Below are 57,025 nucleotides of genomic sequence, written 5' to 3'. Positions count from 1 at the left end.
CTCCCTCGGTACTTCAGTGGTCCGGCCTCAGAACTCCAGGCCCTCGGCGTCGTCGCCCATCCAGCCCTCGAGGACGTCCGGGTTCTCGGACAGCCACTCGCGGGCGCCCTTCTCCGGGTCGTCCTTGTTGTCCACACGGACCTTGGTCAGCAGGCCGGCGAGCTGCTCATCGTCCAGCTCGAAGGCCTTCATCCACTCGGCGACCTCGGGGTGGTCGTCGGAGAAGCCGTCACGCCCGGCGACCTTCATCTCCTCGGCGTCGCCCATGGCGCCCTCGGGGTCCTCGAGGTCCTTGAGGTCGTACTGGTCGTAGGCGGCGTGCGGGTGCCACAGGGTGACCACGATCGGCTCCTCGTCGGCGACCGCGGTGTCCAGGGCCTCCAGCATGCTGGGGGTGGAGGACTCGACGAGCTTGTACTCGTCCTCCAGCCCGTAGGCCGGCATGGCGTCGTCCTTGGTGACGCTGGTCAGGCCGGCGCCGGACTCGATGCCCACGATCTCGCCGCCGAAGGTGTCGCCCTCGCCCTTGAGGTCCTCGATGGAGTTGATGTCCTCCATGTAGGACGGCACGGTGAGCTGGAGCGAGGCGTTGGTGTTCCAGGCGCCCAGGTCCTCCAGGCTGTCGCCGTACTCCTCCCAGTACGACTCGTGGGTGACCGGCAGCCAGACGTCCATGTAGAGGTCGATGTCGCCCTCGGCCAGGCCCTGGAAGGTGGGGGCGACGTCGACCTCCTCGATCTCGACGTCGTAGCCCTTCTCCTCCAGCACCGCCTTCCACAGGTGGGTGACGGCGATGTCCTCGTCCCAGGCGATCATGCCGATGCTGATCTTCTCGCCGCCGCCGTCGCCGCCGCCCTCCTCGGGGCCGGTGGCGACGTTGCCGCCGCCGCAGGCTCCGGCGAGCAGCAGGGCGGCCGAGGCCGCGCCCACCGCGGTGAACCGGGGGAAGCGCTGGGAAATGCGCATGTCCATCTCCTCCTTGTGGTTGGGGATGTGAGGGGGAAGCGGGGGGCGTCGGAACGGATGCGGGGGGTCGGGGGCCGGGTCAGCGCGCGGCCGCGGCGGCCCGCCCCGCCGGGGAGAACCGGGTGACGGCCGCGGTGAGCCGGTCCAGGTAGATGGCGAGGACCACGACGGCGATGCCGCCCTCGAAGCCGACCGGGACGTCGCCCTGGGCGATGCCGCGGTAGACGTCGTTGCCCAGGCCGCCGGCGCCGACCATCCCGGCGATGACCACCATGGACAGGCTCAGCATGATGATCTGGTTGACCCCGGCCATGATCGTCGACAGCGCCAGGGGCAGCTGGATGCGGCGCAGGATCGCCCAGTCCGGGGCGCCGAACGCCTCGCCGGCCTCCACCAGCTCCTTGTCGACCTGGCGGATGCCCAGCTCGGTCAGGCGCACCCCGGGCGGCATGGCGAACACGACCGTGGCGATGACGCCGGGGACCGCGCCGATGCCGAAGAAGGCCACCGCGGGCAGCAGGTAGACGAAGGCCGGCAGGGTCTGCATGAAGTCCAGGACCGGGCGCACGAGGGTGCTGAAGCGGTCGCTGTAGGCCGCGAGGATGCCCAGCGGCAGCGACACGGCGACGGCCACGCCGGTGGCCACCAGGATCAGCGCCAGGCTGGACATGGCGTTGTCCCACTTGTCCATGCTGATGATCAGCAGGAAGCCGGCCACCGTGAACAGGGCCACGCGCCAGCCCACCACCACGTAGGCCAGCAGCACGAACAGCGGGAGGACGACCAGCGACAGCTGCACGCCCAGGGTGAAGTGGGCCAGGGTGACCGCGAAGAGCACCACGCAGGTCAGCGCGGCCGACAGCTCCTGGCGGGTGCCCCGGGCGTAGGTGAAGCTCATCACCACCAGGGCGATCAGCAGCAGCAGGGCCAGCACCAGCGGCGGGTACACGTACTCGGCCTGGTACAGGCTCATCGCCGAACTGAAGAACGCCGCCGGCATCGAGCCGACCACCGCGGTGGCCACGCCCCCGGCGAGTTCGGCGATGTACAGGCCCGCCCACACGGCGGCGGCGATCCCCACCGGGCGCAGGTGGCCGTGGCGGAGCAGGCCCACCGCGATGACGGCGCAGGCGATCAGGGTGAACTGGGTCGCCGAGGTCTGGGCGAGCAGGCCGGTCAGGGCGTCCACGCAGGCGCCGATCACCGTTCCCAGGACGTCGAACAGGCCCTTGAAATGGGTGCGGAGCCACTCGATGGAGGCGTCGAAGGAGTCGCCGACGGGCAGCTGCGGGACGGGGACGGTCATCGGGTTCACGAGCGGCTCCCCTCCATCGCGAGTCCGTCGAGCAAGGCGGCGCGCGGGATGACGCCGAGCATGCGGTCGTCGGTGCCGACGACGGCCAGCGGGCGCTCCGAGCGCGCGGCGGCGCTGAACAGGTCGGCCAGCACGGCGGAGGGGGCGGTCGTCTCCTCCACGGGCTCGACGGCGCCGGCGATGTCGTCGGCGCCCTTCTTCTTCGCGGCCTCGGCGTCGGCGGCCGATACGGCGCCGAGCAGGCGCTCGTCGGCGTCGAGCACGAAGCAGAAGTCGCGGTCGTGCTCGCGCATGGCCCGCAGCACGGCGTGCGGGGTGTCGGTCGGCGCGGCGTAGGGGGCGGCGGGGACCATCACCGACGCGGCGGTGAGCACACGGGTGCGGTCGACGTCCTCGGTGAAGGTGGCGACGTAGTCGTTGGCGGGGTGGTCCAGGATCTCCTGGGCCGTGCCGATCTGGGCGACCCGGCCGTCGCGGAGCACGCAGATGCGGTCGCCCAGGCGCATCGCCTCGTTGAGGTCGTGGGTGATGAACACGATCGTCTTGCCGAGCGAGGCCTGAAGCTCCAGGAGCTGGGTCTGCATGTCGCGGCGGATCAGCGGGTCCAAGGCGCTGAAGGCCTCGTCCATGAGGATGATGTCGGTGTCGGCGGCCAGCGCGCGGGCGAGGCCGACGCGCTGCTGCATGCCACCGGAGAGCTGGCCGGGGAGCTTGTCCTCCCAGCCCTTGAGGCCGACGAGCTCCAGCGCCTCCAGGGCCTTGGCCTGCCGCTCCTCGCGCGCCACGCCGCGGACCTCCAGGGCGTAGGCGGCGTTGTCGGCGACCGAGCGGTGCGGGAACAGCGCGAAGTGCTGGAAGACCATGCTGACCTTCTCGCTGCGCACCTTGCGGAGCTCGGCCTTCTTCAGCCCGGTGATGTCGGTCCCGTCGATCTCGACCGTGCCGGAGGTCGGCGGGAGCAGGCCGTTGAGCATCCGGATCAGGGTGGACTTGCCGGACCCGGACAGGCCCATGACCACGAAGATCTCGCCCGGCTCCACCTCGAAGGAGGCGTCGATGACGGCGGCGGTGACGCCGAGGTCGGCGATGTCGTCGCGGTGGCGCCCGTCGGAGAGCGCCTCGACGGCCGCGGCCGCCCGCCTCCCGAACACCTTGTAGAGATTCTCTGCGCGTACTGCTGGCACGGTCTCCTCTTCGGCTCCCTCATCGGCTGCGTCGCACTCGGGACCGGGGGTGAACGGGGGCGGGGACCCGTTCCTTAAGTCCTGTTTATGCCGAAGTCGCAGGTTAACGAGGAAGCCTGACCGGTTCACATGGGATGGTCACGCGCAAATAACACGTTTAACCCGCGTCACACCGCCCATCCGAGGAAGTGCCGCGTCCCCGACGATGCCGACCCCTCGCAATGTGATCTGCACCACACACCATTCATGTGTGAAACAGGTCACTCCAATGCGCAACACAGCAGGTCAGCGCAATTACAAGCCGTGACCCCGCACTCGTCCCCCGCCCCGGGAACGGGACTGGGACGGCTTGGGCGGTTCGCATAGAGTCGAAAGGGTGACGCACTCACGGATAGTCGCCATACTCACCGTCGCCGGGTTCCTCGCGGCGATGTGGATCTTCGAACTGTTCGACTCGGTCATGGGCGGCGCGCTGGACTCGGCGTTCGGGCTCCGCTCGTGGGACACGGGCGCGCCGTGGACGATCGTCACGGCCCCCTTCATGCACGCCAACCTCGGCCACCTCATCAGCAACTCGCTGCCGTTCCTCGTGCTGGGCTCGCTGGTGGCGCTGAGCGGGGGCCTGGGCCGGTTCATCTGGACGACGCTCATCGTGGTGGTCGTGAGCGGGGTCGGGGTGTGGCTGTTCAGCCCGCCCGGGGTGCTCACCGTCGGGGCGAGCGGGCTGGTCTTCGGGTACTTCGGCTACACCGTGCTGCGCGGGATCGTGGAGCGCAGGACCATCGACATCGTGATCATGATCAGCGTGATCGTCTTCTACGGGACGCTGATCTGGGGCGTGCTGCCCCAGCAGGAGGGCGTGTCGTGGCAGGCGCACCTGTTCGGCTTCGCCGGCGGGCTGCTGTCGGCCTGGCTGCTCCCCAAGCGCGAAAGGCCCAGGGCCGCCCCGCAGCCCTCGACGCCGTACTCCCCCTACCGCTACTGAGGCCCTTGCCCGGTCGTCAGACCTGCGCCCTCCCGAAGTTGAGGAACGCACGGGAGGGCGTGGGGCCGCGCTGGTCCTGGTAGCGCGAGCCGTAGCGCGGCGAGCCGTAGGGGTGCTCGGCCGGGGAGCTGAGGCGGAACATGCAGAGCTGGCCGATCTTCATGCCCGGGTAGAGCTTCATCGGCAGGGTGGCCACGTTCGACAGCTCCAGGGTGACGTGCCCGGAGAAGCCGGGGTCGATGAACCCGGCCGTGGAGTGCGTGAGCAGCCCGAGCCGCCCGAGGGAGCTCTTGCCCTCCAGGCGGCTGGCGATGTCGTGCGGAAGGGTGACGACCTCGTAGGTGGAGGCCAGCACGAACTCGCCCGGGTGCAGGATGAACTCCGAGTCCGCCTCGACCTCCACGAGCCGCGTGAGGTCGGGCTGCTCGACGGCGGGGTCGATGTGCGGGTACTTGTGGTTCTCGAACACCCGGAAGTACCGGTCCAGGCGGACATCGATACTGGACGGCTGGATCAGCCCGGGGTCGTAGGGGTCGATCTTCACCCGCCCGGACTCGATTTCGGACCTGATATCGCGATCGGAGAGCAGCACGGAACAGAACCTACCTGCTGCGACGACCACCCGGACCGCCCCGCCCGGGCCCCCCGGGGACACGGCCGGTTACCGCTCCGCCCCAGAGTCCGCTATGATGAGGCCCGTTGGCAGCCGCAAGGCGGCCCGACGCGGATGTAGTTCAATGGTAGAACTTCAGCTTCCCAAGCTGATAACGCGGGTTCGATTCCCGTCATCCGCTCCACAAAGAAAAGGCCAGGTCACCCGGTAGATTCCGGGACCTGGCCTTTGTCGTTCGTCCGCCTTTCAGCGGTCCGCGTGCCAGTTTCTTGCCAGATGCTCAGACGCGGGCACCGACGGTCGGCGGATCCTCGTCATCGTCGTCATCACCGTCTGCAGCATCGAGGGTGTCCGTCCAGGACCGCTTGAGTTCGTCTGCGGCCCTCTCCCCCAAGGCATCGGCGATGTCCCGAGCACGGTTCTCGCGAGCGTGGAGGTAGACCATCGCGGCCCGCGGACTGGAGTGCCCCATGCGGTTCATCAGCTCTCGCAGCGACGCCCCCGCCTCTGCCGCGTAGGTGTTGCCCGTGTGGCGCAGGTCGTGGAAGTGAACGTCCTTCACACCCGCCTTCTCGCAGGCGTCCGCCCAGTACTTCGAGAAGTTCGCACGCCGCAGCGGGTTGCCCCTGGCCCCGACGAACACGAAGCCGTCTTCCCCGGGAGCCGCGAACCTGCCCAGGTGTCGTTTGAGGTCGTCGATGATCAGCGAGGGAAGCACGACCGTTCGGTACCCGGCCTTGGACTTCGGTGTCCCCGGGACGAGATGGGCCAGGTCATAGACGGTCTCCCGGATGGTCACCGTCCGGTCGTCCAGATCCAGGTACCGCCGCCGCAGCCCTGCCAGCTCTCCCCATCGGAGACTGCCGAACGTCGCCAACAGCACCAGGGCCCGGTAACGCGGGTTGATCGCATCGGCCACCTTGAACACCTCGGCGACCGACAGCACCGGCCGCTCGTCGCTGCTCTCCACACCGGCCCCCTCGATCTGGCACGGGTTCTTACGGATCAATTCGTCCCTGACAGCGGTGTTCAGGATGGCCCGCATCAGCCGGTACGCCTTGGCCACCGTGGTCTTGCCGACCTTGGACTTCCGCCGAGCCGTACGCCACTTGCGCACGTGCGCTTCTCGGATGTCCTTGATGGACATGTGGTCGAAGGTCGGCTTGAGATGAATACGTAGCAGTCCTTCGTAGAGCTGTTCGGTCTTCGGACTCAGCTCCCGCTGTTCCAGCCACCCAGCGGCGTAGTCACCGAACCGGATGGTCCCGGCGTCGGGGTCTATCCACTCCTGCCGAGCGATCTCGGCTTCCTTCAGGGTGAGCCAGCGCGCGGCCTCCTTCTGAGTCGCGAACGTCCGATCCGCAGGTCGCTCGATACCGTCCGGCCCCCGGTAGCGCGCTTGGTAGCGCCCGGAGGAGAGCGGCCGTACAGCACCGAACTGCCGACGAGTCCCCTTGTTGTTACCGCCCACCTATGCGGCCCTCCTTCCTCGAAGCCGCATCGGCTCGACCACACCGGCGGCGATGAACTCGTCCAGGGCGGATTCGGGGATGCGGACGTGGCGACCGATCCTGACGAAGGTGATGCGGCGCTCTTCGATCAGCCGCCGGGGGTAGCGAGGGGTGGTGTTCAGGCGGTCGGCCGCCTCAGCCACGGTGAGCAGGCGACCGGACGGCCGGGTGGTCGTGCGTGCCATCAGGCGACCTCTTCCATTGCCGAGAGATTCGGGGAGCGTGCGGCGTCGAGGCGGGCGCGGCGTTTGAGGGTCTCGCCGACCGCGCGCAGCAGGCGGTGTTCGCGGGGCGGCACGTCCGGGTCTGTGGGGCGGGCGAGTTCCCAGGCGAAGGACCCGTTGACCACCGGCAGGGCCCCGCCGGCCGTTTCGGAGTCGGGGGCGTCGGGGGCGACGCCGAGCTGTTCGAGCACCCACGCCAGCCGATCCGCCTTGTGGTCGGCCAGGGTCTTGTTCGACCACTTCCGGGACACCAGGACGCGACGGCCCGCATAGCCCAGGTGTTCGCGCCGGTGGGCTTTGGAGCGGCAGAACCCGGGCACCATGCCCGCCTTGGCCCCCTCGGGCTGGACGCCGTAGCGCAGCCAGTTCGCGCACCGCGGCGAGCAGGGCTCGTAGCGCAGGGCCTCCACCAGGCGGTCAACGTGGACCTCCTGTGCGGGGGTGTCCACGGTGTGGCATTCGGCGATGTCCTTGGTCAGGTACTTGGCCAGGTAGCGCACGCACCGGTCCGCATCCTCCGAACCCGCAACCACCCCCTTGGCGTCCACCTGGGAGCCGGACCGGACCACGTGGTGCGGCTCCGCTCCCGGATCCTCGTCCAAGGCGTCCAGGGCCTCGTCCCAGGTGGGCAGGACCTCTCCGGTGGCCGGGTCGCAGTAGTTCCCGGTCGCCTCGTCCCACACCGGCACGCCCGGCCCCTCGTACACCGCCTCGTCGGCGGGCGGCCACCACACCTGGTGGTAGGTCGCCGCGGCCACCTGGCGCACCTCGGACCGGGGCAGGGTCCCGCGCACGGCCATGTGGACGTGCGGAGCCAAGCGCCGTTGGGGCTCCACCGAGGCGAAGTACTGCACGTCGAATCCGGCCACGCGGCGGAGGTTCTGCACGAACCGGTCCACCAGCTTGGAGAAGTGCAGCGCGTCGCGCGCCGCCCGCCGGTAGTCGTAGGTGGCCGGGTCCACCGGGGTGCCGTCGCTCTTCACGCGCCCGTAGGAGTCGAGGGTGAGCGTGAGGAACATCGAGGGGCGGAAGACCTTGCCCGAGGCGGGGTCGGTGAAGGCCCGCCCCAGGGTGGAGCGCTTCATCTGCCGCTTGGGAAGGTCCGGGGCATCCTGGCGCCGCCGCGTGGACCGGGACCGCCGGGGACGGGAGGACGCCGAGGAGGGGGCGACGGAGCCGCGCAGCCCGGAGGCGGCGATCTCCTCGTCCAGGTCGGCGATCGCAGCATCGAGGGCCGCCAACTCCTCAGGGGCGGCACCTCCCTCGTCGGCCAGGCGGTCACGCTCAGCGGTGACCACAGCCCGGCGCTTCACCCAGTCCTGTTGGACGTCGGTGGGGTCGTCGGGGGCGGGTTCGGGCTCTTCAGTGAGGTGCCAGCCCTCCTCGCACTGCGAGCGCCGCATGGACCGCTTGCGCTTGGCACAGGCCGGGCACCGGGAGGCCAGCGTGGACCCGCACGGAACGTCGATCACCTCCGTGTGGCCGGTGGCGATGTCGGTGCGGCGCAGGGAGACCGGGCGGATGCACACGCCCTTGTCGGCGGCGATCTGCTCGGCGACCTCACGGGCCAGGGGTTGGGCCATGCGCTCTGCCCGGGTGGTCCTACCGGTAACGGTCGGCATCAGCCCTCACCCTCCCCACCGGTCTCGGCGGCGGTCATGGCGTCGATGTCGGCATCGGAGACGTAGGCCGCCCGCACCCGGGTGGGGATCTTGGAGCCCTCCAGGCGGACGAACGCGGTGCCCGGGGCGGACGGGTCGATCAGGTGCGCATCCGCACCCCGGTCCCGGGCGTCGGGGCCGAGCACCATGTCCACCTGCGAGGCCTCGTCCAGGCGCAGGGCGACCTTGTCGGGGAACAGGTTGCGCAGGTTCATGACCTCTTTGCGCGGATCCTGCAGCGCGGCCAGGACCGCGAACCCGACCGACCTGCCTTGGCTGGTGAGGGTGGCCATGGCGTTCTCGGCACGCCGCCGCACCTCCCGGTCGGGGTGGTAGGCGGTCAGGAACGCCACCTCGTCGAGAAGAACAACCTCGAAGGGGTCTTCCGCGGTGGGGGTGTGGGAGCGCAGCCGACCGGCATAGGTGTCCGCCCGTGCCTGCATATCCCGGACGGCCTCTTCCAGCAGCTCCACACAGGCTTCCCCGGAGTCGGCGTACCGGTGGAACAGGGGGCGTCCGTAGGACAGCTCCATCCGCTTGGGATCCACCGCCCGCACCCGCACAAGCCCGGCCTCGATCGCGGGGAGCATCGCGCGCACCGCCGACCAGATCACCGACCCCTTGCCCGCGCCGGTGACACCGGCGACCAGGACGTGTGTGCCGTGCAGCCGCATGGTCCAGGTGCGGCCGTCCTCGCACCGCCCCATCGGCAGAGCGGCCAGGTCAACGGCGTCCCCGCCGTCCGGGACGGGCATGGCTCCGATGGGGTCGGCGAGCATGTCACGGCGCGGGAACTCCAGCACCACGTCCAGGGGGCCGAGGACCTCCACCCGGCAGGCCGGGGCCTGGAAGCCATGCGCGAGCTGGGGCGTGCGCTCCTCGAAGTCGGACGGGGCGGTCCCCGGCACGAGCTTCACGCGGACCCGGTCGGCCCACTCCGAGCAGACCACCGAGCGGATCCGCGGGAGGTACTGGCGCTCCAAGTACGACTCAGCCAGGCCGGACACCACGAGGACGGGTTGCCAGTGCCGCCGGTACACCCAGATCCCGCGCACCAGCCCCAGCAGCCGCAGCACCACCCAGCGCCGGAAGGAGGCCCGGTGGTATCGGCGCCAGACCAGCCCGCCGACGACGGCGACGGTGCACACCACCGCTGGGCCCACCCAGTCCCACAGCGCCCACGAGCCCACCAGGACGGCCACCGAGGCCACCGAGAGCGGGTAGCGCACCGGAAGCGCCACGAGGAACGCCAGGAGGCGCCAGGCCCACCGGCCGATGATGAAGGCGGCCGGGGTCTCCACGACCGGGGTGGTGAAGCGGACCGCGTGCGCGGGGACGGGGGCGGTGTGCTGAACCTGGGAGGCCCCGTTTCCCTTGCCGCCGAGCATCAGTGCTCACCCCCGATCCGCAGGACGTAGGAGTCGGCCAGAGCCTCAGCACGATCAGCCGCCAGCTCCGCGCGGGCGGCGGCCAGGTCGGCGCGGGCAGCGGCGGCCGTGGCGCGGGTCTCGGGGTCGCGGGTGTTGGCCGCCATGCGGTCGAGCAGGGAGGCCTTCCAGGCCAGGATGTCCACGCGGGAGGCCGCTTCCGAGGCGGCCGGGACCGAGCGGTGCTCGCGCAGCGCGGTCAGGAAGTCGGCGATCTCCCGGGCGGTAACGCGTGCGGGTCGTTCTGCCATGATGAACACACAGCTTCCTTGGGTTTGACCAGTTCTCAGGGGGTGAAGGGGCGGCCGATGGTGTTGGCGCACCAGGCCGCCCCGCCGTCTGTCGGATGCCCCTACCGGGCGCGGTGAAGGCGCTCCATCTCTCGGGCGAGTCCACGAGCCGCCTTGGCCAGCGACCGAGCCGCCTCCACCTCATGCGCGGTGACTGCCGTGCCGTCCTCAGGACCGAGCTGGAAGATCAGGCCATCGCTGTTGATGACGAGCCGGGCACCGGAGGCCAGAACCGCATCGAAGCCTTCGTCAAAGCACGCGGTCACGACCGTGAACGCCATCACTCGCCGCCCTTCGCACCCGCACCGGCCGAGGCCGGGGCCTTGCGGGCACCGCCGCCCGGGGCCTTCATCCCGCGCGCCCGCAGCGAGTAGGCCACCCGGGGACGCCGCCCGTTGTCGTCGACGTATGGCATGACGGCCATGTCCTCGAACTCCACCGGGCGGAACGGCAGACCCGCCGCCTCCTCGGGAAGCACCGGGCACACCTGCGCGGGGATCTTGACCTTGACCGACTTGGCCTTGCCCCGCGCCTCGGGGTCGGCGTCGATCACGTCCACCGCCCACAGCGGCAGCCCGGTGTTCTTGTCGAGCTGGGGGCGCTTGGTCTCGAAGTCGGTGATGGCCTCCACCCCGAGGGCGAAGGCGCCGTGGGGGAACACCGTCCCGAACTCCACCGGGATCGCACCCTGAATCGCCATGAGAACACTCCTCTTCCAACCGTCCTGTCGACCACTTGTCCGGTCGAGCTGTCTTCAAAATAGCGGGTTCAACTCGACCGGACAAGTGGTTGAACCCTCGGATCTGTCGCCCGCTACGCCGCGGGGTAGCTGTCCTCCAATTCGTGCAGGTCACCCGGCAACACGATGTCCGCGACGGCTAGCACGCCGTCCGAACCGTCCAGGATCCGCGCGAGGATGGACAGCACCGGCGTGTGCTCTCCTAGTTGCAGCAACCGGGCCTCTTCCCCGGTCGCGTGCCGCGCCGACAGCCGCTCGGCCACGCGCGCCGGGCGCAACCGCTTGAGCGCATGCAGGTGCTCACGCACCCCGATGGTGATCAACTGGTCCTTGCCTACATCCGTGCCATCGGCCACGTCCAGTGGAAACCACAGCGTGACCAGCTCACTCGGCTCACCGTCGGCCATGAGCACACGTTGGCGCCTGATGGCCGGGGACCCTTCCGGGAACCCCAGGGCCTCAGCGATCGCGGCCGGGGCCGTCGTCCGTCCCGTCTCGATGATCTTCACCTCCCCTCCCTGCTCGGCGGTGTCGAAGGCGCTTGCGCCCGCATGCGAGCGCTCCACCGCGGTGGTGGGCACCCCCTTCACGAAGGAGCCGCGCCCGTGCTCGCGGTCGATCCAGCCCTCCATTCGCAGGATCTCCAGAGCGCGGACCACAGTGCTGCGTCCCGCCCCGAACTCGCGGACCATCCCCGATTCGGAGGGCAGTTGCGTGCCCACCGGGTAGGTCCCGTCGGTGATCCGTTCCTGCACCGCCTGCACGATCTGTACGTACTTCGGCGGAGCGAAGTCCATGCTCGACATAAACAACCGTCCGGTTAATCCAATGCTCGTCTGGTCAAGCAGCTTAGCGGCGTGCTTCCGACCCTCCCAGGTGGAGGCGTACGGACCTGTCCGGGCGGTGGCCCCGGCCTCCCCCCAAGAGACACCGGGGCCACCTCCGAAGCCGCACGGCCGGTGGGAAGGCGTTACCGGAGCCGCGGCCGCGCGGCCGCCTTCAGGTCTGGAAGCCCACGTACCATCGCGGGTGCCTCTCGGGCGGGATCTTCGCCACCCGGGTGGACTCGCGGTGGCGGGCGAAGCAGATCCGGTAGCCGTTCAGGTCCTCGCCGCATTCGATGATGCTCGCGCCGTGTTCGGCGGCCCAGAGCCTCAGCTCCTCTATGCCGACCTCTTGGCGGACCATGTGGACCGTGTCCCCGCCGGACGTATCGGGGACCGGATCGCGAGCATTAGGGTTCTCCATGTCAGCGCTCCCATGCAGCGTTGGCCACGCCCCCGGACGGCACCACCCGTCGCGGGGGTCTGTCTGTTTCAAGCCGCTTCCACACCGGTCCCGCGGCAGCAGGCGCACGCCACGTAGCGGCGTGCGGGGACCGGTCCCCCAGCAGAGCCGACGACGAGGAGCTTCCTCGGACGCAGCATCTTGCGACCGCGTCCACGGCAGTGCTTGCACTTGGCAGTGGGGGTGTCGTTCATGGAGACGACGATTCCGGTTCCGGCCGCTGGAACCCATCCCGTGCGGGTATCCCTGCTGGGGATAATGGCCGTGGCCGATGTGACTCCCCCCGATCGGAGGCCGTGATGGCAGGGCGAGCATGGGAGGGCGTGACCGTGCCCGCTTGGGCGTGGGAGCGCGAGGAGGCCCGCGGCCTCCTGCAGGCACGTGACGTGCCCGGACTTCTGCGGTTCGCCCAGCGGTTCGGCGGGGCCAGCCAAACCCGGCTCGCATCCGCCACCGGGATATCCCAGGGGCGGATCAGCGAGATCCTGAACGGGCGGAAGACGGTCGTCGCGTTCGAGGTCTATGAGCGCGTGGCCGAGGGCATCGGCATGCCGGACACCGCACGCATGCTCTTCGGACTGGCTCCCAAGGACGTCGCGGCATTCACGGCGAACAGGCCGCCCGCCACCCAGGCAGAGCAGGCCGTTCCGCCCCAGTTCGCCCCGTTGCGTGAGGAGGCAGACGAGGACGTGCGGCGCAGAGACTTCGTCGGACTGGCCGGGGCCACCCTCTTCCAGGCGGCGACCGGCCCGGCACTCTCTTTCGACGACATCGCAGCAGCCCTGACCAGGTACGCAGGCCCGCCGGCCGCGGGCCCCGCCGCGCGATACGACGTGGCCGGTCTCTCCAAGGACGTGCACCGGGCCAAGGCCGGATACCAGGCGTGCCACTACACCGCAGTCGCCAAGCGCCTTCCCCAACTACTCAGCCGCTTGGACGACGCAGCATCCGCCCTTGAAGGTGACGAGCGCTTGCGGGTACACACCTTGCGGGCCGAGGCCTACCACGTCGCGGCCAGCGTCCTGCTCAAGACCGAGGAACGCGGACTCGCGTGGCTCGCGGCCGACCGGAGCATGCGCGCAGCCCGGGACAGCGAGAACCCGACGACCGCCGGAGCAAGCGCACGCGTCCTCACCCGCGCGCTCATGCGCGACCGCCACTACCGCGCCGCAGCCGATTTCGCATCGGATGCCGCGCAACGCGTCGCCGAAGGCACCGAAGAGCACACGCCGGACTCCCTGTCCGTCTACGGGGCGCTTCTCCTCAGCGGGTCCGTCGCGGCGGCCCAACGCGAGGACCGCGCCCAGGCCCTCATCCTGCTTGAGGAGGCCGAGGACGCCGGGCGAAGGCTCGGGGGCGACCACAACTACCAATGGACGGCGTTCGGTCCGACGAACGTGCTTCTCCACCGCGTGAACGCAGCGGTGGAACTGGGCGACGCGGGCAGCGCCATCGACTACGCGCGCCGCATCGACTTGGACAACATCGACGTCACTGAGCGCAAGGCGATGCTCTTCGTCGACGCGTCCCGCGCCTACAGCCAGTGGGGAAAACTCGACAAGGCCTACCAGGCACTCGCCACCGCCGAGCGGATCGCGCCGGAGGAGTTGGCCACCCGCCCGATGGTGCGCGGCCTGTTAGACGACCTCCGGTCCCGCTCGACCGGCCATCTGCACACCAGCATCACCGAACTCGCCGAGAGGACAGCCACAACCCGATGAGCGCCGAGACGAAGACCGTCTACATTGTCGTCTGCGCAGCCGGACCCGCAGGTGACGTGGGCAAGCTCATCGACATGGCCCACGAACGTGGATGGGGCGTCCAGGTGATCTCGACCCCGTCCGCCCTGGCCTTCATCGATACTGAGGCGTTGGAAAAGCAGACGGGCCGCCCTGTCCGCAGCGAGCACCGAGCGCCAGGATCCCCGCGCAGCCCGAAGGCCGACGCGATCATCATCGCACCGGCCACCTTCAACACCATCAACAAGCTCGCGAACGGCATCGCGGACACCTACGCCTTGGACGTCGTCAACGAAGCGATCGGGCTTGGCATCCCCGTGGTCATCCTGCCGTTCACGAATGCGGCCTACTCCCGCCGTACCCCCTTCCAGAACAGCATCACAGCACTGCGCGCGGAAGGAGTCCCCGTCCTCATCGGCCCCGAAGGCTTCGAGCCTCATGAGGCCGGGAGCGGTGCGGGCAAGCTCCAAGAGTTCCCCTGGCGCCGCGCCCTGGACGCCCTTCCCGCCAGTTCAGCGCCCTGATTGCCGAATTGGGCTATATGAGATCAAGGGCGAAGGTGCTTCGCGCCGTCGCGCCCAGCTTGCCGTCCGCCGCTCGGGCTGCGGGCTGCCGCCCGGTCCCGAGCGGCGGACGGCCGCTGGGGCCAGCCAGGGCGCGCGCCCACTCCGCCCGCTCCGGGGTGCGCCGTCGCGCCCTGACCGCCATGCAGAGCGGTACACCTAGCCGGGAACATCGGCTGAGGACTGGTAGTACCAGGGGGCTCTCGCCCCCATGGACCCCCAGGGCCCGCACGGAACCTGGCGCGCTCAGGACGTGCGGAGGCGCGGGAGACTCGCGCCAGAACCCGCGCGGGATCGACCTGCGGCCGCCGACTTTCTCAGCTTCAACACGGGTAAAATCCTCGGCAGCCAACCTCTTAATCGCCTGCAGGTACTCCTCTACCTGCACCAGAGACACGAAACACGACTCTCGGGAAATAAAAGATCTAGCCGCACCCCTTTTACCTAATCCACTACAAAATTACCTATAGCCCGCGATTGGAGATAGGGAAAATGAACACTACACTAATTGGACTTATCGCTTCCCTGCTTGGCGTAACCCTGGGAGCGGCCCTGCAGTTCGCGCACGCAAAGATCACCCGAGCATGGCAGATAGAAGATCAAGCCAGAGAGCTTGATTTCCAGAAGAAGGAGCGCACGGACAGCGAGAGGAGGGTCAAATACTCCACCTTTCTAAAAAATTTACAGACTTTTCAAACGAAATCGAACTGGATGAACATCCTGGGAGGCCCTCGCTCCCCCCAAGATCAAAACAGCCCAACATTGACCGAATTTAATGCGACTAGCAAGGAATGCGTCGCAGCAGTCGAGCAGTTAATCTACTCATTCCACGAAGTCCAAATGGTAACTGAGAGCAAAAAGACTCAACTGACCGCAAGGGCAATCATCGCTGAAATTACTAAATTCAACCCGAGCAAGCTGATGGACGGTTCCCCTCAAAACACGCAAGAGAACATCAGCTTCCAGAACCATCTAGCGATTCTAGGGAATGCGTTCCTGTCTGCCAGTCGCGAAGAACTAGGGGTCGATTATCAGGATATTCCCGAATAGATCGGATCCGATTAAATACCTATAGGCAGACCTGCCTGACGTCCCCTAATATTTACGACAGGACAGAAGGTATAGGTTGGACCCGTGAAGAACGATGAGATGGTCCGCCCCATTACTTTCCGGTGGCACCAAGACCGAGTGCTTCGGACCGGGACCGTGGTTGCTCGGGCCTTAGGTTGCTCCACTTGTGGTTACACACGGCGACAGACCTCGGGCGCTCGCGGCGTGCCAGATTCGTGCCAGATGTGGTGGACGATCACGGGAACTCACGGAGACTCAGCCGACGAGCCGCCACCCCAGTGCAGGTCAGAGGATCGCCATGTCGGCCGCCCACCAGCACCTTTGCTTCCCAAGCTGATAACGCGGGTTCGATTCCCGTCATCCGCTCCACAAAGAAAAGGCCAGGTCACCCGGTAGATTCCGGGACCTGGCCTTTGTCGTTTCCACGGTCGGAACCAAGCATCCTGCCCGCTGCGTGCCACATACACGCCACACCCGGCCAGCCGAACCAGGGCCGGGTCACGTCCCGGAGAGTGGTGCAATTCCACCAACACACTGCCCGGTACCCGATCCTCGGTCACCGCTGAGGGCGACCGCCACGACCTGCGGGAACAGTGGTACGCGTAAGCGAACGTGTTGCGATCCTCGGCCGCTGCTGAGGGCGACCGCCACCGCGGCAGCGATAGCCTAACCACCATCAACCCGAGACGTTGCGATCCTCGGTCGCCGCTGAGGGCGACCGCCACTGAGGATGTTGTCGCCCCAGGTGTCCCAGATGGCGGTGTTGCGATCCTCGGTCGCCGCTGAGGGCGACCGCCACCGCGCCCACCGGCCGACGGTTTCGGGGGCGACCTGGTTGCGATCCTCGGTCGCCGCTGAGGGCGACCGCCACCATCGCGTACGTCGCCACCAGGCACGCCCACTTGGTGTTGCGATCCTCGGTCGCCGCTGAGGGCGACCGCCACGGGGCCGTCTACGGTCAGCCCTCACAACCCGAGGGAGTTGCGATCCTCGGTCGCCGCTGAGAGCGACCGCCACGACGAGTCCAAGGATGTCCTCTGGCTTCCGAAGGAGTTGCGATCCTCGGTCGCCGCTGAGGGCGACCGCCACTCGGCCACCTCACCGGGCTCGGCGCCACCGGCCGGTTGCGATCCTCGGTCGCCGCTGAGGGCGACCGCCACCACGCTCTTCGCGCTCAGCCATCGTCTCATTCGCGGTTGCGATCCTCGGTCGCCGCTGAGGGCGACCGCCACCCCACGATCGCGATCACCAGGATGAGCAGGTACAGCAGTTGCGATCCTCGGTCGCCGCTGAGGGCGACCGCCACAGCGCCTGAAGTGGCGAAATGCCCCCGAGCGCGACGGTGAACCCCACGCGCGAACCGGACTCTCCGCCATCAAAAGGCGCAAAACTCCTTGAGAACCTCCCCGGGACTCCATAGGCACCGGAGGTTCCCAACTACAGCACCAGCGCATCATCATGCGGCAGCGCACGGGCTCGTCCCATCGTTGCCACCGCTTTGAACGACCCGCGGTTCATCCGGTACACCCGGATGCTGTCCTCTTCCTCGTCGATGATGCGCGCCAGCTGGTCGTTCAACCGCACCAGGTCCGCCTCGCCGCACACGACCTCGAACACCGACTTCTGCACCCGCATCCCGAACCCCTCGCACAGCTTGGCCACGCGGCGCAGCCTCTGGGCGCCCTCCGGGGTCGTGGTGGCCACGTCGTAGGTGATGAGCAGTTCCATTCACACCGTCCAGGGAACATAGCCCGGCAGCTCGTCGCGCAGGTGGCGGGCCATCAGGCGGGCCTGCACCGAAGGCATCAGCGCGTGCTGGACCCTGCGTCCCAGCACCCGGTGCGACTGGTCCTTCCGGCGGTGCTGCTGCCATTGGGTGAGCACGACCTTGCGCCCCTCCTCGGTCAGCTGCACCGCCCCGCCGGGCAGGGTCTCGAAGTGGTCGGGGTTCACCTGGCGCCGGTTGACCAGGGTCAGGGCGAGCCGGTCGGTGATGACGGCCCGGAACTCCTCCATCATGTCCAGGGCCAGCGCCGGTTTCCCCGGCCGGATACCGTGCAGGAACCCCACGTACGGGTCCAGCCCCACCTGTTCGCAGGCGCCGTGCACCGTGGAGCGCACCAGCCCGTAGAGGAACGACAGCAGGGCGTTGACCGGGTCGGTCGGCGGGCGCTTGATACGCCCGGGGAAGGTGAACCCGCTCTCCGGGCGCACCATCAGGGCGAAGGCCTCGAAGTAGGCCCGTGCCGCGAATCCTTCGGCCCCGAACAGCTCGCCGATGTCGGCGGCCCCGGCCGCCGTCTCCAGAGAGCCTTCCAGCGCGGCGGCCTTGTCCCGCAGCTCCTGCTTGTGCGTCGTGGAGTCGCGGGCACCCCTGAGCAGGACCTGCCTGCTGTTCTGGATCTTGCCGGCCACGCAGGCCCGCGCGATCTCCAGCCGCTTGGCCTCGTCCGCGTGGGCCAGGTGCTGGCAGTGGCGCAGCAGCACGTTCCCTCGGGTGGGCCCTTCGACGCGGTAGCGGTACCTGCCGCCGCGGGTCATCCACACGATGGGGCGCCCGTCCTGGGCGCAGCGGTCCTGCAGGGGCGAGGTGACGTGCACCTCCCCCATGGCCACGATCGATTCCAGTCTCAGCAGCGGCAGCGTGGTCCGGCCCTCGGTCTCGGGCAGGACGATGCGCACCGTGTCGCCGTCCAGGTGCAGGGAGGCTCCCGGGGTCTGGACGTAGAGGGTGTTGAGGAGTTCAGTCATCCCACTCGGTCTCCTCGGCGGGCCGGTACAGGGCGGCCAGGTGGCGCTGGTAGCGGGCCTGTCCGGCCAGGACTTTGGGCATGCAGGAGGTGTTCATCGAGCAGCGCCGACAGCGGGCGTCGGCGGCCGGGGGCGGCAGGACCGAGCCGGTCATGACGGCGCGCACCTGCTCGACGGCCGAGCGCACGCGCTCGCGCAGTTCCTCGTCGACGGCAACGGTGTGGCGGCGCCGGTCGGCCATGGAGTAGACGGCCGCATCGGCGATGCGGGTGTCCATGCGCTCCTCCAGGCACATCGCCTGCGCCGCCACCTGGACGTCGGCGGCCCCGCCCGGCTTGTAGGCCCCGGACTTGTACTCCACCGGAAGGACGGTGCCGTCGGGGAGGAGCTCCACCACGTCGCACACACCGGTCATCCCCAGGCCGTGGTGCCACACGGGCAGGGCCCGCAGGGTGCGCACGCTGGGGCGGGACTCCTGTCCGGGGTCGTGGACCCGGTGGTGGGCCAGGGTGCCGCGCACCGTGGCGGCGTCGTCAGCGAAGCCGTCCTCCAGCAGGATGAGCCCGGCCTGGCGGGGGCAGTAGTCGTAGTGCTCCAGCGCGGACAGGGGCACCGGCAGCAGCTCCTGCGCCCCGCCTGCGGTGCTCACCCGGCGACCAGCGGCGTCAGCGTGATGCCCTCGGGCAGGCCGTCCTCGTCGGCGGTGATCTTGTAATCGCTGAAGGAGCGCACCGGACGCTGCTGGTGCTCGTCAACCAGGTCGGCGTGCACGCGGTCGAAGAGGGTGTGGGCCGGGGCGCGGCCGAAGGCGTCGTCGTGGGTGAACACGTACAGCCCGCGCATGGCCATCTCCCCGCGGGAGGAGGCGCGGTCGTGCTCGAACATCATGGTCATGGCCCGCCAGAAGGACTCCATGTCGTCGGCGGTGACGCCGGTGCGCTGGGCCAGTGGGGCGCTGAAGTGGCCGAAGCCCTGGTAGAGCCCGTAGGGCACGGTGTGCTTGTTGCCCATCTCGGTGGACTCGCCCTTGTCGATGTCGGCGGTGCGGGTCTGGGTGATGCGGGTGATGCCGTGCTCCTGTTGCAGCACCGGGTGCAGGGAGCGGGAGAAGGTGAGCTGGAGCGGTCCCTGGACGCGCCCGGCGGGCTTGTCGCCGGTGCTCATCACCGCGCCGAACATGCGCACGTCGAAGAAGGTCTGGCACATCCAGTCGCGGGCGCGGGGCTGGTTGCCGGCGGTCTGCTTCTTGTCGTTCTTGTCGCCCTTGAGGCCCAGTTCGGTGTAGGCGCGTTCGTGCTGGGAGTTGAGGGAGACCCCGGCTTCGACGTAGATGTCGAAGCCGGGCTGGCCCTGCTTGAACAGGGGGATGGTGTTGCGGATCTTGCGTTTGAGGGCCACGTCGGTGACCAGGCCCTGGCCGGTGTCGGGGTCGGTGCGCGGGGCGCCTGCGGCGTCCGGGTCGCCGTTGGGGTTGCCGTCGCGCACGTCGAAGAAGAAGACGAAGTCGTGCTTGCGCTCGGGGTCGAGGTGGGCGGGCGTGGTGGTCATCGCTGCTCTTCCTGGTCGGTGCCGCCGTTGGCGTGGGCGCGGCGCTGGCGCTGGTCGTGGGAGTGCTGCTGGTAGTAGCCCAGGCTGAACAGGGACTGGCCCTCCTGGTCGAGGGTGTCGGGCAGCGGGCCCTCCAGCAGGTCGTGCAGGGTGCAGATGGTGGTGAAGTAGGCGTGCTGGGCGGCCTTGTCCTTGGGCTTGCCCGAGGCGCGCAGGCGGCGCAGGTGGGCCTGGGACTTGTCCAGGAGCGGCTCCATCCGGGAGCGCGGGGTGGCCTTTGCCGCCGAGAGCCACTTGTCGGCGATGGTGCTGTTGGGGCCCTCGCCGGTCTCCGGGTCGCGCAGGGCCCGGTACTGCAGGGACTCCAGCACGGCGAAAAGGCGCCCGGCCACGTAGGCCGGGTCGGGGCGGTCCTCTTGGAGCACGGGCGGCACCTCTCCGTGGTCGGTTGCGAATGTGCGGTTGAACAGCAGGCGCAGCAGGGCGGCGCGGGGGTGGTCGATGCGGCCGTCGGCGCCGATGCGCTGGTTGAGATGGGACAGCAGGGACCGGGGTGGCACGGTGTCGTTGAGGGCGGCCAGCATGAGCTGGCGCTGGGCGCCGTCGGGTGCGGTGTCGGGCAGGTAGCGCCACCCTTCGGCGGTGTCCCGTCCACGGCCCAGTGATGCGGCCATACGCCAGACCGGGACGGGGCGCGGGCCGTCGCTGCGCCAGTCCTGGACCTGGTGGTCGTCGAACCAGGACGACAGCTTGTCCAGTTCCTGGCGCAGGGCCACGTCGATCCAATCGCGCACGATGACGCGGCTCTGGTTGACCGACAGGATCAGGGCGTGGAAGCGGTTGGCGTCGATGTCCCGGGCGCCGCTGGTCCCGCGCGGCTTGTCGAGTTCGGCGAAGACGTGCGCGACGTCCTGGGCCTCGGTGGCCTCGAACAGGTCCATCACCGAGACGGCGGTGGGCTCCTTGAGCCACCAGGTGATGACCGAGTCGGGCATGCGGTAGCGGTGCCGGCGGTCGGCCAAGAGCGCGTTGAGCACGGCGGACGAGCGGGCCCCGCAGGCTTCGCACACGGGGATGTCGGAGAGCTGGATGCGGCCCCCGCGCCCTTGGGCCGAGGTGTTGACCGACACCAGCTGGGCGTCGCGGCCCCGGCTGGAGCCGGTCGGGATCAGCCCGGCCTTGACGGGTTCGGGAAGCGAGTCCAGCAGGGGGCGGTCCTTCCCGCAGGATAGGCACTGGCCCTGCCCGGCGCGGCCGCTTTTGCGGGCGGTGACGGTGGCCTGCCAGGCCTGCTGGGCGGCCGGTTGCAGGTGCGGCCAGGGCTGCCCGGACACGTCCACCGCGACCAGGTCCGAGGGTTTGGCCTTGCCCGGCTCGACCGCCCGGTGGTGGCCGCCTTCGAAGCAGGCCAGCACGGCGCGGGCCGTGGCGTCGTCTCCGGCGGCCTGAGCCCACTGCCGGAGCAGGTCGATGTAGGCCTCGTTGCGGCGCCGGGCCTCTGTGCGGGCCTTCTCGGTGTCGGTCTTGGGGACGCCGAGCACGTACTCCAGGGTGTCGACCAGCAGGACGGGCGGGGGTTTGGCCCCGGAGCGGTAGACGTAGGGGGCGTTGAGCTCGATGCCCGTGGGGTGGTCGGCACCGGCGAGGTCGAGGAGCTCCGGGGACGGCCGGCCCTGCGCGTCCAGCTTCAGGCACCAGCGGATGGTGCGGGGGCGGTAGTGGGCCGGGGGAAGGTCCTCGATGTGGGGGGCGTGGTCGGCCAGGGCTTTGAGCAGCACCGCTTCATCCCCTCCCGCCGGTGCGCCCGGAGGGCGAGCCGGGCAGCTCGCCGCCGCGCTCGGGGACGTGCAGGACCCCCTCGGCCATGGCGGCGTGGAACCAGCGGTAGGCCTCGCGCTTGGCGCTGTAGTCGATGCTGTGCAGCATCACCCCCAGGTCCTCGCTGTCGGCGATGGGCGCGCGGTCGGTGGGTTTGAAGAAGGAGGCGGAGAATTCGCGGGTGCCCAGGAACGGCTGGCTGAAGCAGGCCCCGCGTTCGACGCGGCGGCGGAACTGGTCGCGGTATTTGGCCGGGTGGGCGTCGGCGTGGTCGCGCAGCCGGATGTGGGCGTGGATCCGGTAGGCCACGTCGCGCAGGGCCTTCATGTGGCGCTGGTCGCGGTGGGCTTCGACGTCGAACCGCTCGGCCGGGTCGTCCATGGCCTTGCGCACCCAGTCGGCGGAGGTGGTCTGGTCGACCTCGTTGCGCCGCACCGAGACCCACCGGATGGGTTTGAGGACCTCGATGCGCTCGATGCGGTAGGAGAACTCGGGCTTCCAGAAGATCGCTTCGAGGACGCCTTTGGCGGCCGAGGGGGTCATGACCGGGTAGCTGAACCGCTCGGTCTTGAGCTCGGGGCGGGTGAAGCAGGCGAAGGGGCCCTCGACCTCCACCGCCAGCGGCGGGGACCCGGGGGGTGGGCTGGTCAAAACACGTACTCCTTGGTATCGGCGATCACGATGCCGCGCTCGTCGTCGTAGTCGCCGAGCCACTCGTACAGATCGCCTACGACGGGGGCGAGCAGCCCGGCGGCCTTGCGCTCGGCCAGGCCGCGGGGAAGCGTGGCCGTGAAGGGGCGCAGTTCGCGCAAAAGCCCGCCGGGCGGGACGCCCTGGCGCAGCAGGCCGAGCATTTCGCGGACGCGTTCGGCGTCTTCGGCGTAGCGAGTGGGCACGGCCACGACCGGGATGCTCACTTCTTTGATCATCGTGAACAGCCGGTCGGCCTCGGGGAAGTCGGCGTCGCGGCGGGCGTCCTGGATCTTCTGGCCGTCGTTTTCGACGTTGGTGTACTTGAACCGGTCCTTGTAATAGGCGTCCATGACGTCGGGGGAATCGGGCCAGGCCTTTCCAGGGCCGAAGTGCTCCCGAGTGGCCTCCAGCGCGGCCCCGTAGATGAACTCGCCGCCGCTTGAGGCCTTTCCGTCATCGCCGATCAGGTCGAAGACGACCACCCGGCCCTGTTCCAGGCGCCCGGAGCGGTTGCACCGGCCCGCGGCCTGCTGCAGCGACTCGGCCGGGGCGAAGGCGCGGAAGACTTCGGGAAAGTCCAGGTCCACCCCGGCCTCGACGAGCTGGGTGGACACGACCGCTGCCGGGGCTCCCGCATTGTTCAGCTCGGTGATCTGGGCCAGGACGTCCTGGCGGTGGCGGGCCACCATGCGGGTGGACAGGTGCAGCACCGGCCCGTCGGCATGCCGGTGCCTGCTGATGCCTTCGTGGAGTTCCTGGGCCTGGCTGGTGGTGTTGCACACCACCAGCACCGAGGGCGAGGCGGCAGCGTGTTCGGCCAGCTCCTCACGGGTGGGGGCCGGGTCGGTCCACCACGAGTAGGTCACCCGCGCCAGGCGCCGGTACAGCGGCGCCGGGTCCTCGATCACATCGCTGGCGGGCACGTCTTGGAAGGGCGAGAGGTCGAAGAAGGCCGGCTGGGTGGCCGAGGCCAGCAGCACAGTGACCCCGAAGTGCTCGGTCAGCGTGCGCAGCATCGACAGGATCGGCACCAGCAGCCGGTCGGGAAGCGACTGCACCTCGTCGAGCACCAGCACCGAACCGGCCAGGCGGTGCAGCCGCCGCATCGCCTCGGGCTTGTGGGAGAACAGGGACTCGAACAGGCGCACCGTGGTGGTCACCACGAACGGGGCGTCCCAGTTCTCCGAGGCGAGCTTGGCCCACCGATTCCCCGGACCCCCGTCGGAGTCCAGATCGATCCCGCTGTGGTGCTCCAGCACCACCGGCTCCTGCCCGGGGGCCTCCAGCAGGTCCCGGTACTCCTTCGCGTTCTGTTCGGTGATCGTGGTGAAAGGGACGGCGACGATCACCCGGCCCAGCCCGTGGCGGCGGGCGTGGTGTAGCCCGAAGGCGCCCGCGGCATAGGTCTTGGCCGAACCGGTGGGCGCGGGCATCCGGTAGATGCCCTGCGGCCCTTCGGCGGCGGCCACGGCCTGCTCGTAGACCCAGGCGCGGTCGGCGTCCACCGGCGACGGCGCGCGCCCCTCCAACCGGGCCAGGCGGGCCTGCTCGTAGCGCTCGACCAGGTCTCCGGCGGCCACCGGGTGGTCGGGGCGCGCGATGGCGTCCATGTGCTCGGCCGTGTCGAGCCGGTCGGCGTCCACCACCGTGCTGAAGACCATACGCACCAGAACGTCTGTGACCAGCGGGGCGGAAGTGAAGGCGTCTTGGACCCAGGAGGGGAGGCCAGGCCCCTCTAAGATCTCGGGCACCACCTGCGAGACCCGGTCGATGGCCTCGTCGACCGACGCCTTGTGGTCGGTGCGGGCCTCTCGCAGCGCCGTCTTGAGCTCGGGGCGGCACTGCAGGCCGCCGTGGTGCCCGAACACCACGTTCGCGAGGGGCCCGAGTCCGGCCTTGAAGGCGAGGTGGGAGCCGGCGTGCTTGTGCGGGATCCCCACGCGCCCGCCGGAGGCTTCGGCCCGCAGGAGCCCGTTCTGCCAGGCGCAGCTCCCCTTGCCGACGTCGTGGACCCGACCGAGGTATCCGGCGAGTTCACCTGCATGGAACCGGGCACCGTAGCGACGGGCCCGCTTTTCGGTCCCGCGAAGATGATCAGCAAGGGTGTGACGCTCACCGACGTCATTGGCGCTGTGGCCCCAGATCTCCATGCAACCGTCCCGGAGAAAAGCCGTCTGGCTGGAATGCTCGGAACGCTAGCCCACCCCACCGACACCCGCCGGGGTTTCTGTAAAAATCACTCACAAGCAGCCGAAATGCCGCGTACCCCCTATCGAACCGCAAACGCCTGGGGAGGCCGGGCCGCCACAGGACGGCCCGGCGCTCTCCACAAGCAGTGGATATTCACCCCATGAAGTCCGGCCAAGTTGCGATCCTCGGCCGCCGCCTTGGGCGACCGCCACTCCGGTGTCACCTTGCGGGGCCACTCCGGGGAGTACAGGTTGCGATCCTCGGTCGCCGCCTTGGGCGACCGCCACCGGGACGACCTCCAGGAGCTGGCCGATGGTGCCGGTGTTGCGATCCTCGGTCGCCGCCTGGGGCAACCGCCACTGAATTCCCTGGGCACTCCCGCCAGCTCCGCAATAGTTGCGATCCTCGGCCGCCGCTGACAGCGACCGCCACCGGTAAGGAGCCGAGAACCGCGCACGTCCGAGGAGTTGCGATCCTCGGCCGCCATCGAGGGCGACCGCCACCACAGAGCAGACAGGAGACCCGTCATGTCCCGCATCGTTGCGATCCTCGGTCGCCGTCTTCGGCGACCGCCACGCCATATGGCCGGGACGCTGATGGGCGTCAACGTGGTTGCGATCCTCGGTCAGCCGCCTTCGGCGACCGCCACCTTCCCAATGGGTCCACCGGCAGGTGTCGGGGTTGATCTTGCGATCCTCGGTCGCCGCTGAGGGCGACCGCCACTACGACGGGACCTCGCGCCGCCTTCGCGCCCACTATGTTGCGATCCTCGAGCGCCGTCATCGGCGACCGCCACCGCGAGGGGCTGGAGACCGAGCGCCGCCCCACCTACGTTGCGATCCTCAGTCGCCGCCTTCAGCGACCGCTACCCCGCCCCCTGCTTGTTCAGCGCGTCGCACTCTCTCTGGTTGCGATCCTCGGTCGCCGCAGACGGCGACCGCCACGATCGACTTGTCCCCCAGCTCGTAGGCGGACCAGGTGTTGCGATCCTCGGCCGCCGCTGACGGCGACCGCCACTGTTGAGCCCGTCGGTGTCGGCCAGGTCGATGCGGTCGTTGCGATCCTCGGCCGCCGCCTTCGGCAACCGCCACCCCACGGCCCGCCCCTACACCGTCCGCCAGCACGAGTTGCGATCCTCGGTCACGCCCTTCGGCGACCGCCACCCTCCTCCTGGCCGAAGGCGGCACGCCGGAGCCGGTGTTGCGATCCTCGGTCGCCGCCTTCGGCGACCGCCACGCCACAGCGCGATCAAGCACGTGCGCGACATCCAGTTGCGATCCTCGGTCGCCGCCTTCGGCGACCGCCACACCGCGCGGTCGCCCCACCAACAACCCGCCCAACGGTTGCGATCCTCGGTCGCCGCCTTCGGCGACCGCCACCGCGATCTCCCTCTCGAGCCAGCGCGAGGCCTGGCGGTTGCGATCCTCGGACGCCGCCTTCGGCGACCGCCACTGGTAGCACCGCCCGGGGGCGCTTGCGTTGTGGGGGAGTTGCGATCCTCGGCCGCCGCCTTCGGCGACCGCCACCTCAGGCGAGCCGCGCACCAGCGACGAGTCCAGGGTTGCGATCCTCGGCCGCCGCCTTCGGCGACCGCCACCATCAGGGCGCCTCCAAGTCGATGACGCCTTGGGCGTTGCGATCCTCGGCCGCCGCCTTCGGCGACCGCCACAGTGCGCCGACCCCTGAGGGCCGCCCGGCCGGTCAGTTGCGATCCTCGGCCGCCGCCTTCGGCGACCGCCACGGGATGTTGGTGGTGGTGGGATCCCACACCAGATAGGTTGCGATCCTCGGCCGCCGCCTTCGGCGACCGCCACGCTGCCGGATGCGCCGGTGCGGGACCGCCGCCGCTGTTGCGATCCTCGGCCGCCGCCTTCGGCGACCGCCACTCGGGGTCGGCGGTGTCGGCGGGGATGTCGTTGATGTTGCGATCCTCGGCCGCCGCCTTCGGCGACCGCCACACCGGGGTGACAGGGGTGACAGACGTCTGACCTGCGGGTTGCGATCCTCGGCCGCCGCCTTCGGCGACCGCCACTCGCGGACCTCGCGCAGGCCGGGGTCGGTGGCGGTGTTGCGATCCTCGGCCGCCGCCTTCGGCGACCGCCACGAGCGGACCACTTTGCCGTGGTCCTCGGCCTGGGGTTGCGATCCTCGGCCGCCGCCTTCGGCGACCGCCACAGCGTCTGAACAGGTAGGACGGCCCGGGAACAGAGCGCCGACCGGCACCTGGAAACTGCCACCGGACACCAAAACCACCCATTTCCCCTTGAGAACCTCCCCGGGATTCCATGGGCACCGAGGGTTCCCAAGCGACAGGCCCCGCCCACCCGCGAACGCCAGCCGAAGGATAACCCGAACCACCCACACGAACCCCGGCGACGGCTGAAAAGGCAGGCCCAGCCCCGCCGTCCACCCTCGCGGGTGCACCGACCCCGCAAAGGTGGTGCACCCTGAGGGTGCACCACTGGGAAACCATCCCGGAGCAACCCGGCACACCCTGGACGACACCTCCCCCTTCACCTGCACATTCTCGAATTCATGCAGGTCACACCCCTGAACCTGGGGCATTCGATTCCCGTCATCCGCTCCACAAAGAAAAGGCCAGGTCAGCCGGTAGATTCCGGGACCTGGCCTTTGTCGTTTCCATGGTCGGAACCAAGCGTCGTGCCCGCTGCGTGCCAGTTTCTTGCCAGATGCTCAGACGCGAGCGCCGCCCATGGGCGGGTCGCCCCCTCGTCGTCATCGCTCTTCACGCCTTACCTGGAGGCGTCGAGAGGGTATGACTGGCCCCGTCCGCTCGACTGAAGGAGGGCCCGTGGGCAGGCGGATCGACCACTACCTCCGGGGCGGGCCCACCCACATCGGATGAGGTCAGCCGGCCTCCGCCCATTGACCAGGCAGAGGTACCAGGCTCTGTCCCGTCGCCCCGGGAGCTCTCACGCGTCGCCACGCAGGACGGGGCGACGGAGGGCACCACCTCTCCCCTCGGCCACCCCACACGGACCGGCCGACCCCGGACAGACCTCCTTGGAGGTCTTGCTGTGTTTGCAAATGCACGTGCATACTCGCGTGCATGCACTTCCTTCCGGTCGGTCGAAGGAGGCGACGCGCCCTCCCATGACCTCCCAGAACCCCTCGGACCCGTTGTCCGGACGCCCCACCGGGACCGACGGCGACACACTCGAGCAGGCCACGGGCCCCGGCGCCTGCTTCGCCGACCCGAACCCCCTCCGCGGCGTCCTGCCGCCGGGGGAAGGGCTGGGCCTCTCATGGCGGTCAGCACGCTGCCGCGCACCGCGGCACCCCGCCCGCCACCCCGCGGACGTGAGGAACAGTTCCTCCAACAACGCCGCGACGACCCTGATCCAGGTCGGGACCTCCGGCGACATCTCCGTCGAGGCGCGGCCGGAGCCGCCCCGGGGCGGCGATCAGGCGGTCGACGCCGCACTGTCCGCGGCCGTGCCCGTCGCCCGGGCCGATCCCCGGCTGCTGGGCGTCCACCCCGCCCCCGCCGGCCCCGGCGGCTCCCGCCTGACCCCCTACATACGCCGCGACCGCGACGGCGAACTCGAGCAGGCCGTGGCCGCAGCCGCGGCCACAGGCGGCGTCGTGCTGGTGGTGGGCGATTCCGGCGCCGGCAAGTCCCGCTCACTGCTGCACGCCCTGGCCTCGAACGTGCCCCACCGCCGGCTCGTGGCCCCGCCGACGGGAACGGCACTGGACACGCTGGCCCGGCGGCTCGTCTCGCCCCCGTCCCCGTTCGGCTCCGGCGTCGTGGTGTGGCTCGACGACGTCGACGGCTTCCTGGAGGACGAGGGGGCGCACCTGACCGAGGCCACCCTGAACCTGCTCACGCGCGGCCGCACCATCGTGGCCATGACCCTGCGCACCGACTACCTCGACGCCCACCGCGCCCTCCCTCCCCCTCCGGCGCACGCGACGCCGGGGCCCAGGCGCACGGTCGACCTGCTCAGGCGCCTCGACCCCCTCCTCCTGGAGCGGACCTGGTCGGCCGAGGAGACCGAGCGCGCCGCCGGACACGGCGACCCCCGCCTGCGCACCGCCGCGCACACCGCCCGCCACGGCGTCCACGGGGTGGCCGAATACCTGGCGGCAGGCCCCCTCCTGGTCGAGATCTGGCAGGGCGCGAACCGGTGCACCGACACCGGCGGCCACCCCCGCGGCCGTGCGGTGGTCTCCGCCGCGATCGACCTGTACCGCACCGGCCTGGTCTCCGGCCTGTCCCCCGACCTGCTCAGGCACACGCACACCGCCTACCTGCACGGGGCCGAGGCCCTGCGCCCCGAGGGCTTCGACGAGGCGCTCGCCTGGGCCCAGCAGGTCAGGCTCGGAGCGAGCGGCCTGCTCGTCCCGGCCGACATGGACGGCGGCCTCTGGCGCCCGTTCGACCACCTCGTCGCGTCCACCCACGGCCCCGTCCCCGACGAGGTCCGCACCCGCGCCCTGGTCCACGCCCTGCTCGAAGGGAACGCCCTCGACGACGCCGCTCCGACGGCGTGCGGACGCTGCCCTCACCCACGCCATGACAGCAGATCGGTGCGAGCGGCCGGGACGGCCTGTGGCGGACACCGCTGTCGGTAGCCGAGTGCCCCGTGGCGCGTCGCGCCTGCCCGGAGGGGCCTTCAGGCATCGGCCCTCATGTGCTCCTTCGCCCATTCCTCGAAGCTGGTGGGCCGGATGCCGAGGGCTCTCGCGAACTCCGGACGGGCGGGCTGGCCGACCTCGTTCAGCCACCCGAGTGACGCCCCCATCGGGGGCATGCCTGCGGCCTCGGCCTCCTCCGTGGTCATGTCGGGTGCGGACACGGCCGTGCCCAGCGCGCGAGAGAGGACGGCGGCGATCTCCGTCATCGACAGGTAGTCGCTCGCCAGCTCCAGTTCGACCCGGTCGAAGCGCTCGGGATCGGCGATGGCCGCGGCCGCCGCCGCTCCGATGTCGCCCACGGCGATCAAGGACACCCGGGTCTCAGGCCGCAGGACGGACACCAGGCCGCCGTCGACGCCGCGCGGGAACATGTACGCCGTGGACGGCAGGAAGTTGTCCATGAAGCAGCTCGGCTTGAGGAGCGTCCATCGGGCGAAGCCCGCCTCCCGGAGCCGGTCCTGGATCGCGCTCTTGGCCTCCAAGGCGGGCTCTATGAAAGGCCAGCGGCCCTCCACCCACCCCGGCGCCGACGTGTGCCGACCGGCGCCGCTGGCGGAGGTGTGCACGAACTGCGGCACCCCGGCCGCCTTCGCCCCCTCGATGAGGTTGGTCCCCTGGGCGACTTCTCCCTCGAAGTCGACGCCTTCCGCGTCCATGGCGGGCATCTGCACCGAGAAGACCGCACGGGCGCCTTCTGCGGCGCGGGCGATGGAGGCGCGGTCGCGCAGGTCACCGGTGACCAGTTCGACACCGAGCGCCTTGAGGGCCTCGGCCCTGGCCGTTGCCGGGTCGCGCACCAGGGCGCGGACGGGCACACCCGCCGCGCGCAGGGCGCGCGCCGTGGCGCCGCCCTGCCTGCCCGTCGCGCCGGTGACCAGGACGGGGGCGGAGTCTGTGGACATGGCTCTCCTCGGTGCTCGAAGATGCTCGAACCAAAACGGCGGGGCCCGCCGTTTCACTTGCCGTACGATATGGCGGGGCCCGCCGTTTAGCAACCATGGAGGTGACGCCATGCCCGAGCGGCAGCGCTCGGACGCCCGACGCAACTACGCGCGCATCCTCGCCGTCGCCGAGGAGGAAGTGGCCGCCCAAGGCGCTGGCGCCTCACTGGAGGCGATCGCCCGCACCGCAGGGGTCGGCTCGGCCACTGTGCGCCGCCACTTCCCCACCCGCCACGCGCTGCTGGAGGCGGTCTCCCGGAGCCGCGTCGACGCCCTGGCCGACCGCGCCCGCGAGCTGGCCGATGAGGACGACAGCCGGGGCGCGCTCCTGGAGTGGCTGGGCGAGGTGGTCGCCTACTGCGTTTCCACACGGGGCCTGGCCGCCGCGTTGGCCTATGACTGCGCCGCTGCCGCCCCGGGGCAACAGGACACCTGCTCGGCGGCCCTTGAGCAGGCCGCCGAACCCCTGCTCCACCGCGCCGCGCGGGAAGGGGCGGTAGCGGCGGACACCACCGTCACCGACCTGATCACCCTGATCGTGGGCATCACGCTCGCCACGGAGAACCACCCCGATCCCGCCGGAGCGGCGGACCGCCTCTTCCGCATGTCCGTGGTCGGCCTGAGCCCGTCCGTCTGAGCCCGTCCATTGGGCCCGGCGGCCCGGCCCGCCGTCCACTCCCTGGAGGACATGAAGGAGAGGCCAGGTCACCGGTATCTCCGGGACCTGGCCTCGCTGCTTCCCCTGGGGCCTGCACGACCGTTCTCGCCTAGAACACCGCCTTCACGAGCTTCTGGTAGGCCTCCTGCCCCTGGACGGCCATGGTGATCTCGGGGTCGTCCACGTAGTTCACCGCCGCCGTCATGACCGTGTCCCCGTCGGGCGAGGCGGACATCATCGCCGCGTACCCCGGAACACCGCCGTTGTGGTTGATGATGGTCGCGCCGCCCTCCGTCTTCTGCACGAACACCCCCAGGCCGTAGTCCATCGACGGGATCCCCGTGGACACCGGCGTGTACATCTCCTCCAGCAGCTCGGGCGGGACGATGTGGCCGCCGACCAGTGCGGTGATGAACACGGCCAGGTCCTCGGTCGACGAGATCATGTCGCCGCCGGTGGAGAGCCAGGAGGGGTTCTGGCGGGTGATGTCCACCGTCTTCTGCTCGCCGTCCTTCTCATAGCGGAAGTAGCCGTGGGCGTGCGGCGCGGGGATCTCCGGCGAGTCCTCCGGCAGGATCGTACGCGTCAGCCCGAGCGGGCCGAGGATCTGGCGCTGCATCTCCTCAGGGAACGAGCGGCCGGTGACGTTCTCGACCAGCAGCCGGGCCAGCACGTAGTTGGTGTTGGCGTAGCCCCACTTCTCCCCCGGCTCGAACATCGTCGGCTTGGACAGCGCCAGCCGCACCAGCTCCTCCGGGCGGGTGCTCTCCCGCTGGCTCTCCAGCCACTCCTCGGTGCTCGTGCCGTAGGGCGTGGTGATCCCCGGCAGCAGCGTCCCGTCCTCGTCGTACTCCCCGGTGAAGTTGAAGACCCCGCTGGTGTGCTGCAGCAGCATCCGCACCGTTATCCGCTCGTCCAGGTCGAACCCGGGCAGGTGGTCGGCGGCGCGGGTGTCCAGCCCGATCCGGCCCTCGGCCACCGTCCGCAGCACCAGGGCGGCGGCGAAGGTCTTGGTGGTGCTGCCGATCCTCGTGTACCCGTCGACCGGCGGCGCGTCGGTCCCGTCGAGCTCGGCCCTGCCCACGCTGCCGACCCACTCGCCGCGCCGGTCGCGCACCCGCAGCGACACCCCGAGGAACCCGGTCTCGACGATCTCCTCCATCGCCTTCTTCAGCTCCGGACGGGCCGGACCCGCGTCGCCGGGCCGGGAAACGCTCTCGTTCTGGCCGGAAAGGGGGGTGTTCATCGTGATCCGCTCCTTCGTTCTCGTCCTGTGCGGCCGGCTCCCTGCCTCTGTGCCGCTACGAGAAGCCTCCGGCCTGACCTAAGGTCAACCTCAAGTGTGATCTGGATCACACGGAATCGACCGGCCGCATCCCAAACGGGAGTCTTGACCCTGGCCCAAGGTCAAGGCGCACACTCGGCGCACGCCCCCCGAGCGGAAGGAAGCACCGCACCGATGACGGACGGACTCACGATCGGCCAGGCGGCCTCCTTCGCCGAAGTGACGGTCAAGGCCGTCCGGCACTACCACCGGATCGGCCTGCTCGACGAGCCCCCGCGCGACGGCTCCGGCTACCGCCGCTACGGCGCGGCCGAGGTACTGCGGCTCGTCCGCATCCGCACCCTCGCCGCCGCCGGGGTGCCGCTGGCCGAGATCGGCGCCATGCTGGAGTACGGCCCCGAGCGCTTCGCCAAGGCCGTCGCCGAGGTCGAGGAGCAGCTGAACGAGCGGATCGAGGAGCTCACCGCCCGTCGCGCCATGCTCCGCCGCCTCGCCGCCGGCGACCAGGCGCTGCTCCCCGACCGCGCCGCGGACCTCCTCGAACGCGGACGCGACGCCGGGCTCCCCGAGGAGGAGGTGGCGGCCACCCGGGAGGGCATGGTCCTGGCCCGGGCGCTGGACCCCGACGCCTTCGACGACTACCTCGACAACCTGGAGGAGGCCCTGGCCGATCCGCACGCCATCGCCATGCACCGGCGCGCGCAGGAGGCCCTCGACTGGGAGCCGGACGACCCCCGCCTGGAGGAGGTCGCCACCGCCATGGCGGAGTACGCGCTGGCCCACCCCGCGATGCTCAAGGTCGTCACCAGCTTCCAGCAGGCCCGGTCCGCGCCCGCGGACCGGTACCGGCTCATCAGCCGTTTCGGCAACCAGTCGCCGGCCGGCACCCGGCTGCTCGACCTGATCGAGGCCCGGCTCCGCTCCGCAGGCGTGTTCATTCCGTGAGTGACGCCGATTCCAGAAGACCGATTCCAGAAAGGTCGGGGGGACACGGTAGGCCGTAGTACGCCCCTTCCCCTTCCCCGGCAGGAGACCGATGTCCGCCTTCTACACGGCCCACGAGTACGAGAGCGCGATCGAATCCCTGGTCGGCACCGACGGCCCCGAGGCCGGCTGCGAGCGCGCGCTGGCGGCCGACGGCTCTCCCCGGGCGGTCAGACTCCTGGCACGCCTTCCGGTGGACATCCGCCGTCGAATGGCCGAAGCCTGCGTGGAGATGTACAAGGCGGCGGACTCGGACGAGCGCCGGTCCCGACTCCTCACCTTGCACGCCGGCCTGCTCGCGAACCGGGTCGACCTGTTGGAGACCGACGGCCTGGAGGCGCGGGTCCTCGCCACCATGCGCGTGGAGAACTCCGCTCAAGCCGACGCCAGGGAGGTCGTATTGAAGGCGGCCGCCGAGTCCGACGACTTCCCGTGGACCGCCGAGCGCCTGCGCACGTTCTCCACCGAGCACAGGAATCGGCTCATCATGGCGGTGGACTGGATGCTCGGCCTCGGCCGCGTCGACGACCCGGAACAGCGGGCCCGGCTCCAAGACCTGCACGCCGCGCTCTCCTCAGGCCATCTGGAACACCTCGGGTTCGACGCCTTGAAGCCGATGCTCCTCGCGGCCGTCGCCCGTGGCGACATCGAGGAGGCCGCCGAATCCGTGCTGGCGGACAAGGACTTCGCCGAAACCGTCGACCAGGTGCGCACCCTCCCCGAGAACGTCCGCGGCGCGCTCATGGACGCCTGCGCCGACCTCTACGCCCCGCACGCCCCCGAGTACCGCCGCATCAGGGTCGTCCGCATGCACGCCGCGCTGTCCCTGTCGCTGGACAGGCCCGACGACCGGCTGGCCGCCGCACGCGAGGAGGCGCTCCGGTTCGACCCCGACGACCTCGTCCGCACTGTCGAGATGATCGAGACCGCATGGGCTCAGCTGGCCTCCGGCCGGGACATCCCGGACGCGATCGGCGCCAGGATGCGCCACGAGTACTTCTCCCCGCGCCCCTTCAAGGCGAAGGAGCTGCGGAAGGTGGTGCGGCTGCTGGCCGACCGCGGCCCGGTCCTCAACCCGGGCCACGTGTGGACCGACCGCGCCCTCGCCGAGCTGGCCGACCTGCCGGGCGTGTGGACCGAAGCGGTCCGACACGCGGCCACCGCGACCAAGCCGAGGCCCGACGCCGCGTGGGAGGAGTCGGGGCGGGCGCTGCTCTCCCGCATCGACGGCGAGGAGTTCGCGGAACGCGTGCTCGGATGGCTCCCCCTGGTGAGCGACCCGCACACCTACTTCGCCCCCGACTCCTACAACGCCAACGCCGCACGCGGCCTGGTGTGGCTGCTCGCCCTGCTCCCCACGCGCGCTGAGACGGTGCGCGGCGTGGGCACCGTTCTGGAAGAGGCCCTGCGAACGCCCCCGTCGGGCTCGTCGCCGGGGATCCCGAAGCTCGCCAATGCGTGCGCACACGCGCTCTGCATGATGAAGGGCGACGATGCCACAGCGGAGCTGTCCCGTCTCACGGCTCAGATGGCCTACAAGCCCGCCCTCAAGATCCTTCAGGCGGAATTGAACGCACGGTCCTGACCCGGCCCTCGGCCACGGACCGGGTCTGCTCTACGTGAGGAGGTCGGGCCGCACTTCGCGGAACGCCTGGACGACCTCCGGCCGCCTCCTGTTCCCCGGCGTGATCTCGACGCGGACCGGGGGCGATCCCGGCACGGCCCCGACCCAGCTCGGCAACGTGACGCCGCGGACGTCCGCGTCCACCAGCAGGCCGACCTTGGCGACCCTCCTCTGCTCGCCGGACCGGCCGACGAAGACCTCGCGTTCGGTGATCGATCGGACCGCGCCCCACGGGATCCGCACGGTCCGATCCGGAGACCACAGGTTGGGCTCCTGGATCAGCGCGATGCCGATGGCGTCGGCCGCCACGCCCTGACGGGTGAACACCCTCGGGGCGACCCACACCATCCACACCGCCACGACGACCGAGGCCACGAGGAACACGGCGCCGCCGGTGATCTCGCTCGGGCCGATGTAGGGCTTGCCCACCTCCTCGGCCATGCGGAGGGCGATGGCCGCGCCCACGGCGATCGACACGGTCGTCACCGCGATCCACGTGGGTATCCGGCGCCAGCGCAGGTTCACCCATTGGGCCTCGACGGAGGCCCCGGGGACGGGGCCGCCGGGATCGTACAGGTCACCGAGTATGCGATCGCGCGAGGACATGGGCGCAGTGAACCACAGCCCGAGGGGACGGCGGCAGGGGCGGAGCACACACCGCCGGAGGAGCTCCGCCCGGACGTCCGCCCCTACTCGGCCCCGCCCCGTGGCCCGGGCTCCCGGGCCTCGGCCACCGAGCGCAGGCGCGGCAGGGCCACCAGGACGAACACCGCCCCCGCCAGCAGGGCGAAGCCCCCGATCCGGAACGCGAGGGCGTAGCCGCCCGCCAGGGCGTCCGGGTCCACCCGGGCCGAGGCGTACGCCGCGGCGGCCGTGGACAGGGCCGCCAGGCCCAGCGCGCCGCCCACGGTCCGGGCCGTATTGATCAGGCCCGACACCAGCCCGGCGTCGGAGGGTGCCGCGGCGGCCGTGGCCGAGGCGGTCAGCGGGGTTGCGGCCAGGCCCGACCCGAACGCCATCAGGATGCCGGGCCCCAGGACCGTGGCGGCGTATCCGCCCCCGGCGGGGATCCCCATACCGGCCCACAGGAACCCGGCGCCGCTCACCGCGACCCCGGCCATCGCCACGTACTTGCCGTCGACCGCGCGCATCATCCGCGGCGCGATCTTCGACCCCAGGATGATGCTGACGGTCTGCGCCAGGAACCCCAGGCCCGCCTCCATCGGGCTGAAGCGCAGCACGTTCTGCATGTACAGGGACATGAAGTACCACATCGACATCATCGCGGCCCCGCACACGAACATCGCCGCGTTGGCCGCCGCGACCGGGCGCGCGGCGAGCAGCCGCAGCGGTACCAGCGGCGCCGCGGTCCGGGCTTCCACCAGGACGAACGCGCCGAGCAGCACAAGCCCGCCGAACAGCGGGACGAGGGACCACGGGGACCCCCACCCCTGGGACTCGGTTTGCACGACCCCGTAGACGAGCGTCACCAGCCCGAGGGTGACCAGCAGGGCGCCGGGCGCGTCGAGCCGCGCAGGGGCCCCGTCCCCGCGCTCGCGCCGCTCGCTCACCCACAGCACGGCGGCGAGGAGCGCCAGCGCGCCGATGGGCACGTTGATGAGCAGCACCCACCGCCAGGAGAGGAACTCGGTCAGCGCGCCGCCGATGATCCCTCCGGCCGCGCCGCCCCCGGCGCCGACGGCGGTCCACGTAGCGATGGCCCGGGTCCGCGCGGGCCCCGGCGGGAAGGAGGTGGTGAGGATGGTCAGGGTGGCGGGGGCCAGCACGGCGGCCCCGACCCCCTGCGCCGCGCGCGCTGCCAGAAGGTGCCACGGCTCCTGGGCGAGTCCGCCGACGAGGCTGGCGGCGATGAAGGTGCCGAGGCCGATCAGGAACATCCTCTTGCGCCCGAAGAGGTCGACGGCCCGGCCTCCCAGGAGCATGAGGCCCGCGAAGGTGATGGTGTAGAGGTTGACCACCCACTGCAGCCCGGTCTCGCTCAGCCCCAGGGCGGTCCGCATGGCCGGGAGGGCCACGTTGACCACCGAGACGTCGAGGACGACCAGGAACTGGCCGGCGCACGCGACGAGCGCCACGACCCAGAGGCCGACGGTACGCGTGTCGGGTTCGCGCTGCTGAACGGATGACGCGGATGACGCAGATGACGCGGTCACGACGCCTGCCAATCGTCGAAAGGGGAGTGTCCGCCGACGCGGTGTCCGGCGGCTGGAGCCCGGCGTCCCGGAGTGAGGAACGACCGGGGCGGAGAAAGCCCGCGAATCCCTATGAATCGGACACGACAGGGACCCTAGGCCCTCTAGTTGACTTGAGGTCAAATGGTTTTCGGAGCGACCCTGCACCCGTCGAGGAGGACGGCGACCATGCGCTCGGCCTCAGCCCTGCCGTAGTCGGGTCCCGTGATGCACAGGTTGCCGATGGCGCGCATGAGTGTGTACGCGGTGATGCCGGGCCTGACCTCCCCGGCCGCGGTGCATGCGTCGAGCAGCGACGCGCAGGCCGGGAGCAGGCTGTCGAGCATGAGGCTGTGGAGGTTCTCCAGCCCCGAGTCGCCCGACCCCAGCGCGGCGCCGAGGCCGTGCTTGGTGACCAGGAATTCGGTGAACGCGTCGACCCAGCGGGTCAGCGCGGCGAAGGGGGACTCCGCCTCCTCCAGGAGCCGCGGCGCGAGTGCGGCGCACGTGTCGATCTGGTGGCGGTAGACGGCGGTGACGAGGTCGGCCCGCGTCGGGAAGTGGCGGTAGACCGTGCCGACGCCGACGCCCGCGCGCTCGGCGATGTCCCGGACCGGGGCCTGGACTCCCTGGTCCACGAAGACCGCCGCGGCGGCCTCCAGGACCCCGCCGCGGGTGCGTTGCGCCTGCGCCCGGCGCACTCCGACCGGTTCGGGCACGGCTCCTCCTTGCTTCGCGGAACATTGTTCCGCTAAATTGGCGGAACATCGCTCCGCCAACGATACGGCAGGGCGTCCGCCAATGCGCCCATCGGTGTGCCCATCGCACCCATCGGTGCGCCCACCCGCGCGCCCGCCAGCGCGCCCATTCGCACGCTCATCAGCGTTCACCCGTGCAGAAAGCGCAGGTTCCCCGTGTTCCCCATGCCCTCCGACCGCCTCGGCCGGCAGATCACCGCGGTCAAGCCCATCACCGTCCCCACCCCCGTCCCCGCAACCGGCCACGGCCCCGCCCGCGGCACCGACCTGCAGGTGAAGGTCACCGCCCCGGTGGTCGGCCGCGACCTGCCCGTCATCGTGTTCTCCCACGGCAACGCCTGGTCCATGGACGGCTACGGGCCGCTCGCCGACCGCTGGGCCGCCGCCGGGTTCGTCGTCGTGCAGCCCACCCACCTGGACTCCCGCCGCCACGCCATCGGGTGGGACGACCCGCGCTTCGCCACCGTCTGGCGCGTCCGGATCGCCGACCTGCACGCGGTCCTCGACGGCCTCGGCGGCATCCTCGCCCAGGCCGGGGGCCTGGAGGACCGGGTCGACCGCGAGCGCGTCGCGGTCGCCGGCCACTCCTGGGGCGCCCAGACCGCGGGCACGCTCCTCGGTGCGCGCGTGCTCGGCGCCGACGGCTCGCCCGGCGAGGACTTCTCCCACCCGGCGGTCGCGGCGGGCGCGCTGATCGCCGCGACCGGGACCGGGGACTCCCTCACCCCGTTCGCCGCCGAGCACCTGCCGTTCATGCGGCCGGACTACGCGACCATGACCACTCCGGCCCTGGTCGTCGCGGGCGGCAGGGACCAGTCGCAGCTCTCGACGCGTGGGCCGGAGTGGTTCACCGACGCCTACCGCCTCAGCCCGTCGCCGAAGAGCCTGCTCACCATCGACGAGGGCGAGCACACGCTGGGCGGCCTCGCTGGGGAGGCCGCCGCCGAGACCACCGACGAGGACCCCGCGCGCGTCGCCCTCGTCGCCGACGCGGTCTCCGCCTACCTGCTCGACGCCTTGAAGGTCGACGGCTCCGCGTGGGCCGCGCTCAAGGACGCCGCGGCGGCCGGCGACGGCACATGGAGCGTCGCCGGCAAGTGAACCGGGCGGAACCCCCGATGATCTCGGGAAAAACGCCCCTACCAGGCCGGTTTCAACGTCGTTTCTCCCGAGATCAACGGTGGAGGGGCCGGGCGGGGCCGGACACCTGGCTAGTCGAGCTCGTACACCCGCCCGGTCTGGCCTCCCTCGATGGAGCGGACATAGGCCTGCGCCACGTCGTCGACCGCCACCGACGGCACCCCCGGGAAGAAGTCGCCGTAGTGGGGCAGGCTCTCGGTGAACACCGTCGGGCTGACCGCGTTGATGCGCTGCGGGGCGATGTCGATCGCCGCCGCCCGCACGAAGCCCTCAACGGCGCCGTTGGCCATCGCCGCCGCGCTGGACGTGGGGATCGGGTCGCGGCTCAGCACCCCGGTGATCAGGGTGAACGACCCCCGCTCGGCCACGTGCGCGATCCCCTGGCGCACCAGCTCGATCTGGCTGAGCACCTTGCCGCGGAAGGAGGAGGCGTAGTCCTCGGCCGCCATGTCGGCCACCGGGTTGTAGACGACGTCGCCCGCCGCGCTCGCCACCGCGTCCAGGACGCCCGTCTCCCCGTACAGCGCGGGGTCCCCGTACAGGGCCGCGACCTGCTCCGGGTCCGCGACGTCGTACCGGAGGCGGCCGGTCGAGCGGCCGACGGTCACCACCTCGTGCCCGCGGTCGGCCAGGGTCTTCTCCACGGCGGTACCGAGCCGGCCCGCGGCTCCGATCAGAAGGATTCGCATGGACAGGACGCTACGGCGGCGGGGAGCGGCGAGGGAAATGCCCGTTGCGCGGGATCCATACCCTGGACGCATGAATACGACGGGTGTACCGACCGGGCGCACCGGTGTGGAGCTGCGCCACCTGCGCGCCCTGGCCGCCATCGGCGACGAGGGGACGGTGACCGGGGCGGCGGAGGTCCTGCACATCAGCCAGCCCGCGGTATCGCGCACCCTGGAGCAGCTGGAGCGCGCGGTCGGCACCCGCCTGGTCGAGCGCACCACCCGCAGCCTCGCCCTGACCGACGAGGGGCGACGGCTGTGGGAACACGCCCACGGCATCCTCGACCGGCTCGACACCGCGCTGAACGAGGTGCGTGCGGGCCCGCGCCCGCTGCGGCTCGGCATCGCATGGGCGGTGCTCGGCCCGTTCACGGTGCCCCTGCTCCAGGAGTGGCGCGACGCCCATCCGGACGCGCCCGTGCGCCTCCACCGCCGCACCGACCTCGAAGGGGCGCTGCGCCGTTCGGAGGTGGACGCGGTGCTGCTCCGGACGACGCCGTCGCCGGTCCCCGATGTGCACTGCCTGCGGCTGATGCACGAGCGCCGTGTGGCGGCCTTCGCCGAGGACGACCCGTTGGCGGACAAGGAGCAGGTCCACCTGGCCGACCTGGCCGAACGGGACGTGGCGCTGTGCACGACCGCGGCCACCACGCACAGCACCCTCTGGCCGGAGGGCCACCGCCCGCGCACGGTCGACGTGGCCGACGTGGAGCAGTGGCTGGCGGCGGTCGCCACAGGGGAGGCCGTGGGCGTCACGGCGGAGGGGACGGTGCACAGCTACCCCGCGCCCGGAATCCGGTACGTCCCGATCGCCGACGCGCCCCCGGTACCGGCGTACCTGTCCTGGCCGAAGCGGCCGAGCCACCCCGACACGAACGCATTCGTGACCCACGTGCGCCGCACCCTCCAGCACCGGAACGCATCCGGGCACCGTTCACCGGCCCGCTGATCGGGCGTGGGCCTCGGAGCGGTTCCGTGGAGCGGTCCCTTGGAGCGGTTCTGCGGCTCCTTGGAGCACTGCGATTCCGTTCGCCCAGACCAGTTCGCCCAGACCAGTCCGGCCACAGCGGCTCGCGGCCGAACCGAGGGCGGTCTTCGCGGGTCCTGACCGGCCTCCCAACCCGTTCGCCGCCCGCTCAGGGCTCACCGGTCGGGACTCACCGGTCGGGCGGGGCTGCGGGGAACCTCTGCGGTTCCACGTCCTTCAGTAATTCGTCGGTGAACGCGTTCCATGTGTGCGCTGCGGACTCGGCCCCCGAGCCGCCCTCTGTGGCGATGGCTCCCCCGTCCGGGCGGTAGACGTCCACGGCCACCGCGTACGAGGGGGTCGCCCCCACGAACCAGGCCGAGCCCTCGCCGGTCCCGTAGCCCCCGGACACGGCCGCCACGTCGTGGGCACCCGCCCGGCCCTCGATGAGGCCGGGAACGCGCGCGGTCGCCTCGGTCATCGCGCGCACCGTCGCCCGCGCGGCGGCCGGGTCCACAGCGGGGACCCCGTCCGCCACCTCGTCGGCGTCGAGCGGCTTGCGCACCTCGCCGTCGCCGGTGGCCACCTCGGTCACCATGTGCGCCGGGCGGTGGACACCGTCCGCCGCCAGGGTCGCGTACCCGCCGGCCTGGTCCAGCGCGCTCATCTGGAAGGTGCCGACGGCGATGCTGTTCTCCAGGGCGGCGGTCTCGAACTGCTCCGGGGCGACCCCGGCGGCCTCGGCGGTCCACGTCACCGCCTCCGGCCCGATCTCGTCGGTCAGCCCGACGAACAGCGCGTCGTCGGCGTCGGGGTCGCGGCGCAGGAGGCCGCCGGTGCCCGCGCCGAAGTCGGACCCCGCATCGGCGGAGCCGCCGTCGGCAGAAGCACCGTCGGTGAGGGCGCCGTCAGCGGTCGCACCATCGGCGACGTCGAGGGCCTCCATGTCGGCCGCCCTCGCCTCCGCCATCAGGTGGTACACGTCCTCCCCCTGCTCCGCCGCGGCCGCGAGCACGTACGGCTTGAACGCCGGACCCGCCTGGGTGCGGTCGGTCAGCGACGGGTCGGTCTCCTCCACGAAGTTCGCGCCGCCGTTGAACGCCACGATCTCCCCGGTCGCCGAGTCGATCGCGACCAGTCCGGCCCGGGTGCCCTCGGGCGCCCCCGACAGCCCCTCCTCCGCGGCGGTGTCGGCGGCCTCCATCAGCCCCCGGTCCAGCGACGTGCGCACCACGTACCCGCCGCCCGCGATCTCCGCGTCGGACATGCCGTACCGCTCCCGCAGCTCCCTCTGGACCGCCGCCCTGATGTACCCCCGGTATCCCGTGAGCCGGTCCTCGGGGCGGTAGTCGCGGACCTCCGGGAACTCCAGCCGCTCGGCCTCGGCCTCCGCCACGCCCCGCTCCGGGTCGTCGCCGTGCATCTCCGCCATGCCGTCGACGACGTACCGCCAGCGCTTCTCCAGGACCCGGTCGGCCTCCGGGTCGGCGCCGTAGTTCTCGAAGTTGCCCGGCTGCTGGATGACCGCGCCGATGAACGCGCCCTCGGCGCGGTCCAGCTCCTCGACGTCCTTGCCGAAGTAGGCCTGCGCCGCCGCCTGCACGCCGTAGGCGTTGCGGCCGAAGTAGATGGTGTTCAGGTAGGTGGTGAGGACCTCGTCGCGCGGCATGTTCCGGCCGACCTTCACCGCGATCAGGATCTCCTTGACCTTGCGGGTGAGGGTGCGCTCCTGGGACAGCACGTCGTAGTAGTTGCGCGCCATCTGCTGGGTGATGGTCGAGCCGCCGCCCGCCGCGCCGCCGGACAGCAGCGCGCGGGCCGTCCCGGTCAGGGACACCCCCGGCTCGGTGTAGAAGTCGCGCTGTTCGGCGGCGAGGACGCCGTCGACGACGGTTTCGGGGATGGCGTCGCGCTCGACGGGGATGCGGTGCAGCTCCCCGATGTTCACCGCCTCGCCGCCGTCGGCGTAGGTGATGCTGGTGCCTTTGAGCTCGGCGGCGGCCTGCGGCTTGAGGTCCTCGGGGCCGGGCATGCGCAGGTAGGCCACGGCCACGGCGACGGCTCCGGCCATGGCGCCGACGCAGAGGACGGCCACCGCTGCGCGCAGCGCTGCGGCCGGCGCGGAGCGCGCCCTGCGGCGCCGCGACCGCCGCCGGTGCCCGGCGGGTTCGGCGGGTTCGGCGGGTTCCGCCCCCGCGCGCTCCCGCCGGGCCCACGCGGTCCGGGGCCGCCTCCGCCGCCCCTTCCCCGCCCGCTCCTCCCGGACACGGTGCGCGCCGCGCGCCTGGTCAGCCCGCCTCCTGCTCCCCATACCGTCCCTTCCCCCGGGGCCGTGGATGCCGGAAAGGAACTCTCGCGGGCGAATGTGATGGTCCTGTGAGGGAGCTGTGGTGCTTTCGTGTGCTGTGTATCGTTACGGGGCGTTCGATGCCGCCGACCCCCGAGGGAGGCCGCCCCGTGGGCGCCCGCGTACTCGTCGCCGAGGACGACGTGAACCAGGCCGAGCTCGTCCGGCGCTACCTGGTGCACGACGGCCACACCGTCGCCGTCGTCCACGACGGCCTGTCCGCGCTCGACCGGGCCCGCGGCATGCGCCCGGACCTCCTCGTCCTCGACCTGATGCTGCCGGAGGTGGACGGCCTGCGGGTGTGCCGCACGCTCCGGGCCGAATCCGACCTGGCGGTCCTGATGCTCACCGCCCGCTCCACCGAGGACGACCTGCTGACCGGCCTGGACTCGGGCGCGGACGACTACATCACCAAGCCGTACAGCCCCCGGGAGCTCATGGCGCGGGTGCGCACCCTGCTGCGGCGGGTCGAACGCACCCGGCGGGGCGGCCCGGCCGCCGACGCCTCCGCCGTCCCCGCCGGGGCGGCCGGCGGCGCGGACGAGGAGCGCATCCTGCGCGTCGGCCCGGTGACCGTGGACCCCGCCCGGCACACCGTGCACGTCCGCGGGGAGCCCGTGGAGTGCACGCCCGGGGAGTTCCGGCTGCTCGCCGTGCTCGCCGCCCGCCCGGACCGTGTGTTCAGCCGATCCCGGCTGCTGGAGGCCGTGCACGGGATCGACCGGTACATCACCGAGCGCACCATCGACACCCACGTGAAGAACCTGCGCCGCAAGCTGGAGCGCGACCCGCGCCGGCCGGAGCTGCTGACCACCGTCTACGGGGTGGGGTACCGGCTGGGGCCGGGACCGGAGGCCGTGGGCCCGGGAGCGGAGGCGGGACGTGCGGCGCGGGGCTGACCGGCGCCGCCCCGTCCAGCGCCGTCCCGCCCGGCTCCGCTTCGCCCGGCTCCGGCACAGCCTGCTGGTCCGGGTGCTGGCGGGCGCGGTGCTGGTGGCGGTCTGCTCGATCACCGCGACCGCGTGGCTGGCGGTCCGCGGGGTGTCCGGGGAGATCCGCAACGCCGAGGGGCGGTCGCTGGCCGCCGACACCCGCATCCACGACGAACTGGTGGGCTTCGCCGCCACCCACACCACGTGGGAGGGGGTGGGTGCGCGGGTGAGCGGCCTGGCCGAGGAGACGGGCCGCCGCGTCGCGCTGACCACGCAGGACGGGATGGTCATCGCCGATTCCCAGAGCGGTGAGACGCTGCCCGCCACCGCCGCCTCCGTGGTCGACCCGCTCGCGGTGGACGTCACCCTCGGGGGCGCGGGAGAGGAGCAGGGCGACCGCATCGACCCGCGCGTCATCGGGCCGTACGCGCTCACCGAAGAGGAGCGCGCCGGTCTGGAGCGCGGGGCCGTCGACGGGGCGTCCTGCCTGCGCACGGTGTTCGGGCTGGAGGCCGAGGCGGGCGAAGGGGCGTCCGGGCGACCGACGGTGCTGGTCGACGGCGAGCCGCTCGTGTCCGACACGCACAGCGAGATGTGGTTCGAGTGCGGGCTCGACGCGTCGCTCGGCACGGTCGCGACCGAGGAGACCGCCCTGGAGGACCTCAGCGGGCGGATCGACGGCTGCCTGAAGGACACCGAGTACGCCTCGGCCGGTTACGCGCTCGACCCGCTGTGGGCGATGGCCGGGAACGTCCCGGTCCCCGAGCCGATGCCGGCCGGTTTCGTGCCGGAGGAGCTCGGCGCGGACGGCGTCCCGCCCCAGGAGGACCGCGGCGTCGGCGAGGCGGGCCGGTGGCTGCGGGGCGAGACCAGCCGGGGTACGGGTGACCCGGGGTCGACCCCGATCACCCCGCCCGCGGACACGGGCGCGGGCTCAGGTGCCCTCTCCGAGGAGCAGGCCGCCGCATCCGAGATCGCGGCGTGCATCGACTTCGGGCGCCGGGAACAGCTCAGCGCGTCCGTCGCCCCGGCCGCGGTCCTCTACACCGGTGAACCGGGGACGGCGGAGGGTGTCGCCGGGCCGGCGCTCTCCCGCGACGGGCTGCTGCGCATCTCCGGGGTCGTGCTGCTGATCCTGGTGCTGACGGTGGCGGTGAGCGTCGTGCTGTCGCTGCGCATGGTGCGCCCGCTGCACGCCCTGACCGGTGCGGTGCAGCGGATGCGCGACGGCGAGGAGGGGGTCGCGGTGCGGGTGCGCGACTCCGGGGAGATCGGGCGGCTGGCGGCGGCGTTCAACGAGATGTCGGAGCACCTGCAGCGCGCCGAGGAGCAGCGCAAGGCGCTGATCAGCGACGTCTCGCACGAGCTGCGCACGCCGCTGAGCAACATCCGCGGCTGGCTGGAGGCGGGGCAGGACGGCATCGCCGAGATGGACGGGGAGCGGCTGTCGGTCCTGGTGGAGGAGGCGGTGCTGCTCCAGCGCATCATTGACGACCTGAGGGACCTGTCGCTCGCCGATGCGGGCCGGCTCCGGCTGGCGGTGGAGCCGGTCGACGCGGGGGCGCTGGCGCGCCGGTGCGCGGCGGGGCACGCGGCCCGGGCCGGGGCGGCGGGCGTGGAGCTGACCGTCGACACCGGAGATGGTGCGGCGGGCGCGGCGGGCACAGCGGACGCGGCGGTGGTCCTCGGCGACCCCGCCCGCCTGCAACAGGCCGTGGGCAACCTGCTGGAGAACGCGCTTCGGCACACGCCGCCCGGCGGCCGGGTCGGGATCCTCGTCCTCAGGGCCGGTGGTGCCGGTGGCGCCGGTGGCGCCGGCGGTGCCGGTGATGACGTCCTGATCGAGGTCTCCGACACCGGCCATGGCATCCCGGAGGAGGACCTGCCGCACCTGTTCACCCGCTTCTGGCGGGCGGAGAAGTCGCGGAGCAGGCAGGCCGGGGGCAGCGGCCTCGGCCTGGCGATCGTCGACGGCATCACCCGCCTGCACGGCGGCCGCGCGTCCGTGCGGAGCACGGTGGGGGAAGGGTCGGTCTTCACCCTCCGGTTCCCGGCGCACACACTTGACCTTGACACCGGCGTCAACGCTTAACGTTCCCCTCGGATGGAGGAGGGCCATGCGGATCGGAGAGCTCGCCGCCCGCGCCGGGGTCAGCACCCGGTCGCTGCGCTATTACGAGAAGCAGGGGCTGATCACCGCCGGACGCGCGGCGAACGGGTACCGGGAGTACGCCGAGTCGGACGTCCGGCTCGTCCGCGAGATCCGGGCGCTGCTGAACGCGGGCTTCTCGCTCGACGACACCCGCCCCTTCGTGGCGTGCCTGCGGGCGGGGCACCCGGCGGGGGACGCCTGCCCGGAGTCCGTCGCCGTCCTCCGCCGGAGGCTCGCCGAGATCGACGAGCGGATCCGGTCCCTGACGCGGCAGCGCTCGGAGTTCGCCGCGCAGCTGGCCCAGGCGCCCGCCTGCGCCATGACCGCTTTCGAGGAGGGCACCGATGATCACCGTGACGACGGAGGACTTCGAGGAGAAGGTCGTCCGCAGCGACCGCCCGGTACTGGTGGAGTTCTGGGCTGACTGGTGCCCGCCGTGCAAGATGCTGGCCCCCGTCCTGGACGAGATCGACGCCGAGTACGGCGGGCGCCTGACCGTCGCCAAGATCAACGGCGACGAGGAACCGGAGCTGGTGGCCCGTCTCGGGGTGATGGGCTTCCCGACGATGACCCTCTTCAAGGAGGGCGAGGAGGCCCACAGGATCGTCGGTGCCCGCCCCAAGCGCCGCCTCCTGACGGACCTTGAGGGGCACTTCTAGGAGTTCCCCCGCCCCCACGAGGCGCCCCGAGCGGAGCCCCCGCCCGGGGCGCCTCGCGTCCGGGCACCGGTTCCCGGCGCCTCCCATGGGGGACGGAAAGCGCTTTGGGTATTTTTTTACCTGTTGGCGAGGATTGTTATAAGCGGCGGAATTCACCGCCCCGTGTCCTTTGGCGACCGACTTCGGACATCCTTTTCGGGACCAACGGTCCGGATTCCCGCGGCCTTCGGTCCGGCCGCCCGGCGCGAGCAGGGCGAATGCCGCCGAATCGGTTGCTGTTGTGGCGCATGCGGCGCAGACTTGAAGGACTCCCGCCACCGCGCCCTTGGCCGTCCGGCCATCCCCATGGAGAACTCGAGGTACCGCATATGGAGAACACGATTCGCATCCGCGTCTCCTGCGACGTCTTCGACGACGACCTCGCCGCGATGGTGGACGGGCTGCGGGAGGAGCTCGACCAATTGGACGTCGACGACGTCCGCCCGCTCGACGCGGGGCCCCCGCCGCCGGGTGCACGCGGGGACTGGGCCGCCGATGCTTCCGGCCTGGCCGTGATCGCGGAGAAGTCGGCGGCCGTCCTGCCTGCGGTCGTCCGGACCGTCCGCGCCTGGCGCCTGCGGGCCCGGCCGCGCCCCACCATCCGCCTGGAGATCGGAGGCGATGTCCTGGAGATCTCGGAGGGCACCGACCACCAGGCCGACCGTGCCATGGACCTCTTTGTCCAGCGGCACAGCCTGCAGCGGCACGGCGGTGAGACCGCCCGCTCCGAGCCATGACCGGGACACGCCGCGCGATGGTCGTGGCCCAGGACGACTACAGGAACCCTGGTCTCACCAGACTCCACTCCCCCGCGCAGGACGCCGCCGCACTGGCACATGTGCTCGGCGACCCGGCCATCGGGGGCTTCGAGGTGGAGGTGGTGCACAACGCCGCCGCACACGAGGTGGCGCGGCAGGTCGAGACCTTCTTCGCCTCGGGCGGGCGCGAGGACGCCCTGCTGCTGCACTTCTCCTGCCACGGCCTGAAGAACACCAAGGGGGAACTGTTCTTCGCCGCCTACGACACCGATCCGGAACTGCTGCGCTCCACGGCCGTCCCGGCCCAGTTCGTCCGCGAGTGCATACAGGCCTGCCGGGCCCGCAATTCCGTCCTGTTCCTCGACTGCTGCTTCGGCGGGGCGTTCATGAAGGGGATGGGGCTGCGCGCCTCGAATGACGCGCACGTGCTCGACACCTTCAGCGAGGAGGCGATGAACAGCGGCCGCGGCTGGGCGGTGGTGACGGCGTCGAGCGCGATGGAGTACGCCTTCGAGGACGGCCGCCTCGCCGAGGACGCCCATCCGAAGCCCTCGGTGTTCACCAGCGCCCTGGTCGACGCGCTGACGACGGGCGAGGCCGACCGGAACGAGGACGGGCTGGTCTCGCTCGACGAGCTGTACGACCACCTCTACGACCGTGTCCACACCGAGAACCCGAACCAGACGCCCAGCTGCAGCATGCACGTCCAGGGCGACGTCTACCTGGCCCGCAGCACCCGGAACCACCGCGTCCTCAAGGGCCTTCCCCGCGATCTGGCGGACAGGCTCCTCGACAAGGACCCGGGCGTGCGGCGCCAGGGCCTCGCCCGCCTGGAGGCGCTGGCGACCGGCTCCGACACCGAGGCGGCCGAGCGCGCCCACGCGGCCCTGGCCTGGGTGGCCGAAAAGGACGTCGGGGCGCTCAAGGCCGACGCACGGCACGTGCTGGACGGCCTGCGCATCACTCCGCTGCCGGCGGTACTGAAGTTCGGGCGCATCGCCCAGGGAGCGGCCCGGCCGACACGGACGGTCCAACTCCTCGGGCCGCCGCTGGCACGGCGGTGCGAGCCCCATCCGCACTCGCCCGTGCTGCACGTGGAGCCGCAGGCCGACGCCCTGGACGGCCTGGCGGTCACCCTGGACACGACCCGCCTGGGCGCGGTCGACACCGCCGTCACCCTCTCCGGCCCGACCGGGGAGGTGGAGGTGATGGTGACGGCCGAGATCGTGCCTGCCGAGACGGCCGAACCCCCGAGGACACCGGCACCGGGGCCGCACACGGGCCCCGGCCCGGCGATGGGTGCCGCTCCACCGCGACCCCAGGGACCGTTCCCTCCGGGGCCGGCCCTGGCACCGGCCGCCGTGCCGACCGGCCCGCAGCCGCCCCATGGCCGGGTGAGGCCGGATGCCGTGCGACCGGGTCCACCGACCGGCGCTCCCGTTCGACCCCACCGGCCCGGTGCCGGGCGGCGCATGGGAGCGCGCCTGATCGACTTCACCTTGGTCGGCGTCTTCGGTTGGGGGCTCGCCTTCTTCACCATGTTGATGATCAGCGCGTTCACGGCGCCCGAGAACGTCGAGTCCGACTTCGACTTCAGCCGACCGTTCGACGTACTGATGTCCATCTGGCTCGTATGGATCTTCGTCGGGTGGGGGCCGCTGATGTTCCTGTACGACGCCCTGTTGCTCGGGTCACAGGGCCGCACGATCGGCATGGCCGCAACGGGGGTCTGCGTGGTCGACGCCGTCGGCGGACACCGCCCCCCGCAGCGCCAGATCATGATCCGCGCCGCCGTGTTCGGCCTGCCGCAGTCGATCCCCGTGGTCGGACAGCTCTTCGTCCTGTTCGAGTCGCTGGCTCTGATTCCCGATCCCAGGAAGCAGGCCCTCCACGACCGCCTCGCCAAGACGATGGTGGTGTTCCCGCCCGAGCAGGCCGACCAGGGGCCCGTTCGTCCCGGGGGCCCATACCCCTGAGCAGGCGCCGCCCCCGGTGGCCCCCGACCCGCTCAAGCCCTCAGCCGAGTGCCCGTGACCAGGGGAAGGGTGGCAAGCCGCCCGTCGATGTGCTCGGCGACGAAGCCCGGCACCGGGGTCTGCTGCTTCACCTGCGGCCACGTATCGCCGAGCGCCTCCACGGTGGAGCGCACGGCACCCAGCCTCTCTACTCCTCAGGCGGGTCTGCGAACGCCTGCTCCAATGATCCGGCGGCGGCGTCGCCGATGACCGCTCCGAACATCGGGACGAGGCACTGTTTGACGACTTGCGGGTGATTGGCCGGGTCAGGGCAGATGAAGACGGCCATGATCCGCATGACCAGTACCGGGTCGTGCAGCATCTGGGAGAGCATGAGGGTCCGAACCGTCAGGACCGCAAGCTCCTGCTGGAGTGCGTCAGCGAAGGGATGCGGCTCCTCAGGAGTGGCGTTCGCAATGGAGTCGGCCGCTTCCGAAGGGGCCTTCGCCATCTCCTCGACCCGATCCGCCGCACCGGACATCTCGACCAGTAGCGAACACCAGAAATGACCGAGCGTCCTCCTCTGTGGCTCGGTTTCCTGCCCGTCGGTGGTGCCTCCGACCGAGGAGGACTGCTTCTCAGCGTTGGCGACGGCCGTCCCGCGCGCATCCTTGGACAGGTACTCCCCGAGTCTCCCCATCTGCCTGAACAGACTCCGGTCATCGTCCCGGTCGACGGCGAGGCGATCGACCATGTCGGCTGCGCCTCTCCGCAGTGCCGCCCGCTTCATCTTCAGCGTTGGGGGCTTGGGGCGCTTTTCGCCCCCCACGCGGCCGCGAGACGCCGCGAACCAGGCTTCGTCTGCCGACCTCCGGTATTCCAGTCGGGCCTCGGGAGGATCCTCCGCAAGACGCTGGAATCCCGGCCAACCATGGAGGGCACCGCCGCACCCTCCACACTTGCATCCGGGATGCCGAGCCGTTGCGCAATTCTTGTTGTGTGCCATCGAGGGCTCCGTGTCCGCAGCAGGGGCAGGGCTGGCGCGAGACCAGAGAGTCCTCATTCGACCCATCATCGAGCGTTGGGAGTAGGGCTCGGACCGGGACGTTCGCCTGACGCACGGGCAAGCCGACCGTCCCTGATCAGGGACGGTTCACAGTCGGAGATCACTCCAGGGACACCATCGGACCTGCGGCTCGTCGGCCGCCCCGACTGGACCGGTCCCCCACAGGGCCGTTGGGGTTGGCCGGTACCGGTCGTCGGTGTGGCCACGGTCCTGGTTCGCGCGTCGCTCGCCCCGCACAGCACCGGCAAGCCGTGTCACCTCCTTTCTCCCGCCGGCGCGGAACTACCCCAGAGGCGTCCCACCGCCGTCCGGTTCCGGCCGCCCCCGGGCACCAGCGGGCTCGGGGAGCGATTCGAGAGGCACATGGGGTCGTTATCGTGATCCAGACGTCCACGCCCTGAACGGGGCGATGTTCCCCCTCTGACGCTTCCTGACGCCTCGGTCGTTCTGGGGAGGCCGGGTGGGGCAGCGGAATCCGGAGACGTGGAATGCACTGGGTATGGCGCGCTGAGCACGGCGGATTCAAAGTCGAATACGGCGCCTTGATCCTGTTGGTCGCGGCGATCGTGGGCGCGGTCTTCGCCTTCGGCCTCCCGACCGATGTCCAGCGCCTCTACGCCGTCGGCATGTGCCGCGTTCAGGGCGAGGAGAACTGCGACGAACTCGCCGGCGACGCAGGCCCCGGCCAGGACGGCGCGGCCGAGGACGGCGAGGGGGCGCAAGAGGAGGACGACTCGGACGGCGGCACCGATGAGGACTCGTCCGGCACGGACGCCCCCGGGGGAGACGGGGACGGCGAGGAGGGCGGCGACGGCGGGGACGACGGTCAGGGCTCCGATGACGGTCCCGTGTCCTGGGAGGGCGTCTACAACCCCGATCTCGCACAGGAGTTGGAGGACGCGGAGAGCGAGCTCGAGGACGCCGAGGCGGCGCTCGACGAGACCGGCTACGACGAGGTCTACGACGAGTTGCTGGCGGTCGTCGCCGACATCGTCGGGTGGACGGACGCCAAGGCGTGCATCACCGAGGGCGACATCATCGCCTGCCTGACCACCATCGTGGGCTTCACCCCGTGGGGCAAGGGCGCCAAGCTCATCTCCAAGTCGCCCAAGATCATCAAACTGTGGAACCGCTTCCGAAAGGCCAAGAAGGCCCGTGACGAGGCGAAGTCGCGGGTCGACGACGCGAAGGGCAGGCGCGACGACGCCGCGCGGGCCTGTGACCGCAATCGGCCGCGCGCGGTCCGCCCCGCCACGGAGACCGTGGTGCTCTCCGACGGTGCGACCGTCACCCTCGACTGGTCGGCAGGCGGCGGGGGCGCCCAGCTCGATCCGGGGCACCGTCCTGAGAGTCTCGCTCCGACCGACGGCGCGGACGCCTGGGCGCAGGAGCCCTCGCAGACGGTGATCGTTCCCGCGCAGTCGTCGAACGGCCAGGGCGACACCTGCGACATCGGGAACGACTACGACAAGGACGACCCCTACCTTGAGCAGGACCTGGAGGAGGACGCGGCGCTGATCGCGCGACACTCCAACAGGGCGGATGAGCTCGGCTTCAAGGACCAGGACGCTCTCGCCGACTACATCCAGAAGACGATCGACCCGCGCAATCCGCCCGGTTCGATCGTCAAGAAGCCCAAGCTGAAGAACGGGCGGATCGCCTGGTATGACAAGGACACCGGCGTGATCATCATCCGGAACACCAATAACCCGGCCAGGAGCACGGTGTACAAGGGGACGCTTGATGAGTTCCTCAGACTCAGCTGAGAACGGGACGCCTCAGAACGGCGCCCCTCCGCCTGCGGAACTCGCCGAACGGGTGAGGAGCGCTCAGGCCACGGACGACGATCTCCGCAGTGCGTTCGCGGCCATCGATCGCCACGACATCCCGGACGAGGCGGCCGGCGAGCTGATCAACGCCATCGCCAGAGCGTCCCGGGCACCTGAACTGCTCCCCGAGCTGAGTCGCTCACTGCGGGAGACACGCAGCCCGGGCCGGGCCATCCTGCTCATCCGGGCGCTCAGAAGGCACGGCGGGCTCCCTGGGATCGTGTCCGACCTGCTCCGGATCTCCGAAGGCTCCGACTGGGACCCCGAGCGCCAGGCATGGGCGGTGGCCGTCAGCACCCTTGCCCAGCACGCCGCCGCAACGGGCGACACCGCACTGCGTGAGCGGCTCGGCTCTCTGGCGAAGGACTCCGGCCTCACGGACGACGATGTCGCCTGGGTACAGAGGTGTCTCGCCAAGACGGAGCCGGGGACCGGGCGCTGAGGCCGGGGCACGCGGGGGCGGCCCGCCTACCCGCGCCCGACGCGGCCTCCGTCTCTTCCGGGCCTGGCCATCCGAAGCACGGCTGAGCGGCGGGCGGGGCGACCCCGTCCCCTCATCCGGCCCGAGGCACCCGCGCTCGCGGAACGGGCGGCGCCGCGACGGCGAAGAGGGGCAACGCGGGGTCAGTCGCCGATGGTGTCGATGAGGCCGTCGGCGAGGTCGGTGCCTGAGGGCACGCTGTCCGGGTCGACGAGCCACTGGACGATCAGGCCGCTGAGCAGGGCGTAGCAGGCCGCTCCGGCCCGGTGGGCGCGGTCGGGGTCGTGTTGCGGGTCGATGCCGAGGATCTGCAGGGCGGCGCCTCGGCGGGCCTGCTCGATGGTCGGGCGCAGGCGGTCACGGATCTCGCTCTCCTCGTCGGCGCGGGCCATCAGTTCGAAGGACGCCGCCAGCACTCCGCGGTACCCATGGAACGACTCGACGACCGCCCCCCAGACCGCGGCGAGCCGGTCGCGCCGCGGGCGCTCGGGGACCGAGCGCAGCCGGTCGCCGAGGTGCGCCGACCACTCCTCCATCCCCTGCATGAGCGCTTCGACCAGGAGCGCGTCGGTGGTCCCGAAGTGGTAGCCGATCGCCGCCGTGCTCACGCCGGCCGCATCGGCGACATGGCGGGCGCGCGTCCGGGCGTAGCCCCGCTCGTCCAGACAGGCGCGTGCCCCACGCAGCAGCGCCGCACGGTTGTCCGCTCTCATTGGCCCTCCCCTTGCCTCTTGCACGTTTGTGTAATACTAATGTGCAAGACGATCGTACTACACAAGGACGCAGACCGGCCTCCGCCGCCCTACCGGCGGAGACGCGCACGAAGGAGACCCCCCATGACCAGACGCCGCAAGGCCATCCTGTCGACCGTCGGTGCGCTGCTGGGCGCGATCGCCGTGCTGGCCGTGGTCGGCTCGGTCCGCGACACCCACGTGGTGACGGTGACCCGCTCGACCGATGCCGACAAGGACGTGCTGTGGAAGCTGTGGGCGGACGTCCCGGCCCGCCCCGAATGGGACAAGGGCCTGGAGTACATCGAACTCGACGGCCCCTTCGAAGCCGGTTCGACGGGCACGGTCAAGGTGGAGGGGCAGGACCCCGTCGACTACGAGGTGGTGGCGGTCCACCCGAAGGAGCGCTATACCGACCGGTTCAACAGCCTGCCCTGGACCCACACCGACTGGCACCACGAGATCGAGCCGAACGCCGACGGCGGCTACGACGTCACCTGGCGCCTGGAGACCCGCGGGCCCCTCTCCCTGTTCACGCTTCCCGTCCTCAAGGCCATCTTCGGCGAGGAGATCCCCACCGCCGTGGACGAGTACGTCGCCCTCGCCGAGTCCCGCAGCTGACCCGGGCGGTGGACACCGGGCATGCGCACGGACGCCGACACCGCCGAGCGGCCGTGCTTCGGCCTCACGCGCCGATGCCCAGTTCCCGCATCAGTTTCCACACGGCGGTGGAAGGGTTGCCGTAAGGCGGGTACTTCTTCGCTCTGGTGCAGGCTTGGGGCAGGCCCGGAGAGAAGTGCGTGAACCGGGTCCCGTTCCCCTTCTTCCACATGGGGACGGTCTTCTTCAGTTCGTCGGCGACGGCCTGGGCCGAGCGCCCGGACACCGTGTCGTTGTGGTGCAGCAGCAGCCACACCTCGAACGTCGGGTTGGAGACGGCGGCCTTCACGCCGCCCTCCTCCGCCTGTTCGCACAGGGGCCGAACGTCATGGCCATCGGCGTCGAAGACCGCCCACACCTGCGAATACTCCGCCCGCGACTTCGCCTTGCGGGCGTGGTCGACGACCTTCTCCCGCTGGGGCCTCTTCGCCTTCTCCGGGAGAAAAGGGTGGATCTCCTGCGTGTCGCTCTCCCGGAGCCCGGTGAAGTACGCGTGCTCGGTCTCGCCTTCGCACACCACGAGGATCCGGCGCCGCTGTTGCAGACGGCCGCGGGGGCGCCGCAGGGAGGTCCGGCGGGAGAAGCCGGCCGACCGACCGGGCCTATTCGGGGGTTCCTTGTCCTGGGCCGTCCTTCTCGGGGCCATCCTGCTCCTCGGGGGGGTGGACCGGCGCGGCCACCGGTCCCCCGGTGACCTCAGGGACTGCACCGTACCTCCCCGTGAGGTAGGCGAGCGCCGGGTTCTCCCCCTCGTCCTGGAAATCGCTCAGGGAGTAGAGCCGGGTGGCCCCCTCCTTGTCCTTCTCCACGAACCAGGCCTCGTCGCGGTCCAGGACCTCCCCGCCCCTGATCCAGCCGAGGAGCGCCGTGTCGTGGCTGGAGAAGACGAGCTGCGCGCCCCGTTCATTGACCCGGGGGTCCTTGAACAGGTCGATGATCTTGGCCGAGAGATGCGGATGCAGGTGGGAGTCGAGCTCGTCCACCACGAGGAGGGATCCGTCCTTGAGGACGTCGAGCACCTCCACCCCCAGCGCGAGCAGCACCCAGGTGCCGTCGGACTGCTGGTCGATGGTGAGCGGCTGGGCCTCTTCTCCACCCGTCCGGTGGTGGAAGAGCAGGGTGGCCTCGTCCCCCACGACCTTCCTCTTCTTGCGCCGAGCGGCGGTGGACGGCCTCAGTGTCGGAACGTTGCTGTCCCAGGGGTCCCTGACCGGCCCCCCGGGATCGAAATCCAAGGTCAACTGCTCGAATTCGAGCTCCACCGACTCGATCCCGGTGTCGGCCGCCCGGATGAGCTCCTGCAGGCGGGCCAGGACTCCCGGCTCCGCGATGCGGCGCAGCAGGTCGCGCCGGTCCTGGTCGCGCCCGCCCCTGCTCCGCCAGTGGCGGCAGTGCGAGGCGAACCAGCTGTAGACCGGGCGGGCGATCTCCAGGCGCGTGCGGGCGGCGACCGTCAGGAACAGGGTGTTCACATCGGTGATCTCCTGGACCTGGCGCACCGTCTCCGGGAGCGAGGGGTGGAAGGTGAAGCGGTCGCCTTCGCGCTCGAAGAGGGCGGTCGGATCGCCGCCGTCCGGAGACCAGTACAGCCACTCCTCGGCGACACCTTCGTCGTCGATGGTGAAGCCGTAGGTGTGGTGGACCCGCTCGATCAGCAGGTCGACCGCGTAGTGGGAGGGCTCCTCGCGGGACTGAGGGCTCAGCGCGAAGGGGTCGCGGGCGATTCCGCTCCCGGGTTCGCCCATCTCCATGGAGGAGCGGACCAGGCGCCGCATGTACCCCAGCGCGTCGAGGACGTTGCTCTTGCCGGAGGCATTGGGACCGAAGAGGCCGGCGACGGGCAGCGGCTCGGGCGCGCCGTCCTCGTCCGCGTCCTCACGGTCGGCGGGGACGAGCAGGAGTTGCTGCTCCTCGCGCAGGGAGCGGTGGTTGGCGACTCGAAAACTCAGGAGCATCTGCTCGCCTTCCCCATCGGACACCCGCCCTGCTCGGCACTTACCGTAACCGAGAGCGACTCACAGTGAGTCCTCCCCGGTGCGATTCTCCTGCTTTCCCGGCACAGACTACAAAGTCCAGCATTCCCGTTTTTGTCCGCTTTGAGGCAAGAGGGTCCGCAGCGCTACAGCGTCAACGGGCAGCGGCGGGAGCACAAGTGCCTCACCAGAACCGGGCGCTGAGGCCGGGGCGGTCGACCGTTCACGGCGGCACGGGAAGGTCGACCAAGCGGGCGAGAGCGGCTGTGACGGGAGCGCTGTGGCCGGGCAGGTATCTGGAGGACCAATCGGCCACCAGCGCAAGGAAGTCGACCAGGTCGCGCTCGACGCCGGTCAGCAGGTTGCGGAGCTCGCCCACGGACAGCTCGATCACCGGGCTGTCACTCAGCTCGGCGTTGACGGTGAGCCGGACGGTGTCGCCCAAGCGCTCCGCGATCGGTGACACAGGGGGATGGCCGAATCCGAGCAGGCCGCCGTCTTCGACGAACCGGTGCCAGTCGCGCCACTCCTCCAGGCCGTCACAGCATCCGGGCTGGAAGGTGACGCCTGTCGAACGGTCGGTGACCCGCAGTCCGCCTGCCGCGACAAGGTCCTCGTGGGTCAGCAGTCCGCGAAGGAACGAGTCGAGTGCGGCGGCCGGTGCAGGCGGCCGTCCGCCGTCAAGCCCGATGTTGTTGTAGTCGGCGACGCACATCACGGCCGTGCCGACTTCGGCGGGCGAGAGGTCGCCGCTGAGCGGCAGAAGGCCGAACGGCTCGAATTCGGCGACCGGCCAGAGGTCGAAGCCGTCGGGTGCGTACATCTCCAATACGGGCTGCATCGCGATCACACGGCGAAGTGTCCCTCACCCCGTGCCCGCCACGCCTCCCAATGGCGCACGACTACAGCGTCAACGGGCGGCGGTAGGA

The 57,025-nt window shown here is 70.8% G+C and carries 52 protein-coding genes, 1 tRNA gene and 1 CRISPR repeat array; of the genes, 20 read left to right on the top strand and 33 right to left on the bottom strand.

Annotated features, from left to right (window positions below; translation table 11 throughout):
* Nucleotides 1-27: 27 nt before the first annotated feature.
* From O4J56_RS00265 to O4J56_RS00255, 3 genes are all read right to left on the bottom strand, one after another.
* Nucleotides 28-972, bottom strand: a complete 945-nt coding sequence (locus tag O4J56_RS00265; protein WP_270682970.1) for a glycine betaine ABC transporter substrate-binding protein — start codon at nt 970-972, stop codon at nt 28-30.
* 73 nt (nt 973-1,045) lie between these two features.
* Complete coding sequence (locus O4J56_RS00260; RefSeq protein WP_270682969.1) at nt 1,046-2,281, bottom strand: ABC transporter permease; 1,236 nt, start codon at nt 2,279-2,281, stop codon at nt 1,046-1,048.
* Entirely contained in the window at nt 2,278-3,432 is a 1,155-nt protein-coding gene (locus tag O4J56_RS00255; protein ID WP_408639067.1) for a quaternary amine ABC transporter ATP-binding protein, read from the bottom strand. The genes O4J56_RS00260 and O4J56_RS00255 overlap by 4 nt, the downstream gene beginning before the upstream one ends.
* Before the next feature lie 409 nt (nt 3,433-3,841).
* Here O4J56_RS00255 and O4J56_RS00250 point away from each other — a divergent pair, with 409 nt between their 5' ends.
* On the top strand, nt 3,842-4,450 hold the full coding sequence (locus O4J56_RS00250) for a rhomboid family intramembrane serine protease (protein WP_270682967.1): 609 nt from the start codon (nt 3,842-3,844) through the stop codon (nt 4,448-4,450).
* A 16-nt stretch (nt 4,451-4,466) separates the two neighbouring features.
* Here O4J56_RS00250 and dcd read toward each other — a convergent pair whose 3' ends face one another.
* A complete protein-coding gene (gene dcd / locus O4J56_RS00245) occupies nt 4,467-5,042 on the bottom strand; it encodes a dCTP deaminase (RefSeq protein WP_270682966.1) in 576 nt (191 codons plus the stop codon).
* 131 nt (nt 5,043-5,173) lie between these two features.
* On the opposite strand from dcd, the gene O4J56_RS00240 reads away from it, so the two are divergent.
* Nucleotides 5,174-5,247 (top strand) — tRNA-Gly (locus tag O4J56_RS00240).
* Nucleotides 5,248-5,343: 96 nt separating this feature from the next.
* Here O4J56_RS00240 and O4J56_RS00235 read toward each other — a convergent pair.
* From O4J56_RS00235 to O4J56_RS00195, 9 genes are all read right to left on the bottom strand, one after another.
* Nucleotides 5,344-6,534 (bottom strand): tyrosine-type recombinase/integrase, encoded by a 1,191-nt coding sequence (locus tag O4J56_RS00235; RefSeq protein WP_270682965.1) that lies wholly within the window; start codon nt 6,532-6,534, stop codon nt 5,344-5,346.
* Nucleotides 6,535-6,759 (bottom strand): helix-turn-helix domain-containing protein, encoded by a 225-nt coding sequence (locus O4J56_RS00230; protein WP_270682964.1) that lies wholly within the window; start codon nt 6,757-6,759, stop codon nt 6,535-6,537. It abuts the gene before it with no gap.
* Nucleotides 6,759-8,420 carry a replication initiator gene (locus O4J56_RS00225; protein ID WP_270682963.1) on the bottom strand — a complete coding sequence of 554 codons (1,662 nt, stop codon included), beginning with the start codon at nt 8,418-8,420 and terminating at the stop codon, nt 6,759-6,761. The genes O4J56_RS00230 and O4J56_RS00225 overlap by 1 nt, the downstream gene beginning before the upstream one ends.
* Entirely contained in the window at nt 8,420-9,847 is a 1,428-nt protein-coding gene (locus O4J56_RS00220; protein WP_270682962.1) for an FtsK/SpoIIIE domain-containing protein, read from the bottom strand. The genes O4J56_RS00225 and O4J56_RS00220 overlap by 1 nt, the downstream gene beginning before the upstream one ends.
* Nucleotides 9,847-10,137, bottom strand: a complete 291-nt coding sequence (locus O4J56_RS00215) for a hypothetical protein (protein ID WP_270682961.1) — start codon at nt 10,135-10,137, stop codon at nt 9,847-9,849. The genes O4J56_RS00220 and O4J56_RS00215 overlap by 1 nt, the downstream gene beginning before the upstream one ends.
* Before the next feature lie 101 nt (nt 10,138-10,238).
* Nucleotides 10,239-10,457: a hypothetical protein gene (locus O4J56_RS00210; protein ID WP_270682960.1), complete on the bottom strand. Its 219-nt coding sequence runs from the start codon at nt 10,455-10,457 to the stop codon at nt 10,239-10,241.
* Complete coding sequence (locus O4J56_RS00205) at nt 10,457-10,876, bottom strand: plasmid replication, integration and excision activator (protein ID WP_270682959.1); 420 nt, start codon at nt 10,874-10,876, stop codon at nt 10,457-10,459. Before O4J56_RS00205 ends, O4J56_RS00210 begins: the two co-directional genes overlap by 1 nt.
* Before the next feature lie 113 nt (nt 10,877-10,989).
* Nucleotides 10,990-11,721 carry a GntR family transcriptional regulator gene (locus O4J56_RS00200; RefSeq protein WP_270682958.1) on the bottom strand — a complete coding sequence of 244 codons (732 nt, stop codon included), beginning with the start codon at nt 11,719-11,721 and terminating at the stop codon, nt 10,990-10,992.
* Between the two features lie 193 nt (nt 11,722-11,914).
* Complete coding sequence (locus O4J56_RS00195; RefSeq protein ID WP_270682957.1) at nt 11,915-12,163, bottom strand: hypothetical protein; 249 nt, start codon at nt 12,161-12,163, stop codon at nt 11,915-11,917.
* A gap of 362 nt (nt 12,164-12,525) precedes the next feature.
* Between O4J56_RS00195 and O4J56_RS00190 the strand changes: the two genes are divergently transcribed.
* The 3 genes from O4J56_RS00190 (at nt 12,526) to O4J56_RS00180 (ending at nt 15,554) form a co-directional block, all read left to right on the top strand.
* Nucleotides 12,526-13,923 (top strand): helix-turn-helix domain-containing protein, encoded by a 1,398-nt coding sequence (locus tag O4J56_RS00190; protein ID WP_270682956.1) that lies wholly within the window; start codon nt 12,526-12,528, stop codon nt 13,921-13,923.
* Nucleotides 13,920-14,465 (top strand): flavoprotein, encoded by a 546-nt coding sequence (locus O4J56_RS00185; protein WP_270682955.1) that lies wholly within the window; start codon nt 13,920-13,922, stop codon nt 14,463-14,465. Before O4J56_RS00190 ends, O4J56_RS00185 begins: the two co-directional genes overlap by 4 nt.
* 531 nt (nt 14,466-14,996) lie before the next feature.
* Nucleotides 14,997-15,554 (top strand): hypothetical protein, encoded by a 558-nt coding sequence (locus tag O4J56_RS00180; RefSeq protein WP_270682954.1) that lies wholly within the window; start codon nt 14,997-14,999, stop codon nt 15,552-15,554.
* A 563-nt stretch (nt 15,555-16,117) separates the two neighbouring features.
* Nucleotides 16,118-16,881: direct repeats of the CRISPR family, unit length 37 nt; unit sequence GTTGCGATCCTCGGTCGCCGCTGAGGGCGACCGCCAC.
* Between the two features lie 131 nt (nt 16,882-17,012).
* Here O4J56_RS00180 and cas2 read toward each other — a convergent pair.
* From cas2 to cas3, 7 genes are read right to left on the bottom strand one after another with little or no spacing between them, the layout of a single operon-like run.
* A complete protein-coding gene (cas2, locus tag O4J56_RS00175) occupies nt 17,013-17,303 on the bottom strand; it encodes a CRISPR-associated endonuclease Cas2 (RefSeq protein WP_017540923.1) in 291 nt (96 codons plus the stop codon).
* Nucleotides 17,304-18,326: a type I-C CRISPR-associated endonuclease Cas1c gene (gene cas1c, locus O4J56_RS00170; protein ID WP_270682953.1), complete on the bottom strand. Its 1,023-nt coding sequence runs from the start codon at nt 18,324-18,326 to the stop codon at nt 17,304-17,306. It abuts the gene before it with no gap.
* Nucleotides 18,319-18,975: a CRISPR-associated protein Cas4 gene (gene cas4, locus O4J56_RS00165; RefSeq protein WP_270682952.1), complete on the bottom strand. Its 657-nt coding sequence runs from the start codon at nt 18,973-18,975 to the stop codon at nt 18,319-18,321. Before cas4 ends, cas1c begins: the two co-directional genes overlap by 8 nt.
* The gene (gene cas7c, locus O4J56_RS00160) at nt 18,972-19,874 is read right to left on the bottom strand and encodes a type I-C CRISPR-associated protein Cas7/Csd2 (RefSeq protein ID WP_270682951.1); all 903 of its coding nucleotides are present in this window, start codon (nt 19,872-19,874) and stop codon (nt 18,972-18,974) included. The genes cas4 and cas7c overlap by 4 nt, the downstream gene beginning before the upstream one ends.
* On the bottom strand, nt 19,871-21,652 hold the full coding sequence (gene cas8c / locus O4J56_RS00155) for a type I-C CRISPR-associated protein Cas8c/Csd1 (RefSeq protein WP_270682950.1): 1,782 nt from the start codon (nt 21,650-21,652) through the stop codon (nt 19,871-19,873). Before cas8c ends, cas7c begins: the two co-directional genes overlap by 4 nt.
* A gap of 4 nt (nt 21,653-21,656) precedes the next feature.
* Nucleotides 21,657-22,343: a type I-C CRISPR-associated protein Cas5c gene (cas5c, locus tag O4J56_RS00150; protein WP_270682949.1), complete on the bottom strand. Its 687-nt coding sequence runs from the start codon at nt 22,341-22,343 to the stop codon at nt 21,657-21,659.
* Nucleotides 22,340-24,535, bottom strand: coding sequence for a CRISPR-associated helicase Cas3' (gene cas3 / locus O4J56_RS00145; RefSeq protein ID WP_270682948.1), 2,196 nt, complete (start codon nt 24,533-24,535; stop codon nt 22,340-22,342). Before cas3 ends, cas5c begins: the two co-directional genes overlap by 4 nt.
* 3,361 nt (nt 24,536-27,896) lie before the next feature.
* Between cas3 and O4J56_RS00140 the strand changes: the two genes are divergently transcribed.
* Nucleotides 27,897-29,174, top strand: a complete 1,278-nt coding sequence (locus tag O4J56_RS00140; RefSeq protein ID WP_270682947.1) for a hypothetical protein — start codon at nt 27,897-27,899, stop codon at nt 29,172-29,174.
* 41 nt (nt 29,175-29,215) lie between these two features.
* Here O4J56_RS00140 and O4J56_RS00135 read toward each other — a convergent pair whose 3' ends face one another.
* Nucleotides 29,216-30,139: an NmrA family NAD(P)-binding protein gene (locus O4J56_RS00135; protein ID WP_270682946.1), complete on the bottom strand. Its 924-nt coding sequence runs from the start codon at nt 30,137-30,139 to the stop codon at nt 29,216-29,218.
* Nucleotides 30,140-30,248: 109 nt separating this feature from the next.
* On the opposite strand from O4J56_RS00135, the gene O4J56_RS00130 reads away from it, so the two are divergent.
* A complete protein-coding gene (locus tag O4J56_RS00130) occupies nt 30,249-30,815 on the top strand; it encodes a TetR/AcrR family transcriptional regulator (RefSeq protein WP_270682945.1) in 567 nt (188 codons plus the stop codon).
* Between the two features lie 130 nt (nt 30,816-30,945).
* Here the strand turns inward: O4J56_RS00130 and O4J56_RS00125 are convergent, their stop codons facing one another.
* Complete coding sequence (locus O4J56_RS00125) at nt 30,946-32,082, bottom strand: serine hydrolase domain-containing protein (RefSeq protein ID WP_270682944.1); 1,137 nt, start codon at nt 32,080-32,082, stop codon at nt 30,946-30,948.
* A 213-nt stretch (nt 32,083-32,295) separates the two neighbouring features.
* Here O4J56_RS00125 and O4J56_RS00120 point away from each other — a divergent pair, with 213 nt between their 5' ends.
* The gene (locus O4J56_RS00120; RefSeq protein ID WP_270682943.1) at nt 32,296-33,066 is read left to right on the top strand and encodes a MerR family transcriptional regulator; all 771 of its coding nucleotides are present in this window, start codon (nt 32,296-32,298) and stop codon (nt 33,064-33,066) included.
* Nucleotides 33,067-33,157: 91 nt separating this feature from the next.
* Nucleotides 33,158-34,690, top strand: a complete 1,533-nt coding sequence (locus O4J56_RS00115; RefSeq protein WP_270682942.1) for a hypothetical protein — start codon at nt 33,158-33,160, stop codon at nt 34,688-34,690.
* Between the two features lie 30 nt (nt 34,691-34,720).
* On the opposite strand, the gene O4J56_RS00110 is transcribed toward O4J56_RS00115, so the two are convergent.
* The 3 genes from O4J56_RS00110 to O4J56_RS00100 all read right to left on the bottom strand — a co-directional run bounded on the left by O4J56_RS00110 (nt 34,721) and on the right by O4J56_RS00100 (nt 37,640).
* Nucleotides 34,721-35,335 (bottom strand): hypothetical protein, encoded by a 615-nt coding sequence (locus O4J56_RS00110; protein ID WP_270682941.1) that lies wholly within the window; start codon nt 35,333-35,335, stop codon nt 34,721-34,723.
* A gap of 83 nt (nt 35,336-35,418) precedes the next feature.
* Entirely contained in the window at nt 35,419-36,825 is a 1,407-nt protein-coding gene (locus O4J56_RS00105; protein WP_270682940.1) for an MFS transporter, read from the bottom strand.
* A gap of 236 nt (nt 36,826-37,061) precedes the next feature.
* A complete protein-coding gene (locus O4J56_RS00100; RefSeq protein WP_270682939.1) occupies nt 37,062-37,640 on the bottom strand; it encodes a TetR/AcrR family transcriptional regulator in 579 nt (192 codons plus the stop codon).
* A 204-nt stretch (nt 37,641-37,844) separates the two neighbouring features.
* On the opposite strand from O4J56_RS00100, the gene O4J56_RS00095 reads away from it, so the two are divergent.
* Entirely contained in the window at nt 37,845-38,780 is a 936-nt protein-coding gene (locus O4J56_RS00095; RefSeq protein WP_270682938.1) for an alpha/beta hydrolase family protein, read from the top strand.
* Between the two features lie 110 nt (nt 38,781-38,890).
* Here O4J56_RS00095 and O4J56_RS00090 read toward each other — a convergent pair whose 3' ends face one another.
* Nucleotides 38,891-39,508 carry a short chain dehydrogenase gene (locus tag O4J56_RS00090; RefSeq protein WP_270682937.1) on the bottom strand — a complete coding sequence of 206 codons (618 nt, stop codon included), beginning with the start codon at nt 39,506-39,508 and terminating at the stop codon, nt 38,891-38,893.
* 70 nt (nt 39,509-39,578) lie between these two features.
* Here O4J56_RS00090 and O4J56_RS00085 point away from each other — a divergent pair, with 70 nt between their 5' ends.
* Nucleotides 39,579-40,496, top strand: a complete 918-nt coding sequence (locus O4J56_RS00085) for a LysR family transcriptional regulator (RefSeq protein ID WP_270682936.1) — start codon at nt 39,579-39,581, stop codon at nt 40,494-40,496.
* A gap of 208 nt (nt 40,497-40,704) precedes the next feature.
* On the opposite strand, the gene O4J56_RS00080 is transcribed toward O4J56_RS00085, so the two are convergent.
* Entirely contained in the window at nt 40,705-42,585 is a 1,881-nt protein-coding gene (locus O4J56_RS00080; protein WP_270682935.1) for a transglycosylase domain-containing protein, read from the bottom strand.
* Between the two features lie 386 nt (nt 42,586-42,971).
* Here O4J56_RS00080 and O4J56_RS00075 point away from each other — a divergent pair, with 386 nt between their 5' ends.
* From O4J56_RS00075 to O4J56_RS00050, 6 genes are all read left to right on the top strand, one after another.
* Entirely contained in the window at nt 42,972-43,760 is a 789-nt protein-coding gene (locus O4J56_RS00075) for a response regulator transcription factor (RefSeq protein ID WP_270682934.1), read from the top strand.
* Nucleotides 43,744-45,885: a sensor histidine kinase gene (locus O4J56_RS00070; RefSeq protein ID WP_270682933.1), complete on the top strand. Its 2,142-nt coding sequence runs from the start codon at nt 43,744-43,746 to the stop codon at nt 45,883-45,885. Before O4J56_RS00075 ends, O4J56_RS00070 begins: the two co-directional genes overlap by 17 nt.
* A 25-nt stretch (nt 45,886-45,910) precedes the next feature.
* Nucleotides 45,911-46,369, top strand: a complete 459-nt coding sequence (locus O4J56_RS00065) for a MerR family transcriptional regulator (RefSeq protein WP_270682932.1) — start codon at nt 45,911-45,913, stop codon at nt 46,367-46,369.
* Nucleotides 46,290-46,604, top strand: coding sequence for a thioredoxin (trxA, locus tag O4J56_RS00060; protein WP_270682931.1), 315 nt, complete (start codon nt 46,290-46,292; stop codon nt 46,602-46,604). The genes O4J56_RS00065 and trxA overlap by 80 nt, the downstream gene beginning before the upstream one ends.
* Nucleotides 46,605-46,972: 368 nt before the next feature.
* Nucleotides 46,973-47,380 (top strand): effector-associated constant component EACC1, encoded by a 408-nt coding sequence (locus O4J56_RS00055; RefSeq protein WP_270682930.1) that lies wholly within the window; start codon nt 46,973-46,975, stop codon nt 47,378-47,380.
* Nucleotides 47,377-49,377, top strand: a complete 2,001-nt coding sequence (locus O4J56_RS00050) for a caspase, EACC1-associated type (RefSeq protein ID WP_270682929.1) — start codon at nt 47,377-47,379, stop codon at nt 49,375-49,377. Before O4J56_RS00055 ends, O4J56_RS00050 begins: the two co-directional genes overlap by 4 nt.
* Before the next feature lie 32 nt (nt 49,378-49,409).
* Here the strand turns inward: O4J56_RS00050 and O4J56_RS00045 are convergent, their stop codons facing one another.
* Both O4J56_RS00045 and O4J56_RS00040 read right to left on the bottom strand, forming a co-directional pair.
* Nucleotides 49,410-49,550 carry a hypothetical protein gene (locus tag O4J56_RS00045; RefSeq protein WP_270682928.1) on the bottom strand — a complete coding sequence of 47 codons (141 nt, stop codon included), beginning with the start codon at nt 49,548-49,550 and terminating at the stop codon, nt 49,410-49,412.
* A gap of 14 nt (nt 49,551-49,564) precedes the next feature.
* The gene (locus tag O4J56_RS00040) at nt 49,565-50,110 is read right to left on the bottom strand and encodes a hypothetical protein (protein WP_270682927.1); all 546 of its coding nucleotides are present in this window, start codon (nt 50,108-50,110) and stop codon (nt 49,565-49,567) included.
* 854 nt (nt 50,111-50,964) lie between these two features.
* On the opposite strand from O4J56_RS00040, the gene O4J56_RS00035 reads away from it, so the two are divergent.
* Both O4J56_RS00035 and O4J56_RS00030 read left to right on the top strand, forming a co-directional pair.
* Nucleotides 50,965-52,188 (top strand): hypothetical protein, encoded by a 1,224-nt coding sequence (locus O4J56_RS00035; RefSeq protein WP_270682926.1) that lies wholly within the window; start codon nt 50,965-50,967, stop codon nt 52,186-52,188.
* Nucleotides 52,166-52,693, top strand: coding sequence for a hypothetical protein (locus O4J56_RS00030; protein ID WP_270682925.1), 528 nt, complete (start codon nt 52,166-52,168; stop codon nt 52,691-52,693). Before O4J56_RS00035 ends, O4J56_RS00030 begins: the two co-directional genes overlap by 23 nt.
* Before the next feature lie 182 nt (nt 52,694-52,875).
* On the opposite strand, the gene O4J56_RS00025 is transcribed toward O4J56_RS00030, so the two are convergent.
* On the bottom strand, nt 52,876-53,445 hold the full coding sequence (locus O4J56_RS00025) for a TetR/AcrR family transcriptional regulator (protein ID WP_270682924.1): 570 nt from the start codon (nt 53,443-53,445) through the stop codon (nt 52,876-52,878).
* 123 nt (nt 53,446-53,568) lie between these two features.
* On the opposite strand from O4J56_RS00025, the gene O4J56_RS00020 reads away from it, so the two are divergent.
* Nucleotides 53,569-54,084 (top strand): SRPBCC family protein, encoded by a 516-nt coding sequence (locus tag O4J56_RS00020; protein ID WP_270682923.1) that lies wholly within the window; start codon nt 53,569-53,571, stop codon nt 54,082-54,084.
* Between the two features lie 64 nt (nt 54,085-54,148).
* Here O4J56_RS00020 and O4J56_RS00015 read toward each other — a convergent pair whose 3' ends face one another.
* The 3 genes from O4J56_RS00015 to O4J56_RS00005 form a co-directional block, all read right to left on the bottom strand.
* Entirely contained in the window at nt 54,149-54,640 is a 492-nt protein-coding gene (locus O4J56_RS00015) for an RloB family protein (RefSeq protein ID WP_270682922.1), read from the bottom strand.
* Between the two features lie 85 nt (nt 54,641-54,725).
* Nucleotides 54,726-56,102: an AAA family ATPase gene (locus tag O4J56_RS00010; protein ID WP_270682921.1), complete on the bottom strand. Its 1,377-nt coding sequence runs from the start codon at nt 56,100-56,102 to the stop codon at nt 54,726-54,728.
* Nucleotides 56,103-56,319: 217 nt separating this feature from the next.
* Complete coding sequence (locus O4J56_RS00005) at nt 56,320-56,937, bottom strand: hypothetical protein (RefSeq protein ID WP_270683070.1); 618 nt, start codon at nt 56,935-56,937, stop codon at nt 56,320-56,322.
* Between the last annotated feature and the right edge of the window lie 88 nt (nt 56,938-57,025).

Origin of the sequence: Nocardiopsis endophytica (assembly GCF_027706725.1) — a bacterium.
Taxonomy (GTDB): domain Bacteria; phylum Actinomycetota; class Actinomycetes; order Streptosporangiales; family Streptosporangiaceae; genus Nocardiopsis_A; species Nocardiopsis_A endophytica.
The sequence above is the reverse complement of the archived record's forward strand: the minus strand, read 5'-3'. Positions and strand labels throughout refer to the sequence as shown.

Coding starts and splice junctions, on each gene's coding strand:
- O4J56_RS00265 (WP_270682970.1), bottom strand. CDS start 972: ATGGACATGCGCATTTCCCAGCGCTTCCCCCGGTTCACCGCGGTGGGC.
- O4J56_RS00230 (WP_270682964.1), bottom strand. CDS start 6,759: ATGGCACGCACGACCACCCGGCCGTCCGGTCGCCTGCTCACCGTGGCT.
- O4J56_RS00225 (WP_270682963.1), bottom strand. CDS start 8,420: ATGCCGACCGTTACCGGTAGGACCACCCGGGCAGAGCGCATGGCCCAA.
- O4J56_RS00220 (WP_270682962.1), bottom strand. CDS start 9,847: ATGCTCGGCGGCAAGGGAAACGGGGCCTCCCAGGTTCAGCACACCGCC.
- O4J56_RS00215 (WP_270682961.1), bottom strand. CDS start 10,137: ATGGCAGAACGACCCGCACGCGTTACCGCCCGGGAGATCGCCGACTTC.
- O4J56_RS00210 (WP_270682960.1), bottom strand. CDS start 10,457: ATGGCGTTCACGGTCGTGACCGCGTGCTTTGACGAAGGCTTCGATGCG.
- O4J56_RS00205 (WP_270682959.1), bottom strand. CDS start 10,876: ATGGCGATTCAGGGTGCGATCCCGGTGGAGTTCGGGACGGTGTTCCCC.
- O4J56_RS00200 (WP_270682958.1), bottom strand. CDS start 11,721: ATGTCGAGCATGGACTTCGCTCCGCCGAAGTACGTACAGATCGTGCAG.
- O4J56_RS00195 (WP_270682957.1), bottom strand. CDS start 12,163: ATGGAGAACCCTAATGCTCGCGATCCGGTCCCCGATACGTCCGGCGGG.
- O4J56_RS00185 (WP_270682955.1), top strand. CDS start 13,920: ATGAGCGCCGAGACGAAGACCGTCTACATTGTCGTCTGCGCAGCCGGA.
- O4J56_RS00180 (WP_270682954.1), top strand. CDS start 14,997: ATGAACACTACACTAATTGGACTTATCGCTTCCCTGCTTGGCGTAACC.
- cas2 (WP_017540923.1), bottom strand. CDS start 17,303: ATGGAACTGCTCATCACCTACGACGTGGCCACCACGACCCCGGAGGGC.
- cas1c (WP_270682953.1), bottom strand. CDS start 18,326: ATGACTGAACTCCTCAACACCCTCTACGTCCAGACCCCGGGAGCCTCC.
- cas7c (WP_270682951.1), bottom strand. CDS start 19,874: ATGACCACCACGCCCGCCCACCTCGACCCCGAGCGCAAGCACGACTTC.
- cas3 (WP_270682948.1), bottom strand. CDS start 24,535: ATGGAGATCTGGGGCCACAGCGCCAATGACGTCGGTGAGCGTCACACC.
- O4J56_RS00135 (WP_270682946.1), bottom strand. CDS start 30,139: ATGTCCACAGACTCCGCCCCCGTCCTGGTCACCGGCGCGACGGGCAGG.
- O4J56_RS00130 (WP_270682945.1), top strand. CDS start 30,249: ATGCCCGAGCGGCAGCGCTCGGACGCCCGACGCAACTACGCGCGCATC.
- O4J56_RS00125 (WP_270682944.1), bottom strand. CDS start 32,082: ATGAACACCCCCCTTTCCGGCCAGAACGAGAGCGTTTCCCGGCCCGGC.
- O4J56_RS00120 (WP_270682943.1), top strand. CDS start 32,296: ATGACGGACGGACTCACGATCGGCCAGGCGGCCTCCTTCGCCGAAGTG.
- O4J56_RS00115 (WP_270682942.1), top strand. CDS start 33,158: ATGTCCGCCTTCTACACGGCCCACGAGTACGAGAGCGCGATCGAATCC.
- O4J56_RS00110 (WP_270682941.1), bottom strand. CDS start 35,335: ATGTCCTCGCGCGATCGCATACTCGGTGACCTGTACGATCCCGGCGGC.
- O4J56_RS00095 (WP_270682938.1), top strand. CDS start 37,845: ATGCCCTCCGACCGCCTCGGCCGGCAGATCACCGCGGTCAAGCCCATC.
- O4J56_RS00090 (WP_270682937.1), bottom strand. CDS start 39,508: ATGCGAATCCTTCTGATCGGAGCCGCGGGCCGGCTCGGTACCGCCGTG.
- O4J56_RS00085 (WP_270682936.1), top strand. CDS start 39,579: ATGAATACGACGGGTGTACCGACCGGGCGCACCGGTGTGGAGCTGCGC.
- O4J56_RS00080 (WP_270682935.1), bottom strand. CDS start 42,585: ATGGCCGGAGCCGTCGCCGTGGCCGTGGCCTACCTGCGCATGCCCGGC.
- O4J56_RS00065 (WP_270682932.1), top strand. CDS start 45,911: ATGCGGATCGGAGAGCTCGCCGCCCGCGCCGGGGTCAGCACCCGGTCG.
- trxA (WP_270682931.1), top strand. CDS start 46,290: ATGATCACCGTGACGACGGAGGACTTCGAGGAGAAGGTCGTCCGCAGC.
- O4J56_RS00055 (WP_270682930.1), top strand. CDS start 46,973: ATGGAGAACACGATTCGCATCCGCGTCTCCTGCGACGTCTTCGACGAC.
- O4J56_RS00050 (WP_270682929.1), top strand. CDS start 47,377: ATGACCGGGACACGCCGCGCGATGGTCGTGGCCCAGGACGACTACAGG.
- O4J56_RS00040 (WP_270682927.1), bottom strand. CDS start 50,110: ATGGTCGATCGCCTCGCCGTCGACCGGGACGATGACCGGAGTCTGTTC.
- O4J56_RS00030 (WP_270682925.1), top strand. CDS start 52,166: ATGAGTTCCTCAGACTCAGCTGAGAACGGGACGCCTCAGAACGGCGCC.
- O4J56_RS00025 (WP_270682924.1), bottom strand. CDS start 53,445: ATGAGAGCGGACAACCGTGCGGCGCTGCTGCGTGGGGCACGCGCCTGT.
- O4J56_RS00020 (WP_270682923.1), top strand. CDS start 53,569: ATGACCAGACGCCGCAAGGCCATCCTGTCGACCGTCGGTGCGCTGCTG.
- O4J56_RS00005 (WP_270683070.1), bottom strand. CDS start 56,937: ATGCAGCCCGTATTGGAGATGTACGCACCCGACGGCTTCGACCTCTGG.